The following is a 44,221-nucleotide window of genomic DNA, read 5'->3' on the forward strand; positions in this document are numbered from 1 at the left end:
GAGGCCCACGAGAGCCCGTCGGTCAACTGCGCCAGCACGTCCTCGTACGAGCCCTCGGAGTACAGCGCCATCCCGATCGCGAAGTAGGCCATCACCCGAGCCGGCAACGAACGATGCCGCTGCTCGGTCCGGCCAACATCGGCAATCACCTCATCGACCAGCTCGGGCGGGAACACCCGCGTCAGCACCCCGACCGAGACCAGGTCAGAGAGGCGACGCTCGGTCCCTGGCTTCTTCCATCCAACACGCGGCATACCACCAAACTACACCGCTGCGACCTTAACTGAACGGTATTGCAGCTAGTCGCAGCTAGTCGCAGCTAGTCGGCCCGAGGGCGGTCTTCGACCTTGGCAATCACGTGGGTCTCGACGAGGTACTCGGGCGACGACCCGGATTCCACTGCCGATCCAGCGCCCTTGCCCTCGCCCCCGCCCTCAACCTCGCCCCTGCCCTCACCCTCGGCTTCGCCCTCAACCTCAACCTCGCCCTCGACCTTCGGCTGCTCGCCGGTGCGGAGTCTGCGTTCGGCGGTCTTCTCGCGTTCCGCCATGTCGGCCGCGCTGGGGCCCGACAGCTTCCGGTTGCGTTCCTCCGCCTCGGGCGACCCAGAGTAGAGCCTGGCCTGGGGGCTGGTCGACGACAGGGTAAGTTCCGCGCGTGATTCCTTCGCGGGCCGCGGCTCCGGCGCCGACTCGTCGCCCTTGTGCCGCTGAACCAACCAGGACTGCAGCCACTTCGGAAGTGCGCCGTCGTCGATCACAGCATCGTCTTCAGGCTCGGGTTCCGGCAGCAGCCTGGTCTCCTCGACCGATTGCTCCTGTTCCCACTGCTCCACCACCTGATCGACGAACTCCTCTCGCTCCTCGACGGGGGGAGCTGGCGTCGTCTCCGGCTCGAGCCGGGTGCGTGGCAGCGCGTAGACCGCGTGCCGCTGGACCCAGTTGATCATCTCTTCGCGGATATAGCAGCGCAGATCCCACAGGTCGCCCGACGTTCGGGCCGAGACCACGGCGCGGAGCCGGACGTGTCCACCGGTCGACTCGGTGACCTGCAGGTTGACGCTGCGCCCATCCCAGAGATCGCTGGCATTGACCAACCTCGTCAGCTCGACCCGCATCGCCTCGACGGGGACGAGCCAGTCGAGGTCGAACTCGACGGTGCCCAGTAGCTGCGGCTCGCGCCTCGTCCAGTTCTCGAAAGGCTGGGTCGCGAAGTGGCTGCTTGGCACGATCCATCGCCGGTCGTCCCAGGTACGTACCACGACATAGGTCAACGTGATCTCCTCGACCGAACCCATCTGCTCGTTGAACACGACCAGATCCCCGACCCGGAGGGCGTCGGAGAAGGCGATCTGCATGCCGGCGAAGATGTTCGAGAGGGACGATTGCACGGCGAGACCCGCGACGATCGACAACAGCCCGGCGGAGGCGATCAGGGAAGTGCCGACGGCGCGGAACGACGGGAAGGTCAACAACGCCCCTGCCAATGCGCAGACCCACACCACGGCTATCAGCACCCGGTCGACGACCTGCATCTGAGTGCGGACGCGGCGGTAGTGCGGTGTCTCCTCGGCATCGTCATCGTCGCGTCGGCGATGGAGGACCGAGTCTTCAACCGCCCGGATCAGCCCGGTCAGGAGCATCGCGGTGGCGAAGATCATGACGATGATGAAGATCTGCCGGAACGTCGGCCGCCAGGTCGGCCCGGCGAAATAGGGGGATGGTCCGGTCGCGATGAGCACCGCTATTCCGCCACCCAACAGCATCAGGAAGATCCGCAGCGACATGCGCATGTGGCGCACCAGGTGCCTGATGCTCTCGCGGCGTCTCACCACCACCCTGATGCTCAAAGACACCGCTATCGATGCGATCGCTCCGATGAAGACGCCAAGCGCGCCCCAGCCGATCACCGCGAGGGTGCTGAGCGCAGCGGTTTCGTCCATGGTCAGCGGTCCGTCCTGAGCGTCAGGGCCGAGTATCCGCTCGACACAGTGAAGGCGCCTTGAAAGCCGCCACCTTCGAACAGCAGCGAGTTCTGATCGTCTGCCGTGATCCTGAAACCGAGCTCCGCGAGGTGGCGACGCAGGAAGTCGACGACGGTCAGCCCGTCGGGCGCGGTCATCACCACCGTGACGTTATTGGGGCTGTCCACCCGGTCCGAGATCTTGGCATCTGCAGGCACGGAAAGACCCGGGGGCGCGTTGACGAACCCGAGATCCGAGAGCCGCGTGCCGTCGGCGGGCGCCGCAGACGACGTCAGCGTCGGTTCGCCAACCGCTGTTTCGGCAGGGGGTGCCGAACAACCGGTCAGGGCGAAGACGGTCACGATGCCCATCACGCGGAGACGGGACGCCGCCCAGGGAAACCGAAGCACGCCACCAACTCTACAGATGGAACCGGAATCGCCCCATCCGTACGTTCAGGGCAAAGAGACGATCGGAAGGACGAGGATGAACGTGTTGACACGCCCGCCCGGGGCGGAAGACAAAATGGTGACCATGGACGACGACGCCCTCTGGGAGGCCCTTCGCTGGGGCGATGAGGAGGCCTTCCGGACGATTTTCGAGCGACACAGCCGGACCGTCTACAACGTGGCGTTCCGGTATGCAGCCTCATGGAGCGTCGCAGAAGAGGCGACCCAGGCGTGTTTCACCGCCGTCTGGCAGCGGGCCTGTGCGGGGCGCCTGACCTCCGTCAGGAGAGGCGCCGTGCGCGCGTGGCTGTGCGCGTTCGGCCGTAACGAGGCCCGGAACCTGGCCAGAGGGGCCACTCGCAGGCTGCGGCTGATCGGACGCATGCAGCAGCAACCGGGCCGAGAGGCCCGTGACAACGTCGAACAATGGGTCGGCGACGAGGAATCGATGCGCAGGATAAACGAGGTCCTGTCAAAGATCCCCGATGGGCAGCGCCAGGTCGTGGAACTGGTCGCCTGGGGCGGCTGCTCCATGGCTGAGACCGCAGACGCCCTCGGAGTGCCAGTCGGCACCGTAAAGTCGCGGCTCGCCCGGGCCCGCGCCACACTCGCGACCACCGAGGTCGCCCACCTGCTCGGCAAGGAGAACTGAAATGACCACGCTTCCTCCCGAACGCGACCTGCCCGGCGCAGACCGGATGGTCGAGAACATCGTCCACGGCGTGCTGCCCGCACACGGACCGAGTCCCCGGCGCAGGCCGCCGCTGCTCTGGGCCGGTGCGGCCGCCGCCGCGATCGTCCTTGTGGTGGCGGTCCTGGTTGCGCAGTCGCTGCGCGGTGGCGAGGTCGCCACACCTGCCGACCCGGCCCCCGCCTCACCGAGCCGCACCCAACTGGTGCCCGATCCGTCGGCCACCACCGACGCACCGTCGCAGAGCCCGACTCAGACCCAGAGCCCGACTCAGACCCAGAGCCCGACCCAGAGCCCGACTCAGACCCAGGAGGTGCGGCCGTCCAGCCCCGTCAACCTCACAGGGACACTCGGAGTTACGCAACACACCCGCTACTTCGACGTCACCGTGCGGGAGTTCGACACAGACGGCGAGGGTCTGGCATGGGCCTTCAACGTGGAGGTCTGCTACGCGGCCGAACATTCCGGGCAGAATGCCGACGGCACCACCCGAACAAGCCTCGACCCCTGGTCCTTCTCCATCGAAGACGGCGAGGGCGGAGGCCCGGCGCAATGGGTCAAGGCCAGCCGGCTGCCCGCGAGCGAGCGTTGGTCGCCCACCTACAGGGAGCGGTTGTTGAGGCTGGGCGAATGCAACTCAGGTTGGATCCAGGTCGAGCTCGGCAACCCCGACCTGTTCTATCCGAACCTGCGCTACGCCCCGGCTGACTTCGGAGACGTCATCGTCTGGAACCAGGAGGGATGAGTCACGAGGGCTGAGAGGGTCCGGACGTCACCCAGAGGCTCTGCCACGGCACGCCCAGGTCGATCACCATCTGGCGCACCAGCGGCAGTGAAAGGCCGATCACGTTGTAGGGGTCACCCACGATCGACGTCACGAAGGCCGCGCCCCGGCCGTCGATCGTGAACCCCCCAGCGACGCGCTGCGGTTCCCCGGTGGCGGCATAGGCCGCGATCTCCTCGTCGGAGATGTCGGCGAACGAGACCTTCGACGACCCGACGGCCGTCAACGTGCAAAGCTCCCCGCCCATGTGCACCGCGACGAAATGGCCGGAATGCAGCAACCCCTGGCGCCCCCGCATCCGCTGCCAGCGTCGGATCGCGGCCTCTTCCGACCCAGGCTTGCCGTGCGCCTTCCCGTCGAACTCGAGCACCGAGTCGCACGCGATGAGCACATAGTCGCCCGTCAGGTGGGGGATCACCGTCTCACCCTTCTTGACGGCGAGACGGGTCGCGAGGCGGGTGGGGACCGCGTCGCGCACCTGGCTCTCGTCGAAACCCGACACGATCACTTCAGGGTCGAGCCCCGCCCGTCGCAGCACCGTGAGGCGGGCGGGGGACTTTGACGCCAGGATCACCCGCATGGTCACAGACGGTGGTACGTGCGCCACGCATCCCGTCCGCCGACCAGCGGCTGCCGGACGGTCCGGTAGTACGAGTCCCAGCCACCTGCCAGCGGGCGGTCGTCGGCCGAGCGCAGCTTTTCCTCCCGGGTGCCGACGATCAGCGCCGCGCTGATAGCGGCGATCTCCTCCTCCGAGAGGTTGGCCTTCGTAAACGACACGAGCGGCGATCCGGCTGTCATAGCGGGATGTTCCCGTGCTTCTTGGGGGGCAGTGCGCCGCGCTTGGTGCGCAACAGGCGAAGTGCCCTGATCACCTGGGCACGGGTCTCGTGCGGGTAGATGACCTGGTCGACGTAGCCCCGGTCGGCCGCGACGTAAGGGTTGGTCAACTCGTCGTCATACTCCTGCACGAGGCGGGCCCGCTCGGCCTCCGGGTCGGCGGCCTCCGCCAACTGCTTGCGGTACAAGATGTTGACAGCGCCCTGCGCGCCCATCACCGCGATCTGTGCGGTCGGCCAGGCCAGGTTGATGTCGGCGCCGAGCGCCTTGGAACCCATCACGAGGTAGGCGCCCCCGTAGGCCTTCCGGGTGACGACGGTCAGCAGCGGAACGGTGGCCTCGGAGTACGCGTAGATGAGCTTGGCGCCGCGACGGATGATGCCGTTGTGTTCCTGGGCCACGCCGGGAAGGAATCCCGGCACATCGACGAACGTCAGGACCGGGATGTTGAACGCGTCACAGGTCCGCACGAACCTGGCGGCCTTCTCGGCAGAATCGATGTCGAGGCAGCCGGCGAACACCGTCGGCTGATTCGCCACGATGCCGATGGAGCGACCCTCGATCCGGCCGAAGCCGACGATGATCGACCCGGCGAACAGGGGCATCACCTCGAGGAACTCGTCGTCGTCCAGGACGTTGCGGATCAGGTCGCGCATATCGTATGGCTGGTTCGCCGCGTCCGGGATCAGTTCGTCGAGCAGACGGTCGTGATCGGTGATCGTAAGGTCGACCTCTTCCTCGTCGTAGATCGGAGGATCCTCGAGGTTGTTCTGCGGCAGGTAGGTGAGCAGCTCGCGCACATACTCGATGGCGTCGGACTCGTCCGCCGCGAGGTAATGGGCGTTGCCGGACTTGGTGTTGTGGGTTCGGCCACCCCCTAGTTCCTCCATCGACACGTCCTCGCCGGTGACCGTCTTGATCACTTCGGGGCCGGTGATGAACATCTGCGAGGTCTTGTCGACCATGACGACGAAGTCCGTCAGTGCTGGGCCGTAGACGTGGCCTCCGGCCGCAGCACCCATGATCAGGGAGATCTGCGGGATGACCCCGGAGGCGAGCGTGTTGCGTCGGAAGATCTCCCCGTACAGGGCGAGCGAGACGACGCCCTCCTGGATTCGGGCACCGCCTCCCTCGTTGATGCCGATGAGCGGCACCCCGGTTTTCAGGGCGAAGTCCTGGATCTTGACGATCTTCTCGCCGTAGACCTGGCCGAGGGCGCCGCCGAAGATCGTGACGTCCTGACTGAAGATGCACACGGGGCGTCCGTGGATGGACCCCGTGCCTGTGATGACGCCGTCGCCGAACGGGCGCTTGGCGTCCATTCCGAAGGCGGTTGAGCGGTGCCTCGAGAACTGGTCGAACTCCGCGAAACTCCCTTCGTCTAGGAGCGCCATCACGCGCTCGCGTGCGGTCATCTTGCCTTTGGCGTGTTGTCTCTCTACGGCCGCTGCTGAACCGGCGTGCACAGCTTCATCGATGCGCACCCCGAGATTGGCAATCCGACCGGCGGTGGTGTGGATGTCGATCTCCATGGCCGTCACCCTAGCGCCGTTGCCGATGGCTTCGGTCGATGCCCACCAAAATGCCGCCCTCTGCCTACAATTGCGGCCGTGAACATCGAAGTGCCTGACGCCCGGAGCATTGCAGAGCGGCTGCCCAGGGACACCGTCTTCCGCCGGGTGGAGGTGCTCGCGTCGACGGGGTCGACCAACGCGGACCTCGCGGCCAGGGCCCGCGACGGTGAGACCGAGGGAACCGCGTTGATCGCCATGGAACAGACGGCGGGCCGAGGTCGACTCGACCGGCAATGGGTAAGCCCCCCGGGGATGTCCATCTCGATGTCGCTGCTGCTCGCTCCTCGTCCGGACCTGACCCAGTGGGGCTGGCTGTCGATCCTGGCGGGCATGGCGGTGTCTTCGGCCCTCACCTCCGTCGCACCCGACCCGTCGGCCGTCACATTGAAATGGCCAAACGACGTGCTGATCGGCGGCCGGAAGGTGTGTGGGATCCTGTCCGAACGGATCGAACGAGTGGACGGGGCGCGCGCCGTGATCGGCATCGGGATCAACGTCGGGCTCACCCGTGAGCAACTTCCGGTGCCCAACGCGACCTCGCTCGCGCTCGAGGGCTTCCCGACGCACCCCGAACCCCTCGTCGCAGGGGTTCTCGGCCACTTTGACAGGTACTACCGCAGCTGGTCGCTCCGCGGCAGCCTGCGCGACGAGTATGAGGAACGCTGTGCGTCCATCGGCGCGCCGCTCACCGTGGTGCTGGACGCCACCCATTCGGTCAGCGGGACCGGCAGAGGGGTCGACGAATACGGGCGCCTGCAGGTCGCCACCGCATCCGGGATCGAGACATTCGCCGTCGGCGACGTGGTGCACGCCCGGCTTGTCGGATAGGCGTGCCAGACTTGGGGCATGGCGATCAGTAAGGACCAACTCGGCCGGGATGAATCGATCGTGGCGTCCATGCATACCCACGCGAAGGCGATGGTCGTCCCGGCTCTCGTGGCGATCCTTCTCGGGTCGCTGCTGGGGTTCGCGATCGCGTTCATCCCCACGGACATCCAGCCGTGGGGCACGTATGTCGCGATCGGCATCTTCGTCCTGTTCTTCGTGTGGTTGGTGTTGGTTCCATTCCTTCGCTGGCTGACCACGACGTACACCATCACCGACCGTCGGGTGATCACCCGCAGAGGCATCATCAACAAGATCGGGCACGACCTGCCGCTGAAACGCATCAACAACGTCAACTACGAGCGTTCACTCAGCGATCGCATCCTGGGCTGCGGCACGCTGATCTTCGAGACGGCAGCGGGCCAACCGCAGACCCTGCCTGATGTGCCGCACGTGGAGCGGGTCCACGTCATGGTCACGGAGCTGCTGTTCGCATCCGATGACGACGACGACTGACTGTTACCATGCACCGGTGACCCGCCGCTACACCGTCGCCATCGCAGGAGGTGGGCAACTCGCCCGCATGATGCAGCAGGCCGCGATCCCGCTCGGAATCGACGTCCGCCTGCTGGCAGAGGGGGAGGATGTGTCGGCGGCTCAGGTCGTTCCGCTGACCACGGTTGGCGACTACCGTGACCTCGACACGCTCAAAGCCTTCGTCGACGGGGCAGATGTCCTGACCTTCGATCACGAACACGTGCCGACGCGCCATCTTGAGGTGCTGGCCGAATCGGTGGCGGTGCGCCCCGGTCCTTCGGCCCTGGTCTACGCGCAGGACAAGGCGCTGATGCGTACGAAGATGCAGGAACTGGGCGTGGCCTGCCCCGAGTTCGCCATCTGCGACACGCCCGAGGAGGTGGGGGCCTTCGGGGAATCGAACGGGTGGCCGGTCATCGCGAAGACCTCCCGCGGCGGATACGACGGGAAGGGGGTCTGGAAGCTCGAAGGACCCTCCGAGGTCGGCTTGCCCTTCGAGGCCCTCGCCGACTCGTCGGCGGGGGAGAGGGTGCGCATAGTCGCTGAGGAGTTCATCGACTTCAGTCGTGAACTATCCGCGATCGTGGTCCGGTCGCCGTCCGGGCAGGTGGTCGCCTACCCGATCAGCGAGACCCGGCAGGAGGACGGCATCTGCGTCGAGACGATCACTCCCGCCCCTGGGCTGGATGGTCAGACCGCGGCAGACCTGCAGGAGATGGCGATCCGCATCGCAGGGGAACTCGGGGTGGTCGGGGTGCTGGCCGTCGAGTTGATGCAGGCCCGCGACGGTCGCATCGTCGTCAATGAGTTGGCCATGCGCCCGCACAACACCGGGCACTGGAGCATCGACGGCGCACGCACCAGCCAGTTCGAGAACCACATCAGGGCGGTGCTCGACCTTCCTCTCGGGTCGCCTGAGTTGCGCGACCCTGTCGTGGTGATGGCAAACGTCCTGGGCGGGACCGAGGACGACCTGACGGGCGCGTTGCTGCATGTCTTCGCCCGTGACCGGGCCGTCCGCGTCCACCTGTACGGCAAAGAGGTCAAGCCGGGGCGGAAGATCGGGCACGTGAGCGTCGGTGGAACCGACCTCGAAGAAGTGCGGCGCCGAGCCTGGCACGCCGCCAACTACCTGATGGGAGACCAGAATGCCTGACCCACTTGTCGCCATCGTGATGGGTTCGGACTCCGACTGGCCGACGATGAGCGCCGCTGCCGATGCCCTCGCAGAGTTCGGCATCGCCTACGAGGCCGATGTGGTCTCGGCCCACCGGATGCCCGAGGACATGGTCCGCTTCGGGCGCGGAGCCCACGAACGAGGGCTGAAGGTGATCATCGCCGGGGCGGGTGGGGCCGCGCACCTACCGGGGATGCTGGCCGCCCTGACTCCGCTTCCTGTCATCGGCGTGCCTGTGGCCCTGAAGTACCTGGACGGCATGGACTCGCTGCTGTCGATCGTGCAGATGCCGGCCGGGGTGCCGGTGGCAACGGTCGCCATCGGCAACGCGCGGAATGCGGGCCTGCTGGCGGCCAGGATGCTGGCCACCTCCGATGAGGCGCTGTTGGAGAGGATGCTGGACTTCCAGGAGTCCCTCCGCGACGCGGCCCACGCGAAGGGCAGGATCGTCCGCGAATCGGCCAACTGAAGGGTCCGGGCCGCCCCGCCGTGGTGGCGGAGCGGCCCGGTGAGTCTCAGTCGAAGGTTACGTGCAGGAACGACTCGGAGTAGTGGTCCCCGGCGGCGTTGCCCACTATGCCGACCGAGCTGACTGGAGCCAGGAACTCCTCGAGCTGCCCGTCCGGCATCGAGTTGAGCATCGTCTCGTAGTCCGGCAGGGCCTTCAGGGCGTCGACGTTGAGGAAGACCACGGCCTGCGCCTTCCCATCGACGACCTGCTTGAACGTGTCGAGATCGCCGACCTTCGAGGCCGGATTGAGCAGGTTGTCGGCGCTCTGCCCGTAGGCGACGATGCCGGTGTTGCCGTCCTGGGCGAAGGCGATCCCGGGGATGCCTCCCGCCTGGAGCAGTTCATCGATACCGTCGAAGATCTCCTTCTGCTTCTCCGGCTCGTCGGTTTCCAGCTTCGCGCCCACCTGTGGCATTCCGCCGTCCATCCCGATGGAGAGGCCGACCCGTGAACCGATCAGCGCGCGGAAGTCGTCCACTCCGGTGATGCCGAACGAAGCCAATGCGTCAGTGCCGCCCGCCGCGGTCTCCAGCGTCGACCACAGCTCACCGATGGCCTCATCGGTGGTGCCGGCCGCGATGACCGCGAGGGCGTCGCCCGGAAGGCTCCGTGCCAGGTCCACGACGTCAGGGCCAGACGCCTCGGGTGCGTTCGGAGCCTGCATGACGAGCTTGGCGGTCAACTTGTTGTCACTGACCTTCAGCCCCGCCGCGCCGTGGGCGTCGCGCAGGGCATCGGCGTCGATGGAGGTTGCGTCAAGACCGCTCTCCTGCTCCACCTGCTCGAGGGCGGTGGTCAGCAGTTCGGGGCCGAACCACAACGTCGCAAGGTTGCCCTCGCCCAGCCGACCGATGTCGGCCTTGTACTGCTCGGAGTCTGCCAGGGCGTTCTGCTTGATGTCGTCGACGCTCAGGGTGGAGTTCTCATCGGTGATGACCATCAGGTCGTCGATGAACTGGACCCTGGCCCCATCGCCCTCGTCGCGGGCGAACGCCTCGGCCTTGCCCTTGTCGGTCGTTTCGACGGCCATGATCAGATTGCGCTCGTCCGAGGGGTCGCCCGTGAAGCCGATGGCGATCGAATCCCCCAGCCACGGCTCGATGCTCGCCGCATAGTCGGGGGCATCGGTGGACTCCTGGGTGATCATCGCGTAAACGGCAGCCTTGTAGTCCGTTTCAAGATTGCCGGAACTCAGCGAGGGGAACTTGTCGGCGATGCCCTTGAGTGCCAGCTTGTCGGCATTGGACGGCGCCAGGTTCGCCTCGAAGGCGAAGGTCACGTCGGCAGGCAGCCCTTCGGCGGCCACAGGGGAGGAGCCGCGGAAGAAGAACAGGCCAAGACCCACGGCGGCAGCGACAACGGCCACCCCGACCCCTCCGGCGACGATGGCTTTGGTCTTCGACTTGGCCTTGGGAGCAGCCTGTGGCGGTTGTTGGCCGTAGCCCTGTGGGGGTTGTTGGCCGTAGCCCTGTGGTGGTTGTTGGCCGTAGCCCTGTGGGGCCTGTTGGCCGAAGTTCTGCTGATATCCGGTAGGAGGACCCTGGGGTGGCTGTGGTGAAGGGTTGAACGGTTGCCCCGGGCCCTGGGGGCCCGGCTGCCAACCTGGGTTGGGTGGGTTCTGGGGGGTCGTCACGGTGTGTCTCCTCTGCGGCCTGATCCGGTGTGCGCACCGATCCTAGGCGTTCAGGGGCTCATGTCCGCCGGAGCAATCACCTGCGGTACTTCTCAAGGGAAGTGGTGTCGCCGGCAGCGATCGCCGAGAACACCGCCCGGCTCGACTCCTCGTCCCAGCGCACGACCGAGCCGACGCCGTCGACTTGGGCGTTCGCGTCAGAGATGGGCACCGTCATCGAGATGCCCCTGCCGGACATCACCGACATGAACCCGAGGCCGACGGTCGGCATCATGGTGATCCCCGTTTCGTCTCCGCGGGTGAGAGACCGGGCAGCGGCCGCATTCAACCGCCAGTACCGCACCGGGTTGACCAGCGTGAGCGGGCTGAGAACCTCCTTGCCGATCGCCGCGATGACCTCCCTCTGCCTCTCCATCCTCCCCAGATCACCGTTGGGATCTGCCTTGCGCATCCTCACGTAGCCGAGGGCGGTGACGCCGTCGACCTGCTGGCAGCCTTCGCTGAGCGTCAGATGCGAATCCCGGTCGTCGATGTCGAACGTCGGGCACACCTCGATCCCGCCGACCGCGTCGACCACGTCGACGATCCCGAGGAAGCCGATCTCAAGGTAGCCGTCGATCCGGATCCCGGTGTCCTGTTCGATCGTCTCCACCAGGAGCGGTGCCCCGCCGAATGCGTAGGCCGCGTTCAGCTTGTTCCGGTTCCGGCCAGGGATGTCGACCAGCGAGTCACGAGGAAGCGAGAGCAACACCGGCTCTCCCGTCTCGGGGGTGTGCAGCAGCATCATGGTGTCGGTGCGGCGGCCCTCTGTGCTTCCGGTCCCGAGCCGGGAACGCTCCTCCGCGGTGAGGTCGTCCCGGGCGTCCGAGCCGACCAGAAGGACGGTCGTGCCGGGCTGCTCGGGGGGCCGTTGCCCGGCCGGGGTCGTGTCGACGCTGGTTGTCGCCGACCAGGCGTAGGCGGGAGCCCCGATCAGGAAGGCCAGCCAGGCCAACAGAAGCACGGTCAACGTTCGGAGCAGCCGTGGACGACGCGACCGGCCGCGCCGTTTCCTGGGACCACGGGGCGGCTTGCCCGGAGGTGGGGGCTGGGGGCGCAGTACCGCCGTCGGCTCAGGCTCTTCCTTCCGGTAGAGCCAGTCCATGTCCTTGTCGCTCGGCGCCATCACAGCCTCCTTCATGGCCACATTACAGAAGTGACGGAAAACGACCGTTTCCCGGCGTGGCGCTGTGCAACTGAACCCGCCCGCGGGCCAAACTTGACGGCGCCCTATTCGAGGAGACGATCTGTGCCAGCCATTCCGCCGACCGATGCGCAGCGCGTTCAGCAGCGCCGTGCGTTCGGATTCGTCCTGATGTCAGCGTTCCTGCCCGGATCGGTTCAGACGTTCGCTGGCAACGGGGCTTTGGGACGGTTCGCCCGGCGCGTCTACATTTCGGCGTCTGTGCTGCTCGTGCTCGCGGTGGTCGGGCTGCTGCTGATGCGCGGCTTCACGACCGGATTGCTGCTCACCCCATGGGTGTCTGGCCTGCTCACGTTCCTGTTCTGGCTCCTGTTCGCCTTCTGGGTGGTGCTGCTCCTCGACGCCTGGCGGCTCGCGCGGCCACTGAGGCTCGCCCAGCGGGGCCGTCTCGCGGTGACGGTGACGGCTCTGCTGCTCGTGTTCGGGCTGGGTGGCATCACCAACCTGGCTGCCAGTGCCTTCACCGGGGTCGCCAACATGGGTGAGGTGTTCAGGGGCGGGGGCGACACCCGGCTAAAGGAGGGCCGCTACAACATCCTGCTGCTCGGGGCGGACGCTGCGGATTCGCGTGAGGGGCTGCGGCCGGATTCGATCAACGTCGCCTCCATCGACGCCGCCACCGGCAGCACGGTCATCTTCGGTCTCCCACGCAACCTGCAGCGGGTGCCGTTCCCGGATGGTTCGCCTCTCCACGGGCTCTACCCCGACGGATACGTCTGCGGTGACGGTGCCTGCATGCTGAACGGCATCTGGACGTTGGGGGAGGACCACGAAGCCCTCTACCCGGGTAGGGACGCGGGCCTCGAGGCGACGAAGGAGGCGGTGAGCGAGACGCTGGGGATCGAACTCAACTACTACGCCATGGTCGACATGCAAGGGTTCTCCAGCCTGATCGACGCCATGGGTGGGATCAGGCTCGACATCTCCAAGCCCATCCCGATCGGTGGGGGAAGCACGAAGATCAGCGGCTACATCCAGCCGGGGCAAGACGTGCTCCTCGACGGCTACCACGCGCTCTGGTTCGCCAGGTCGCGGGCCGAGAGCAACGACTACGAACGCATGGTGCGGCAGAAATGCGTGATGTCGGCCATGGTCAAGCAGCTGGACCCGGTCACCGCGGCGCTGAGCTTCGTCGAGCTGTCCGAGGCCGGTCGGTCGATCCTGCGCACCGACATCCCCCGGGGGGAGGTCATGGCCTTCGCGGAGCTCGCTCTCAAGCTCAAGGACCAGAAGATCGCTTCGGTCAACTTCGCGCCTCCCCTGATCCAGTCGGCCGACCCGGATTTCGACCTGATCCGTGCCACGGTCGACGAGACGCTCGGGTCGCCCGAAGGGCAGGCCCCGCAATCTTCCGCGTCCCCGGTCGAAGGGGCGCCTGCGACAGATTCGGAAACCCCTACAGCCAGCCCGCAGGCGGAGACGACCGAGGCGGCCCCCTATACCGAGACGGGGGACCTGGCGGCGGTATGCTCCGTCAGTTCCTGACCGGATAGAGTTGCCCCGGAGCCGAGGGAGGTCAGCTTTGCCGACGAGCGTCAGCGTGGTCATGCCGGTGCGCAATGAGGAACGCCATCTGAGGGCCGCCGTTCAACGCGTGCTCGACCAGCACTACCCAGGCGACCTGGAGCTGATCCTTGCGGTCGGCCCGAGCGAGGACCGCACCCGTCAGATCGCCGACGAGGCCGCCGCACTCGACCCGCGGGTGATCGTCCTCGACAACCCGACGGGGTACACCCCCGCCGGCCTGAATATCGCGATCGCCGCTGCCCGACATCCGATCGTCGTGCGGGTCGACGGCCACGGCGAACTGAGCCCCGACTACATCGCCACCGCTGTCGACCTCATCGAGGCCACCGGCGCCGCGAATGTCGGTGGCCTGATGGACGCCAGGGGGTCGAGCCCCCTCTCTGAGGCTGTGGCGGCGGCCTACAACTCGCGACTCGGGCTCGGGGGCGGCGGCTTCCACTTGGCCGAGACACCGGCCGGCCCGGCCGACACCGTGTTTCTCGGGGTGTTCCGCAAGGAGGCGCTGCGCGAGATCGGAGGATTCGACGAAACGTTGCACCGGGCGCAGGACTGGGAACTGAACTACCGGCTCCGCAATGCCGGACACACCGTCTACTTCTCGCCGGAGCTCAGGGTCGTCTACCGGCCGCGCGACAGCTACCGGGCGCTTGTCAGACAGTTCTTCACCACCGGGCAGTGGCGCCGGGAGGTGGCCCGCAGGCATCCCGACACCGTGTCGCTGCGCTACCTCGCCCCTCCCGCCGCGGTGGCCGGGATGTCGGTGGGCATCGTCGGCGGGCTGCTCGGCCTGATACTTCGCAACCGGTTCCTGACGGCGCTGTTCGTCGCGCCGCTGCTCTACCTGGCATTCCTGGCGGCGGCGACCGTTTCCATCCCTGGGCTTTCCGCCGGGGCCCGGCTACGGCTGCCGCTCGTGCTGGCCATCATGCACATCGCGTGGGGAGCGGGCTTCATCAGGGGAATCGACCAGACCCCCGCCGCCGGGGGTGCGGCGTGAGGCTCTCGCCGAGCCTGAGCTCACCGGCAAGCCCAACAAGCCTTCCCGGGGGGATCGAGGTATTCGTCGCCCCCGGGTCAACGACATCGAAGGAATCGAAGGAACAGCCATGATGGTCTCGAATTTCCGCACGGTCCTGCGCGGTTACGAACCCGCGCAGGTGGACGCCGAATTGGCGACCCTCCAGCAGGCACTGGACGCGGCCCGCTCTGAGCTTGGGGAGGTCATCGGGCAACTCACAGCGTCTCGGCAGGGTCAACTCGAGATCGAGGCTCGGCTGGCCGATGCCAACACGCGAGCCGAGGAGGCGCTTCGCGCGGGGACGGCTGCCTCTCGGCCCACGTTCGAGGACCTTGGCGCGCGGATCGGGCAGATACTGAGCCTGGCAGACGCGGAGGCCGCAGGGCTCCTGCAGTCAGCCAGGGAAGAGGCTGCGATGCTGCTGAGTGAGGCGACCAACAGGGCCGAGGGCATCGTGACCGAGGCCGATCGCTACGCGTTCGACACGCGCAGTTCAGCGGAAGCCGATGCGGAGGGCAGACTCGCCGACGCCCAACGTCGAGCCGATGAACTCCTCGACCATGCGGACAGCGAGGCTGCCGCCCGAAGGGAGGAAGCCCAGGCCGTCTACGAGTCCCAGCAGGCCCGCGCAGGGCAGGCCGCGGCCGATTTCGAGCGCGCCCTCGCGGAGCGACGTGACGCGGCCGCAGCCGACTTCGCGGTGGCGATGGGGCAGCGCGACGATCAGTTGCGGGCCGCCGAGGAGAACCTCAGCGCCGCCGAGAACGAGGCACAGCGGGTGATCTCTGACGCCGCCAGCCAGGCTGAGACGCTGAAGGCCCAGGCCCGCAGCGATGCAGACGAATTGGTCGCTGAGGCCAGAAGCAAGGCAGAGCGCATCCGGCGCGACTCGGAGCGCGAACTGGCCGCGGTGACCCAGCGACGCGACTCGATCACCGCCCAACTTTCCAACGTGCGTCAGATGCTCGGGACCCTGGGAGGGGGAGCCGTGCTCGTCGGTGTGTCCTCCGAACAGTCCCCGGAACCGATCGAGGACAACCAGGGCCCGTCAGCGGAGGGCCAGACAGAGGTGGAGGCCGACTCCGACGAGGTCGACGCCGACGCTCAATTTGACGCCGCGGAGGCGGAGATCGAGGGCTGAGGGCGACTCAGGCGATGATCGTTGCGTGTTCGGTTGCCGCGACCGCGGCCAGCCGCTCATCTGAAAGGCCAACCGCCACCACGGTGGATCCGGTGCCCAGCAGCGGCGACACCAGCGCCTCCAGGATCAGCCCCTCCCCGGCGACGGGGTCGGGGAGAAGGAGGCGGGTGTCGCGGGCTGCGACGGTGGGAACCACCTGGCCGTCGAGGACATCACCCAGCGCCGAGGGGATCTCGTCATGCACATCGGGCTGGGCGAACACCTCGACGTAGTCGAGTGCGTCGCCGGGGGTGTCCGGGAACCCGCGGCCCAGCGGGTGCAGCGAGCAGGCGACGGTCTGGGCCGCCCGTCGGTTGTCGTCCGGACCAACCACCAGGAGGTCGGCGCCGGTCGGCGTCGTGTTGACTGGGTAGCCGCGCTGCCAGGCGGCCGCGATCCACACGAGAGCCACCCAGTGGCCGGGGTGCGTCGTGGCCAAGGCGATGTCGATCGGATCGCCGTCTTCATGCCCCAGGTCCGCGATCAGGTTGGCCGTCTTGTCGACCCAGTTCGCGAACGTGGTGGCGCTCAGTTCGGTGCGGGTGTCGGCCGCTCCGTCGTAGTAGGTCAACAGCGGGCGGGTTCCGGACGAGGCGACCCGTCTCGTGAGCGCGGCGATCAGCATGCCCTGATCGTATCGGTCTCATCCGGGCCAGGCCCATGACGCGGTAGCCTCTGCGCATGCGCTACGTAGTCATCATGGCTGGAGGATCCGGAACCCGCCTCTGGCCGCTCTCCAGGCAGGGGCGGCCCAAGCAGTTGCTCGAACTGTTCGAAGGGCAGTCGCTCCTCCGGCAGGCCTACGACCGGCTGGTCGGCGTGGTGCCCGCGGACAACGTCCTGGTTTGTACCGGGCGCATGTACGCGGCGGATGTCGCCCGGCAGATCCCGGAGCTGCCATCGGGCAACATCCTCGGTGAGCCGGAAGGCCGTGACTCGCTCAACGCCGTGGCCTGGTCTGCCGCCGAGTTGGCGCACCGCGACCCTGACGCCGTCGTCGCGATGCTCACCGCTGACCAGGTGATCCGACCGGTCACCGAGTTCCAGCAGGCCCTCGGCGTGGCCTTCGACGTGGCAGAGACCGTGCCGGGTGCGCTCGTCACGCTGGGGGTCGTGCCCACCGCTGCCCACACCGGCTACGGGTATCTGCACCGAGGGCAGGAGCTTGACGGTTTCCCGGGCGTGTGCCGCGTCGCCGAGTTCAGGGAGAAGCCGTCGCGTGAGGTGGCGGAGAAATACCTGGCCAGCGGTGAATACTGGTGGAACGCCGGCATGTTCGTCTGGCGTGCCGCCACGCTCCTCGACCAGCTCGATCGACTCCAGCCGGAGACCGCCGCCACGGTCAGGGAGATCGCCGCACATCCAGACCAGCTCGACCGCCTGTTCCCGACGCTGAGGAAGATCTCGGTCGACTACGCCGTCATGGAACCGGCCTCCCTCGGGGGCACGGGGGCGACGGTGGTCGGGGTCCCGCTCAACGTCGAATGGAAGGACGTCGGGGGGTTCGCCTCGCTCGCCGAGCTTTTCGCCACCGACGTTGATGGGAACGTCGTTAACGGCCGGTCGGTCTCGCTGGACTCGTCGGGTTGCCTTCTCGTCAACGAACTCGGACCAGATCACGTGATCGCCACGATCGGGCTGACCGACTGCCTGGTTGTGGCCACCCCGTCGGCCACCCTCGTGGCCCGGTTGTCCGATTCGGAGCGGGTAAAGGAACTCGTCACGCTCGTGCGGAACCGTGCCGGGGCAGAGTTCGCCTGAGTCGAGTCCTGGCCTGCTCCCACTTGACCGATCAAAATTACTCGTGTGTAATTCTGGACAAGAAGGGGGGGCCATGGACGACGCACTGCTCGAGTTGTTCGACGATTCGATGTACGCCTGGCAAGCCGATGCCCTCTGCGCCCAGACCGATCCCGAGGCATTCTTCCCGGAGAAGGGTGGTTCCACGCGCGAAGCCAAGCGCGTGTGCCAGGGTTGCACCGTGCGCACCGAATGCCTCGAGTTCGCCCTCGCGCAGGACGAGCGGTTCGGCATCTGGGGAGGGCTCTCCGAACGGGAGCGACGCAAGTTGAGGAGCGCCGCCAGCTGAAACCCGCTGGTACTGTCGAGGCTCACCATCGGAGGACCATTGACAGACGAACCGCAACACGGCCATGAAGCCGATGCACTCTGGGCCTGGATCGAGAAGGAAGCCGACCTTCCGGGCGTAGACGAGATCCGCGCCGGGTCCGTCACCGCCGTCATGGTGGTCCACAACGCGGAGGAGTGGCTCCCGAGGCAACTCTTGTCACTGGCCCGGCTCGACCCGCGGCCTGGGCGACTCGTAGCCGTCGACACCGGTTCGACGGACGACTCCGCGGCCCTGCTGGAGAGGGCCGATCGCGAGGGCGTCGTGGATTCGGTCATCACGCTCGGGGCCGACGCCGGGTTCGCACAGGCGGTCGAGACCGCCCTTGAGGGTAGCGAGCCCGAGTGGATCTGGCTGTTGCACGACGACTCTGCCCCGCACCGAGACGCGCTCGCGCACCTCCTGGAAGGGGCCCGGCGCAGCGACGTCGTCGTGCCGAAACTGCTTGAGCCGAAGCGCCGGAATTATCCGGAGACCATCTCCGAGATCGGACAGGCCATCACCGCCGGAGGAATCCGGGTGCCGCTCGCAGAGGTCGGCGACATCGATCAGCACCAGAGCGAGTCGCGCGAGGTCCTCGGCGCGTCGACCGCCGGGCTGCTGGTCAGGGGCGCCGTCTGGCGTGAACTCGGAGGAATCGCGCCCGAGGTGGGGCGACACCGCGACGGCGTCGACCTGGGGTGGCGCGCCAACGCGGTCGGCTACCGCGTCCTCACGTGGCCGCAGGCGGCCCTCAACCATCTGCGCGCCGGGCACACCGGCCTGAGGCCGGACGATGAGCATCACCACGTATCGGACCGGCTCGGGGCACTGCGGGTCGCAGGCTCCCGCGGCGCCAGCACCGTCGGGCTCGGGGCGGCGTCGCTGGCACGTGCCGTGGGGTTCCTGTTCGCCAAGTCGCCTTCGCATGCCGCCGCCGAACTGAAGGCCTGGCGCGGGTATCGCAGGAGCCCTGCCCTGACGGCGGCGCTTGCAGCCCGCCTGCCTGTGGACGACCAGACCCCGGAAGATCTGCTGCCCAGCCGCTTCTGGCCGCTACGCAACGCCGTCGATTCCTTCGGTGCCGGGCTCTCGGAGCGGTACCGGTCGCTGACGGAGGCGCCTGCCGAGACCTCGATCGACGAACTGACCAGCGACGACTTCGCGGCGCCCAGCCTGCGCACCAGGTTCCTGTCGCCTTCGACCCTGCTCGTGCTCGTGCTGCTGGTGACCGCGGCGATCGCGGCGCGCACCCTCCTGGGAGGTGGCCCGGTTTCGGGTGGAGGGCTCTTGACCGCCCCGACCTCGCTGGGCGAGGCCTGGCAGGGCTACCTCGAAGGCGATGCGCCGTGGCTCGGCCTCGCGGCGGTTTCGTCCTTGGCCGGGTTCGGCAGCCCAGGCTGGTTCACGTTCCTCGCGGTGGTTCTGACGCCGCTGCTCGCGGGACTTTCGGCGCTCGCGTTGCTGAGGCGATTGGGGTTCGCGTCGCCGATCGCCTGCGCCGCAAGCGCCGCCTGGGCGGGAGGCACCGTTCTGCTCGGGCTGGTCACCGCCGGTGATGTGACCGGGATGGTGCTGGCCGTCGCCGGGCCACTACTGGTGCGTGCCGTACACGCCGTGGTGGTCAACGAGACGACCGGGGCGGAGCGGCTCCGGGCCCCGGCTGGGGCGGCGTTCTGGCTCATCGTCGTGTCGGCGGTCTGGCCGTTCGCTCTACCTGCGGCCACCATCGTGGGTGTGGTTTGGGCGCTCCGGGAACGGGCAAGGCGCATGGAGGTCGCCGTCCTCCTCGCTCCAGCCTGGCTGTTCCTCGCCCCGTGGCTGCCGACCCTCGCGCGCTATCCGGGGCGGATGCTGACGGGCGTGGACCCGTTGGCGTGGACCGACTACCCGCCGGCTTCCTATGCGCTGGTGGTCGGACGGATCCTGCCTTCGGGTCTCCCGGTGTGGGCAAACGTCGTCTTCTTCGCAGCGCTGGGGTTGGCCGCGGTCGTCGCCATGGCGAAGCTGCCGCGCAAGGCCTGGCTCGTGTCTCTGGCCTGGCTCGGGGCACCGCTCGTCATCGGCACCGCCTTGTCGCGGCTCACCGTCTCCGTCGATGGCGGCGTGGTGCGTCCGCTGCTCTCACCGTGGGCGCTGCTCGTGCTGGCCGCGTTGCTGCTGCCGGTGCTGTGGAGCCAGCGTGAGCCGGGCCGCCACAAGCTGGCCGGCCCGGTGGCCCTCGCCTTGAGTGGGGCGCTCGCCGTGGGGGTCTGGATGGTCGTCGGCTTCGCTGGGCCGGTCCGCTCGGTCACCTCGGTGCTGCCCGGGTACGTGCGAGACGTCATCTCCTCGACCCGCGATTCCCGAGTTCTGGCGCTGGAGATCTCAGACGATGCCAGTGTCGCCTGGAACGTGATCGATTCCCGCCAGCCGCAGTGGGGGACTGGGGAACGCAACCCGATCGGATCCTTCAGCGCACAGTTCAACGCGTTGGCCTACTCGATCGCCGCAGGCGACCCGCCCGATGATCTGGCGGAAAGGTTCCGCATCATGGGCGTCTCGCACCTGTACGTCGGTGGCGTCGACTCGAGCTTGAGGGCGACGCTCGACAACCTTGAGTCGATGATCAGCAATCCCGCCGACGACCGTTCTGTGGTCTGGACGGTCAGCGGGCTCGTCTCCAGAGTGTCGATCGATGCGGAGGAACCGTTCATCGTCGACGCTAAGGTGCCGCCCGGCGCACCCGAGAGGATGCTCTACCTGGCTGAATCCGGTGCGGCGGACTGGACGGCGAGCGTGGACTCCGAGACGTTGCCCCGCGCCGGTGACACCGAACGTGCACTGATCGATGATTCGGTGGTCACGTTCGGGCCGTTGCCCGCGGACGGCGGCACACTCGAGATCCACCCCGAGCGCCACATCTGGCGGGCGCTGCTCCATCTCGTCGTCATGCTCGGGTTGCTGCTGATGGCCGCGCCAACCCTCGGTGGCGCCACACAGGCGAGGAGGGGGCAGTGATGCTTCGAAGGCTCGCGCTGTCGTTGACGTCGGTGGTGCTCGTGGTCGGCCTCGCCGTTGGGCTCTCGCTGATCAGCCCCCTGCGACGACCCCCGGCACAGACCGTGTCGTTGATCCACGCCACCAGGCTCACCTGCCTGACCGCGGGACGGGCACTCGTTCTCGGCGATGCCCCGATTTCGGCGACCCCGCTGGGTGAGCGGACCTCGCCGTCGGCCGACGGCCCCATCGATGAGGAGTTCACCGGACCAACCGTGCTGGTCTCGAACGATCTCATCGTGGGAGGGGTCCTCTCATCGGATCCGAACGGCTACACGCCGTGCGTGACCGCGCTCCCCACCGGTGTGCTCCAGGTGCTCGACCCGGCCAGCACCGAACTCGTGCTGGTCAACACCGATGCCAATGAGGCGGTGGTCGACCTGACTCTTCTGGGTTCCGACGGCGAGATCTCGGCGGTTGGTGGGCGCGGTATCGCGATCGCTCCCGGCGTAAGCCGGACGGTCGCCTTGTCGGTGCTCGCCCCGCAAGGGCCGGTCGGAGTCCTTTACAACACCAGCGCCGGGCGTGTCTCCGCACTCGTCCGACAGGTTGAGGGACGCAGCGCCCCCGACACGCTGGCAGGCACCCCTGCCGAATCCCAGGTCATCGGGGGTATCCCGGCCGACGCCCAGAGCGCCCAACTGGTCCTCAGTAACCCGTCAGAGAACCGGGTTGCGGTGACCGTCGCGGCCCTCGGCGCCACCTCGACCTACGAGCCGGCCCCGGCCGCGGACCTCAGTGTCGACCCGCTCAGCACCGTCGTCGTCGACCTCGGTTCCTCCCTTGGCGCTGAGGCGAGCGCCCTGAGGATCTCCTCTGCGGGAGCTGTCGGGGCGTCGGTGCTGTTCGGTGACCAGGGGTCCCAGGCCAGTATCAGGGCGACAGATCCGGGCAGACGGCTCGGGGTGCTGGCCGCCGACGCAGGCTCGGTCCTGGTCACCAATCCCGGGGTCGAACCCGTCACCGCGGACATCGTCGCAGGGGGGAGCCTCACCACCGTGGAGCTCCAGCCCGGCACGACGACCGCCGTCCCGGTAACGGCCACCGAGGTCGGCCCCATTCGGATCGAAGCGGACGGGCCCGTCCTCGCGGTGGCACGCTCGCAAGACGGGGCCTTGTCGTATCCGCTGTCCCCAACCGAGGATGCCGAGGCGAACGCGGGGGTGGTCCAGGCGGACCCGGGCCTGCGCTGACGCCCCGTTCAGTCCCAGTCCGGCTCGCCGCCGAGTTCCTCCATGGTGCGCCCCGTGATCGCGCTCAACTGCTCGACGATGGTCTGGTGAACCAGATCCCGCAGCTGCGAACGTGACCCGGAGCGGTGTTCCAGGGGCCGTTCGAACAGCACGATCTGGGTCTTGTGGCCCTTGCCGGGTTCAAGGGCGGCCGACAGCGGCACACGGTCACCAGACCAGGCAACGTTGAGATTCGGCACCTCCTCGACCCCGATGATGACGTCGCGCAGCGCGTCAGGCGCGACGGCGGCGATGTCGGCCATCGCGGAGGTGACACAGTCGCTGAAGAACGCGACCCTGGAAGGGCGGGCCAGTGGCACCGGGCGTTGGGTCAGTGGGTTCGGCGAGGCCAGCGGCCCACGGATCCCGCGGCCGTGTCGATCTCGTCTGCGTGGCATACCGGCCACTTTAGCCCGGGGGAGTAGATTGGCGCCGTGCGCTCCTGTTCCCGTACCGGCTGCTCCGCACCCGCGGTGGCGACGATGACCTATGTGTACGCGGATTCGACCGCCGTCCTCGGCCCGCTGTCCCATACGCCGGAGCCCGGCGCCTACGATCTGTGTACCCTGCACGCCGAGCGCACCAGCACCCCGAAGGGGTGGGAGATCATCCGGCTCCCCCTGGACGGTGTCGTCAAGCCGCCGGCCGCCCCGTCCGATGACCTGATGGCGTTGGCCGACGCGGTGCGTGTCATCGGCATGCGCGAGGACGATCCGGCGCTGCGCCCCTCGCCGGGCTACACGGAACCGGCCCTGCCCGGGCGGGGCGGGCACCTGAGGCTTGTGCCGACGGCGGAGTGACTCTGCCGGTAAGGTTTGGCCCGTGCTCGAGCCCCAGATCTTCAAAGCCAATGACATCCGTGGTGTGGTCGACGGTGACCATCCGGAATGGGATCTCGAAGGGGCGCGCTCGCTCGGGGCGGCCTACGTCGACCTGGTGAACCCTGAAGAGTTCGTGCTCGCGCGGGACATGCGCGGCCTCGGCCGTGAGCTCTCGCTCGCGTTCGCGGACGGGGCACGGCGGGCTGGGGCCTCGGTCATAGATATCGATCTGGCCTCCACGGACGAGCTCTGGTTCGCCTCCGGCTGGCTCCGGATCCCCGGTGTGCAGTTCACGGCCAGCCATAACCCGGCCAACTACAACGGGATCAAGTTCTGCCTGGCCGGCGCCCTGCCCGTCCCGGCTGACTTCATGACCCGGCTGCGGGACAGGGCGGCACAGGTCGTCATCGGCGCCGAGGCGACCGGTGGGTACCGGAGCCTTGACGCGCTGGGTCCGTACGCGGCCCGGTTGGGTGAACTGGTCCCGCCCCGGGAGGGGCGCCGGCTCAAGGTCGTCGTCGACGCCGGAAACGGGATGGCCGGGCACACCGCCCAAGCCGTGCTCGGAAACAGGAACCTCGACATGGTGGGCCTGTACCTCGACCTGGACGGCACGTTCCCCAACCACCCCGCAAACCCGCTTGAACCGCAGAATCTTGTCGACGCGCAGGCCGCGGTGCGCGAGCACGGGGCCGACCTCGCCCTGGTGTTCGACGGCGACGCCGACCGCTGCTTCATCGTCGATGAGCGGGGCGAGGTGGTCGATCCGTCGGTCATCACCGCGATGATCGCCGTCGCCGAACTCGACAGGCACCCGGGGGCCACGATCGTGACCAACACCATCACATCGCAGTGCGTCGCCGAGGCGGTGGAGGCTCACGGCGGCAAGGTGGTCGTCTCGCCGGTGGGCCATACCTACGTGAAGGCGATCATGGCCGAGACCGGCGCGGTGTTCGGAGGGGAACACTCGGCCCACTACTACTTCCGCGAGTTCTGGTCCGCCGACACCGGCATGCTCGCCGCGCTACACGTCCTCGAGCTGCTGCGGGCCTCCACCCGGCCGCTCTCGCAGCTCGCGGCCGTTCACGACACCTACGCGCGCTCCGGCGAGATCAACTCGACGGTGGCCGACCCGGAGGCGTGCATGGACAAGGTGGCCGCCGCGTACCGCGGCCGCGGCGAGGTCAGCCGAGGTGACGGGCTCACCGTCGGCAACCCCCAACTCAGGTGGTGGCTAAACCTGAGGCCGTCCAACACCGAGCCCCTGCTCAGGCTCAACGTGGAGGCGCCCGATCAGGCGACCATGGTCGCCCTACGCGACGAGGTGCTGAGCCTGGTGCGTGGGTGACGGGCCTTTTCCGAGGCGATAGGCTCTGAACCGAGCCCACAGATTCAGGAGTAGACACATGTCGGAAGATCAGATGACGCTGTCGCCGGAGTTCCTGGCGATCGCGGCCTGCCCCGCATGCCACGCGAAGTTCGCGGTGGATTACGACGAGCATGAACTGGTCTGCACGAACCAGGCCTGCGGTCTCGCATACCCGGTCCGCGACCAGATCCCGGTGCTGCTGATCGACCAGGCCCGTAGCACGCTGTGAACGCGTCGCTGTTCGACGATGCCAGGCTGGAGGAGCCCAGCCTGGAGACCCACGAAGGGCTCCGCTGGCTGGCGCTCGCCGGGTCTCGCATCAGACGCGCCGCCCAGACCCGTCCGAAGGGGGAACTGAACGGCATCGACCGTCCCCGCGGCATCCTGGTGATCGGCTCTGAGGCCCGGTTCGTCCGCGCGGTGCTGGAACCCTCCTGCCCGGTTCCGTTCATGGCCTGGCCCGGCCCCGGCCTGCCAGCCTGGGTCGGCCCGCTCGACCTCACCGTGGTCATCGGCGGCCACGACTCACCGCTCTGGGTGCTGAAGTGTGCCGCGGAGGCGGCAAGGCGCGGTGCCGCGCTGATCGTCGCGGCCCCGGAGGGCTCCGAGCTGGCAAGGGCCGGTGCCTCAACCGCAACCACCCTGATCCCCACCTTTGAAGACGACCCGATGGCCGCGGCCGTGGCCGTCCTCGCACGCCTGGGTGAGATGGGCCTCGGGCCCGGTGTGCATCCAGAGCACATCGCCGACGCGGCCGACCTGGTGGCCGAGTCTTGTGCCCCCCGCCGGGACCTCTCGAACAACCCGGGCAAGGAACTTGCGCTGGAACTTGCCGACGGGCTCCCGCTCATCTGGGGCGGCACCGTCCTCGCAGGGCGGGCCTCCCGCCGGATCGCCGAATCGCTGCGCCGCGCCTGCGGCCGCCCGGCACTGGCGGCCGACGCCGCAGAGCTGGAGACGCTGCTGGCTGCCGTCCCGCGTCGCGACCCGTTCGCGGACCCGTTCGACGAGACCGAGGAGGCCCGCCCCGTAATCGTGCTGCTCGACGCCGACCGGTTGGATGAGCCGCTCCGCGGCACCGCATCAGGGCTCCTCGCCCGCGCCGAGGCCGTCGGGGTGCGGGTCGCCCGGATCTCGTCGGGCGACTCCGAACTGCAGGCCACCGACGTCGAACGCTACGTCAGGCTCCTTCAGATGGGCCGCTACGGGGCGGCCTACCTGGGGATCGGTCTCGATGAGCCGTTCAGCATGCTCGGGCTGGCAGACTGACCCCATGCGAGTCTTCGTTCTCAACGGCCCAAACCTCGGGCGCCTCGGAACCCGCCAACCCGAGGTCTACGGTGGCACCACCTACGCCGACCTGGCTGAGCACCTGGTGGAGACCGGCAGGGGGATGGGGCTCGAAGTCGAGGTGCGCCAGAGCGACAGCGAGGCGGAGATGATCGGCTGGCTGCACGAGGCCGCCGACGCCGACGCGCCGGTCGTCCTCAACGCGGGTGCCTGGACGCACTACTCCTACGCGCTCGCCGACGCTGCGGCGCTGGTGCCGCGCTACGTCGAGGTCCACATCTCGAACGTGCACGCCCGCGAGGAGTTCCGCCACCACAGCGTCTTGTCTGCGAAGGCCGACGGCATCATCGTCGGCTGCGGTGTGGGCGGCTACGACCTCGCCCTGGCACACCTGGCCGCGACCGCTCGATAGTGTTCGGGCGTCCCGCCACGGGTAGAGTGACGGGCGTGGATTTTCGCGTAGCTGACCTGACCCTTGCCGACTTCGGACGAAGGGAGATCACCCTTGCCGAGCACGAGATGCCTGGCCTGATGGCGATGCGGGCCAGGTATTCGCAGTCCCAGCCGTTGAAGGGCGCACGGATCGCCGGGTCGCTGCACATGACCGTGCAGACCGCGGTGCTGATCGAGACCCTGGTCGCGCTCGGGGCCGAGGTCCGATGGGCTTCCTGCAACATCTTCTCCACCCAGGACCACGCGGCCGCCGCCATCGCGGCCGCAGGAGTCCCCGTCTTCGCCTGGAAGGGCGAGACGCTGGAGGAGTACTGGTGGTGTACCAGCCAGATTCTGCAGTGGCCTGACGGCGGACAGCCGAACATGATCCTCGACGACGGCGGCGACGCCACCCTCCTGGTCCATCAGGGGGTCGCCGCACAGGCGGCCGGTCAGGTTCCCGCCGATTCGGACGACGACTCGCACGAGTTCCGCGTCATCAAGGAGACCCTGCGGTCGGCCCACGGCGTCATCGACTGGCGCGCGCTCGCCGACAGCATCCGAGGCGTCACCGAGGAGACGACCACAGGGGTTCACCGCCTCTATGAGATGGCACGCGACGGGTCGCTGCTGTTCCCCGCGATCAACGTCAACGACTCCGTCACCAAATCTAAGTTCGACAACAAATATGGCTGCCGCCACTCGCTGATCGACGGCATCAACCGGGCCACCGACGTGTTGATCGGCGGCAAGGTGGCGGTCGTGTGCGGCTACGGCGACGTCGGCAAGGGCTGCGCCGAATCGCTGCGCGGCCAGGGCGCCCGGGTCATCGTCACCGAGGTCGACCCGATCTGTGCATTGCAAGCGGCGATGGACGGCTTCCAGGTCGCGGCCCTCGACTCGGTCGTCGCGAGCGCCGACATCTTCGTCACCGCCACCGGCTGCTGCGACGTCATCACCAACGAGCAGATGGCCCGCATGAAGCATCAGGCCATCGTCGGCAACATCGGCCACTTCGACAACGAGATCGACATGGCCGGGTTGGAGGCCCGCACCGACGCGACCAGGATCGAGATCAAGCCCCAGGTCCATGAGTGGCGTTTCGACGACGGCCACTCGATCCTCGTGCTGTCGGAGGGGCGGCTCCTGAACCTGGGCAACGCCACCGGGCACCCGTCGTTCGTGATGAGCAACTCGTTCACCAACCAGGTGTTGGCCCAGATCGAGCTGTTCACCAGGCCAGACGCCTACGCCCTCGGGGTGCATGTACTGCCCAAGCACCTGGATGAGGAGGTCGCCAGGCTGCACCTGGCTGCTCTCGGCGTCGAACTGAGCACCCTGACTGGGAAGCAGGCAGACTACCTGGGTATCCCGGTCGAGGGACCGTTCAAGGCCGACAGCTACCGTTACTGACCATCACTTGCCAGGCCTCAGCGGCTACCGACTGTCACTTGCCGGGGTTGAGCGACTCCCAGATCTCCTTGCAATCAGGGCAGACGGGGAAGCGGTCGGGGTTCTTCGTCGGGACCCAGACCTTGCCGCAGAGCGCCACCACCGGGGTGCCGTTGACCATGGCGGCCATGAGCTTGTCCTTGGGCACGTAGTGCGAGAATCGGTCCTGGTCGCCGTCCTCGAACAGTTCGGTGCGCTCATCGACTACGGTCTGGGAGCCTGGGGCCATTTCTGTCATGGGCCGATTCTACGACGCTGCCGTGGCAGAGACGACGACCAGATTTCTTGAGAGGAGGGGCATGGAGGTATCGAACGGACGCCGGGTGCTGATCGGCGGAATCATGTTGGCCGTATTCACGGTCGCGTTCCAGTCGATCGGTCTGGCGACCGCCCTTCCCACGCTGATGGCCTCGTTCGACGCCACACATCTGTACCCGTGGGCCTTCACCACGATGATCTCCGGCATGTTGCTGGCAACGGTGGTGGCGGGTCGGATCGCGGATCTGCGTGGCCCGGCGGTACCGATGCTCATCGGGTTCGGACTGTTCGGGGCCGGCCTGTTGCTCGGCTGGGTCGCTCCAACGGTTTGGGTGGTGCTGCTGGCCAGGCTGGTGCAGGGGCTCGGCGCGGGGGCGCTGAACCTGTCGCTGTCTGTGGTCGTGGCCCACGGCTTCTCCATCACGCAGCGGCCGCGCGTGATGGCGTTGGTTTCGTTCTGCTGGTTGTTACCGGCGTTCATCGGCCCGCCGTTTGCGGCTTGGCTGACGCAGTTCTCTTGGCGGCTGGTGTTCGCCGCGATGCTGCCGTTGGTGCTGGTCGCGTTCGTGATCACACTGCCGGGGCTGCGGCAGGTGCAGAAGGTGTTCGTGCCGGGGGAAGACGATGTCGACCCGGTGGTGGTGTGGCCGACGCTGGCCGTGACGGTCTCGCCGTCGCTGATCCTTCTTGCCGGGCAGAGCCTGGGCCTGGTCAGCGTCGGCTCGGGCGTATTGGGTGTGCTGGTGCTGGCCTGGGGGCTGCCGCGGATCCTCGCGCCCGCCACGCGGGGGTTCGGGCCGGGCCTGCCAAGCGTCGTTTTGTCGAGGGCGGCCCAGGCGGGCGCCTTCTTCGCGGCGGAGACCCTGGTGTTGGTGACTCTCCAGGACCTGCGCGGCTACACCCCGTTCGAGGTCGGCCTGGCATTGACCGTCGGCAGCGTGGGCTGGACGACGGGCTCCTGGTTGCAGGCGCAGAAGTGGGTGCGGCTGAGTAGGAGCGGTTTCATCACGCTGGGTGCCACCTGTTCCGCGGTGGGGATCGCAGCGCTGACGGCGTTCGCCTGGTTCCTGCAGCTTCCGCTGGCATTCGGGTTGATCGCCTGGATCGTCGCGGGTTTCGGGATGGGGCTGACGATGCCCAGTTCGGCCGTCGCCGTGATGGGGCTGTCTTCGCGGTTCGAGCAGGGACGCAACCAGTCGTCCATGCAGGTGGCGGAGTCGGTGGGCAACTCTGTGGTCACCGCCGTCGCTGGCGGGATCTACACCGCGTTGCTTGCGGCCCAGCCTGCGAAGCTCAGCTACACCGCGGCACTGGGGGTCGCCTTGGTGATTGGGCTGGCCGCCGTCGCGCTTTCCAGGAGGGTCGGCCTGATCCCCAATGAGCTGCGGGCCTGACCCGGGTCTGCTTGGCCGCGACCGGTTAACTGGTCAGGACGAAGACGGTAAGGAAGATCGTCAGGGCGAGCAGCACGACGGCAGAGACAGTCACCAGAAGATAGAACCTGAGCGAGTGTGACTCCTGGGCCTTCTTCGGGGTGTATCGGCCTCTACCGATGTAGTTGTCGAGCATCGAAACCGGGGTCTCGCTGCGCGGTGTGAGGCTCGAACCCTGGCGTCCACCGCTGATCAGGGCGCCCATCGGGGGCGGTGCCGAAGGCATGACGCCGATCGAAGTGGCGGTTGCCGACACCGAGATCGGCCGCGGACGATAGGCCTCGCCGCCGGGCATGGTGTCGGCGAGACGGTCGAGCACGTCGGCGAACTGCGCCGCGGTCTGGGGACGCCGGTTTGGGTCGGGTGACAGTGCGGAGGCCAGCACCTGATCCAGCAGGTCGGGGGCGCCGATCTGCGGCGCGATCGCGACCGGACCGATCGCGTGGTTGCGGCTCAGTAGTTCGGCGAGGGTCTTGACCGGGAACGGCGGGCGCCCCGTCAGCAGCGCGAACGTGACGCACGCGAGGGAGTAGATGTCGGAGCGCTGGTCCAACTGCGAGGAGTTGGCCTGTTCGAGGGCCATGTAGGCCGGGGTGCCTGCCGTCATGGTGTCGCGGTACCCGTCGAGCAGCGACTTCGCGACCCCCAGGTCGGCCAGCATGACCCGCACGCCCTGCGGGGTGTTGGTGAGGAGGATGTTGCCGGGGGTGACGTCGCGGTGCATCAACTGGTTGCGGTGCAGGACCTCCAGCGCGCGGGCGGCCTCGGCGACCAGGCGTAGCGCGAGCCCCGGCGCCACCAACTGCTTGCGAAGCTGTTCGAGTGATCCGCCGTTGGCGAGGTCCATCACGAAGTAGGGTTGGCCGCGGTCGGTGGTGCCGATGTCGTAGACCCGCACGATCCGCTCGTCCGAGATCCGGCGCAGCAGCCTGGCTTCGGCGAGGAACCTGGCGCGGACGTCGTCGTTTGCGGCCCAGTTGTCGGCGAGCACCTTGACGGCGACGGGGACGTCGAGCGTGTCGTCCTGGCCGCGGTAGACCGTCGCGAAGGAACCGGACCCGATTCGTCCGGTGATCCTGTAGCGACCGATCATCTCCATCAGGGGCAATTCTCGCGCATCGGGGCCCGATCCTGGAATCCGTGCACACTCTGGCATGCTTGAAGCCATGACGAATGCACCCCAACAGCCTCCGGCTGGGTGGTATCCCGACCCTGCGGGATCCGGCGACGAACGCTACTGGGACGGTGTCGCGTGGTCGCAGTCCACCAGGGACAAGCCCGTCCCCGACCTCGCGGTGATTCCTCCCCCGGCGCCGGTTCCGGCATACGCCTCGCAGCCGGCCTCCGCCGGGTCCGTCCCTGCGTCCTTCGGTTGGCGGCTGCTCGGCTTCTTCATCGACTTCATCATCATCTACTTCCTCGGGTCGTTCGCGCTCAACTTCAGCGGCGTGGGCACAAGCCTCGACGGTGAGCTCACCAGGTGGCTGCGTGAGCTCTCCATCTGGGCCGAAGGGACCCTCGCCGACCCGCTCCCCATGCCGTCGGCCGGGTTCTGGACGGCGCTTCTCCTGAGTTCCCTCCTCAACATCGCCGTGTACGCGGTGTACCGCACCATCCTGCTCGGCACGCTCAGCGCCACCGTCGGGCAACTCGCAGCAGGGTTGCGCACCGTCAAGGTGGGAGACGACGCGTCAACCATGCTAGGGTGGGGCGCAGCGACCATTCGCGGCGTCGTCGGCGCGATCCTCTATCAGCAGATGCTGATCGGCTTCGTCAACGGCATCTTCGCGGCGTTCACAAGGAACAGGCAGACCCTGTCCGACATGATCTCCAAGACCCAAGTTATCAAGATCCGCTAAGGCAAATCCCCGTGACTGATGTGTTTCCCGGCCTAGCCCAATTGGCCGACCGGTTCGGCATCGCCCAGGAGTTCTGGGACTGGAAGGGTCGACACGTCTCGATCCCCGCCGCCACCATCATCGACGTGCTGAGGGCTTTCGACGTCGAAGCCTCCACCCCGGAACTCGCCGACCTCGCGCTGGGCGAGCTAGACGACCGACGGTGGCGTCGGACCCTTCCCGCGTGCACCGTCGTGGAGGAGGGCAGCGGGGTACACATCGACGTGCATGTGCCGGCAGGCACACCGCTGCGGGTAGATGTGCTGCTCGAATCCGGTGAGACGCGGCCCGCGTGGCAGACGGAGAACCACGCGCCGGACCGCCGGGTCGACGGGCGGATGGTCGGTGAGGCGACCTTCTGGCTCGGGGCGGACCTCCCGACCGGCTACCACCTCATCCGGGCGACCACCACCAAGGGCACGCAGCAAGGGTCGTTGATCGTCACACCGTCATTCGTCGGATTCCCTCCCGCGATGCGGGACCAGCGGGTCTGGGGCTTCGGAACCCAGCTCTACTCGGTCACCTCGCGCGAGTCGTGGGGGATCGGCGACCTCGGCGACCTGTCGGATCTGATCATCTGGTCAGGCACCCGCCAGTTCGCCGGCTACGTGCTGATCAATCCGCTGCACGCCGCCGAGCCGGTTCCCCCGCTGGAACCGTCGCCGTACCTTCCGGCGTCCAGGCGCTTCGTCAACCCCCTCTACATCCGACCCGAGGCAATCGCGGAGTTCGCCTCACTGCGGAAGGCGGAGCGGCGGGAGATCCGCGGGCTGCGGAAGCGGGCGCGCTCCGTCGCAGAGGCCAGCGGGATCATCGACCGGAACTCGATCTGGCCCCTCAAGCTGGAGGCGCTGCGGATCGTCTTCCGCACAGGGATGCGCGAAGCGCGGCGCATCGCTTACGACGATTTCCGACGCAGGGAGGGGGCAGGGCTGCGGAACTTCGCGGTGTGGTGCGTGCTCTGCCAGGAACACGGACGGCACTGGGACGAGTGGCCGGCCGAGCTCCGACGTCCGAGCTCACCCGAGGTGGCCCGCTTCGCGGACGACCACGCCGAGGATGTGGACTTCTTCGAATGGCTGCAGTGGATCGCGCAGTCCCAGGTTGCGGAAGCGCAGGCGACCTCCTCGCAGGTCGGGATGCCCGTCGGAATCGTCTCGGACCTCGCGGTCGGGGTACACAAGTTCGGCGCCGAGACCTGGATGATGCCGGACGTGTTCGCGCACGGGATGAGCGTGGGTGCGCCGCCCGACCAGTACAACCAGGCCGGGCAGGACTGGGTGCAACCGCCGTGGCGGCCCGACAAGCTTGAGGAACTGGCGTATGCGCCCTTCCGCGCGATGGTCTCGGCCGCCCTGCGCGGCGTCGGAGGCGTGCGCGTCGACCACATCATCGGGCTGTTCCGGCTCTGGTGGGTGCCTGAGGGTGGTGGCCCGACGGTCGGCACCTACGTGCGCAACAACCACGAGGCGATGGTCGGCATCCTGGCGTTGGAGGCGCAGCGGGCAGAGGCGTTGATCGTGGGGGAGGACCTGGGCACCGTCGAGCCCTGGGTGCGTGACTACCTCGCCAGGCGGGGGATCCTCGGTACCTCGGTGCTCTGGTTCGAGTCGGACGAACATGGCCAGCCGTTGGCCGCCGACCGGTGGCGCGAATACTGCATGGCGTCGGTGACGACGCACGACCTGCCACCCACCCTCGGCTATCTCGCCGGTGACCACGTCCGACTCCGGGAGAGCCTGGGGCTGCTGACCGAGCCACTCGAGGCCGAACTTGAGCATGCCAGGCGCGAACAGGCCGAATGGCTCGGCACGCTCGTCGACTATGGGCTGCTGGATGAGGCGAAAACCGACGACCAGGTCGAGGTGCTGCTGGCGCTGCACCGCTACCTCCTGCGCACGCCGTCGAAGGTGCTGCTCGCGAACCTGACGGACGCGGTGGGGGAGCGACGCGCCCAGAACCAGCCTGGCACGATCGACGAATACCCGAACTGGAGGGTGCCCCTCGGAGACGGGGACGGCGAGCGCATCCAGTTGGAGGACGTGTTCCGCGCGGACCTGCCCAGACGGCTCGCCGCGGTGATGAACGGGTTCGACGAACAGCCCGAATCCCGCTGGGAGGGCTGAGGATGCGGCCGGAACGGCTCTACTCCGACGAGATCGCGCCTCTTCTTGCCGCAGGTGAGCAGCTTGCCTGCGCCGTCACGGTCAGCTACTTCGCGGGCGAGGAACGGAGCGCCCCCGTCACCGGCGTCACGTTCGACCCTCTCAACGGACTGGACGTGGGCGCATGGAACGCCGCCGCCGAGCGCATGGTGGGCGGGGTGAGCCTGATCGGGGCGCCCGGGAGCATGGGTCACGCATTGCGTGACGCCTTCGGAGCGTTCAACGGCGGGGCGAACCACCTGCTCCTCACCGGTGGTCGACTGATGGCGGCCGAATTGACGTCCGAGAAGGGGCGTGTCGTCTGGCAGAGCGACCGGAGTGCGCTGGCGGGGGTGCGGCACCAGCCGAGGGCGCTGCAGCGGGGGCGCGTCGTGCTCGGTTTCTCTGACGGCTCGGTGCTGGCTCTGCTGGCGGGCATGTTCTTCGCCGGTGAGGCCCGTCGGCTGGTTGCCGCGGCTGGTTGAGGCTCAGCCGAGCCCGGCCAACGTCTCATCAAGGCTCGCCTCGACCTGGTCGAGCCCTGAGCTGATCGAACTGAGCCGGGCATCGAGTCGAGCGAGCGTGGCGTCAATCGCATCGTCAAGCGGCACCGCGTCATCTGAGCCGAGCTCGGCTGCCGCCAAGGCCCGGTTGGCGGCCTCGGCGACCGCCGAGACCAGCTCCGGTGAAACCCTGTAGAGGTAGATCGACACGAAACGTCTGCTCCGACCCGATACGTGCGCGACCACCTCGCCGTCGGCCGCGTTGCCCTGGAAGTCGCCGGCGAGCTCGGCTCCACTCATGGTGGGGATGGAGTCCGGTAGGCCGTCGCCGATGATGTCGGTGAGCTGTGGCTCGAGGGCGGGGTGGCCCCGCAGCACGTTGAGGATGGCCTCCTCCGCCCTGTCGAGCGCCTGGTTCAGGGCGGTGGTCAGCTGTGCCCCGACGATCACGGCTGCGGTGGCGCGTTCCACGTCGACCATCACGCGCCTGACGGAGCCTGCTCCGTTGACGAGCACCTCGACCCCATCTCCGTAGCCGTGGTAGTCGCACTCCGATGCCTCGACCAGCGCCCGCAAAGCGGGGTCGGTGATAGCGGTCTGCGTGTAGTCGCCCATGGGTCGATTCAAGCACACAGGTGGCGCACTCGATTGGCCCCGTCTGCCGGTAGGGTCGGCGCTCAGGAGGTTCCCGATGACAGATTTCACCGTCAACTACGCCGAACTGCGCGGCGCCGCCGACGACTTCGATGCCATGCACGGCACCGCGACCACGCAGTTGACGAAACTGGACTCCGTCGGGTTGGGCCAACCCGACTTCGGGCGGATCCCCTGGCTGCAGACGAGAGTCTACGAGGCCTACGCCGGGCACACAGCCGACTGTTCCGAGTCCCTGACGGAGCTGACGCAGGCCTTGGCCGCTGCCCGCGACGGGCTGCGGCAGTGCGCCGAGGCCTATGAGGGCTACGACAACTCCGCGGCCGAGGCGCTGAGCGGCTTCTTCGAAGGGGTCTTCGGATGACGTACAACAACACGCTCGACTCCTGGTACCAGGACTGCCCATGGCCCGTCCAGAAGGTTCTTGAATCCCCGTACCAGACGGTGTCGGGTTGGCTGCAGTTCGTGACGGGGGACCCGAACAAGGTCGCCGGCTACGGCCCCACCTACGAGGCGATCGGCAGGGAGGTGGCAAACCTGTCAAGCGAGATCGACGCTGCATCGTCGGGGATGGGCCACTGGACCGGCGAGGCCAGGGTCGCCTACGACGCGAAGATGACGACGCTGAAGCAGTCGCTCGAATCACTCGGCCCTGCCATCGCGCAGACGAGGGAGATTCTGACGGCCGCCGCCGAGACCAGCGTCGAGGCCGCCAACATGATCCTCGACATTATCCGTTCGGTGATCGAGTTCCTGCTCACATCGCTGGCGATCTCCGCAGCCCTGGCCGCCTTCACCTTCGGGGCTTCGGCGCTGGCCTGGGTGGCGGCCAACCTGGCAAAGGGGGCGCACGCGCTGGCCAAGATCATGCAGGGCCTCACCAAGGTCGCCCAAGTGCTGCAGAAGATCGCGAGCGCCCTTGAGAAGATCGCAACGATCATGAAGAAGGTCGCCGAGATCCTGCGAGCGATAAAGGAGATTCTGCAAGCGCTCAAGGAGGCCAAGAAGGGGGCGACCCTGATCGAGAAGGGCATCCTGACCGGCGCCACGGCCCTCGTGAGGACGCCGATCAAGCTGGTGGCCGACCAGGTGCTCGACGGAGTCTCGGGGGCGACCGGCATCCCCGGGTTGTCCATGCCTGGAGGTGTCGGTGAGGTGATCAACGCGGGCAGCGACGGGCTCGACGCCCTCGACGCGTCCGACCGGGCGGTCGAGGCAGCCAACCGCTGACCGACTGCCCCGTTCCGGCGGGTCAGATGTTGGTGACCACCGGCGCGGCCTGGTAGGGGTTGGTGGTCAGCGTCCCGGTCTCGTCCAGGATCAGCGTCTCCAGGGCCGGGTCGCCCTTCGAGATCCGGCGCGCGGCCAGCGGCAACTCAGCCAGCGAATCGATGTGCCGCCGACGGGCGTCCTCGAGGGTTGCGCTGTACACGCGTTCTCCACCGGTGACGATCGGGATGAGCAGATCGCGGTCGTTGCCGTCGTTGGCCGGGGGAGCGCCCAGGCCGATGACCTCGGATTCGGCGCGACCGTCCTCACCGCGGCGCCGCATCGCGAACTTCCGGCCCCCCAACGTGTTCTTGCCCTTCGACCTCTTCCCCACCGAGATGAGCGCGGCGTCGGGTTCGTCGGAGGAGGCCCTTGCCACCAGCTTGTACACGAATCCGCAGGTCGGGTGCCCCGAGCCGGTGACCAGCGAGGTACCGACGCCGTAGCCGTCGACGGGGGCGCCCTGCAGCAGCGCGATCTGCCACTCGTCCAGGTCGGAGGTGACCATGATCCTGGTGTGGGTGGCGCCGAGGTCGTCGAGCAGGTCCCTGGCCTGGCGGGCCATGATCGCAAGGTCGCCGGAATCCAGCCGGATCGCGCCGAGCCGCCCGCCCGTCAACTCGATCCCCTTGCGGATCGCCGCCTCGACGTCGTAGGTGTCGACCAGCAGCGTGGTGTCCTCCCCGAGCGAGTCGATCTGGGCGCTGAAGGCCTCCTCCTCGGTGTCGTGCAGCAGCGTGAACGAATGGGCCGCGGTGCCGATCGTCGGGATGCCGTAGGTTCGCCCGGCCTCCAGGTTGGAAGTCGAAGCAAAGCCGGTGATGTAGGCGGCGCGGGCTGCGGCCACCGCTGCCCATTCGCCGGCGCGCCGGGAACCCATCTCGGCGCAGCTCCGCTCCCCGGCCATGGCGGTCATGCGCGACCCTGCGGCGGCGATCGCCGAGTCGTGGTTGTAGATCGAAAGGAGCACCGTCTCCAGGATGCACGCCTCAGCGAACGTGCCTTCGACTGAAAGGACCGGCGAGCCGGGGAAGTAGACCTCGCCCTCCGGGTAGCCCCAGATGTCGCCCGTGAACCGGAAATCGGATAGCCAGTCGGCCAGGTTCTCCCGGATGATGCCACGCTCGAGGAGGAACCCGAGTTCGGCGTCGCCGAAGCGGAAGGCGTCGATGGCGTCGAGCGCTCGTCCGAGCCCGGCGACCACGCCGTACCTGCGGCCCTCGGGGAGGCGGCGCGTGAACAGGTCGAACAGGCTGCGACGGTTCGCCGTGCCCGCGTCCAGGGCGGCCTGCACCATGGTCAGCTCGTAGTGGTCGGTCAACAGGGCCGTGGTCATGGACGCACTCTACTGGGCCGACCGGCAGCGGGTCCGCGCAATTTCCGGCACGGTTTGGCCCAACGCGGCAGAGTAGGGGCCATGAGCGCAATTCCGGCGGGAGGCACCGAGACCGTAGAGGCCACGGCCGAGCAACCGTTGGCCGTCAACCCCTGGGTCACGATCGTGTGGGACGACCCCGTCAACCTGATGAGCTATGTCACCTATGTCTTCCAGGAGTACTTCAGATACCCGCGCGACAAGGCTGAAGACCTGATGCTGCGGGTTCACCACGAGGGCAAGGCGGTCGTGTCGGCCGGGAACCGTGAGGAGATGGAACGCGACGTGCTCGCGATGCAGAACTACAACCTGTGGGCCACCATGGAGAACTCGTGACACTTGAACCTGACGACATCGTCTGGGCGTTCGACGGCAGGGTCGGGCGTGACGGCGGGCTGGGAGCGATGATCGGCTTCTACGTCTCCGGGCTGAGGGAACTGCTGCCGAGCGGCGTCGACTCAGATGACCCGTTCGAGCAGATCGTGGCCGAGCTCTCGGACGACCCCACGAACAGGATGCTTTCGAATCCACGCCTGTCGCGGCTCTTCCCTCCTGCGTTGGCCAACGAGACGCAGGCAGATGAGTTCTGGCGCGACTCGATCCACAACCAGACCAGGGCGCGGATCGCCGCCGCGGACGCCGTCATGGCCGACCTCGGGGCGTTCGACGGGTTCGTGCCGGTGCGGCTCTCCGTCGTCGACGACTGGGCAAGGACGCTCGGCGCGCTGCGGCTCTTCTGGTACGCAGAGGTCGCCGGGCCGGAGCGGCTGGCCGAACCCGAGGCGGAGGTCATCGAATCGAACCCTGGGCTCGCGGAACTGGTCGAGTGGCTCGGATACCTGCTGGAGGACCTTCTGGAGTCAAGGGGAATGTGTCTGGCGACGGGGCAGAGCCTCGACCCCGACCAGTTCACGGCCAGCGGCCGGGGTCTAGGATGAGGGGCCGTGACTGAACTGCTGGATCGGCCGATCGGGGTTTTCGACTCCGGGTTCGGTGGCCTGACCGTGCTGCGCTCGCTGGTCGAGCAGCTTCCGAACGAGGATTTCCTCTACCTGGGTGACACCGCCCGCGCCCCGTACGGGCCGCGCGCCATCGCGGAGGTGCGCAAGTTCGCGCTTGAGGGGCTCGACTACCTGGTGGGCCGCGGCGTGAAGGCGCTGGTGATCGCCTGCAACTCGGCCTCCTCCGCGGTGCTGCGCGACGCCCGGGAACGCTACGACGTGCCCATCACCGAGGTCATCCTGCCCGCCGCCAGCCGCGCGGTCGCGGCCACGCGCAACGGGCGGGTCGGCGTCGTCGCGACCGAGTCGACGGTCAACTCGCGCTCGTACGACGACGCGTTCGCGATCGCGCCCCGGATCACCCTCACCGCCAAGGCCTGCCCGCGGTTCGTCGAGTTCGTAGAGGCGGGCGTCACCGGTGGGGAGGAGCTGCTGCAGGTGGCCGAGGATTACCTGGAGCCGATCAAGAAGGCCAGGGCGGACACCCTCATCCTCGGCTGCACGCACTATCCGCTGCTCGCGGGCGTCATCGGGTATGTGCTCGGCAACAGCGTGACGCTGGTGTCGTCGGCCGAGGCGTGCGCGCAGTCGACCTATTCGCAGCTCACGCAGGCCGACTTGCTGCGCCACCAGCCGCGTGAGGCGACCCGCACGTTCCTGACCACCGGAGATGCCACCGACTTCCGTGGCATCGGGCGCCGGCTGCTCGGAGGATTTGTAACCAACGCGACGACCGTCGTGATCGATGGAAAGGAGTCTGGCGATGTGCCGGAAAGTGACCTGTGACAAGTGCGGGAAGCACACCTGGGCCGGCTGCGGGGAGCATATCGAGGAGGCACTGGCTGGGGTGCCGGCGGCGGAGCGGTGCAACTGCCCGCGCTGAACGGGTAGCTTTATGGCCATGACTTCGACCCGCATCGACGGACGCCAACCAGATCAGCTTCGCGAGGTGCGGATCACCCGCAACTGGCTCGACCACGCAGAGGGATCGGTGCTGGTCGAGTTCGGCCGCACCCGCGTCCTGGTCGCCGCCTCCGTCACGACGGGGGTGCCCCGTTGGCGAACCGGGTCCGGCCTCGGCTGGGTCACCGCCGAATACGCGATGCTGCCGCGCGCCACGCACACCCGCTCCGACCGTGAATCCATCAAAGGCAGGGTCGGTGGGCGCACCCACGAGATCAGCCGGTTGATCGGACGCTCGCTGCGCGCCGTGATCGACTACAAGGCGCTGGGTGAGAACACGATCGTGCTCGACTGCGATGTGCTCCAGGCCGACGGCGGCACCCGCACCGCGGCCATCACCGGGGCTTACGTGGCGCTGGCCGACGCCGTCGAGCATCTGCGTGGGCTCGGTGCCTTGGCGGGCGAACCGCTGAAGGATTCGGTGGCCGCGGTGTCGGTCGGGTTCAACAGCGCAGGGGTGGCGCTGCTCGACCTGCAGTACGAGGAGGATTCAGCGGCCGAGACCGACCTGAACGTCGTCATGACGGGCTCAGGCACATTCGTCGAGGTGCAGGGCACCGCGGAGGGGGCCCCGTTCTCCCGGGACGAACTCGGTGCGCTGCTCGACCTCGGCACGCTCGGCTGCGCCGAACTCACCCGCATCCAGCGGGAGGCGCTGGCATGAGGCTGCCCGCGCAGGTGGTCCTGGCCACCAACAACCCGAAGAAGCTCACCGAACTGCGCCGCATGGTGCAGGCCGCGGGGCTGCACGTCGAGGTGCTGGGCCTCGCCGACTTCCCGCGCTATCCGGAGCCGGAGGAGACCGAGCGCACCTTCGAGGGCAACGCGATCCTGAAGGCCTCGGCCGCGGCTCGCGAGACCGGGCTGGTCGCCGTCGCCGACGATTCGGGGCTTGAGGTCGACGAGCTCAACGCCATGCCCGGCGTCAGGTCGTCGAGGTGGTCCGGGCCGGCCTGTGACGACGATGAGAACAACGCGCTGCTCCTCGCGCAACTCGACGGGGTGCCGAGGCAGCGCCGTCGGGCGCGGTTCGTGTGTGCGTTGGCGATGGTCACGCCCGACGGTGAGCGGCGCGTCTGGCACGGCTACATGCCTGGCCACATCACGGACGCGGCCCCGGCCGGTGAGAACGGTTTCGGCTACGACCCGCTGTTCGTGCCGTCCGGGCTACAGGTGACCTCCGCGGAGCTGACCCCCGCCGAGAAGGACTCGATCTCGCACCGTGGCAACGCGGTTCGCGCCTTCATCGAGTACCTCGGGGGCCTCGGGTGAGGCAGTACACCGACCTGCTGCGCCACATCATGGACGACGGCCTCGACCGTCCTGACCGCACCGGTACCGGCACGCGATCGGTGTTCGGGCACCAGATGCGCTTCGACCTGCGCGCCGGGTTCCCGCTGCTGACCACCAAGAAGGTGCACACCCGCTCGGTGTTCGGCGAGTTGCTGTGGTTCCTGCGCGGCGACACGAACGTCGGCTGGCTGCACGAAAACGGCATCACGATCTGGGACGAATGGGCCGATGCGGACGGCAACCTCGGGCCGATCTACGGCCACCAGTGGCGCTCATGGCCCACCCCGGACGGTCGCCACATCGACCAGATCGCGCGCGTGATCGACTCGCTGCGCACCAACCCGGACTCCCGCCGTCACATCGTCTCGGCGTGGAACGTGGCCGAGGTCGACGACATGGCGCTGCCGCCGTGCCACACCATGTTCCAGTTCTACGTCGCCCACGCCACCGACGGCGGGCCGGGGGTCCTCAGCTGCCAGCTGTACCAGCGCTCGGCCGACGTGTTCCTCGGGGTGCCGTTCAACATCGCCTCCTATGCGTTGCTCACCCACCTGGTCGCCCAGGTGACCGGGCTGCGGGTCGGGGAGTTCGTCCACACCCTCGGGGATGCGCACATCTACTCCAACCACTTCGACCAGGTCGCGTTGCAGCTCGGCCGGGAGCCCCGGCCGCTCCCGACGTTGCGGCTGAACCCGGCTGTCACCACGATCGACGGCTTCGAGCTCGGCGACATCGAGGTGGTGGGCTACGACCCGCACCCCGTGATCAAGGCGCCCATCGCCGTCTGAGGCTGGGCGGCATCGGTAGAGGATCAAAGACTTTGGAGGAACGCATGCGGATAGTCGCGATCGCGGCGGTCGCCGACAACGGGGTGATCGGCTCGGGCGACGACATGCTCTGGCACATCCCCGAGGATTTCAGGCGCTTCAAGCGGGTCACCACCGGCAACACCATCATCTTCGGGCGACGCACCCAGGAGCAGATCGGGCTGCTGCCGAACCGGCGCATCATCGTCGTCACTCGGGACCCCGATTGGGGGCAGGACGGTGTCGAGGTCGCCCACTCGATCGAGGAGGCTCTCGACCTGGCCGCGCAGACCCCTGAGAAGGTGTGTTTCGTCGGGGGCGGGGCCGAGATCTACCGCGCCGCCTGGCCGTACCTGACCGAGCTCGACCTCACGAGCGTCCACGAGTCGCCCGACGGGGCGGCGACCTTCCCGCTCGTCACGGCCCAGGAATGGACCGAGATCTCCCGCGAGCCCCACGGTCGCTTCGATTTCGTGCAGTACCGACCGACCCCGAAGAACCACCCGGACGCCTGATCAATCGGCGTGGCCAGACGAATCCTGCACCTGGACCTCGACGCGTTCTTCGCGGCCGTCGAGCAGCGCGACAAGCCCTCGCTGCGCGGCAAGGCGGTCGTGGTCGGCGGGGCGGGGCCGCGCGGCGTCGTCGCCACCGCCTCCTACGAGGCCCGCCGCTTCGGCGTCAAGTCCGCGATGTCAGGCGCGGAGGCCAGACGCAGGGCCCCCACCGCGGCCTTCCTCGGTGGCCGGTTCCCCGCCTACCGAGAGTCGTCTCGGATCGTCATGGGCCTGCTGCGGGAGGTCTCACCACTGGTGGAGCCGCTCAGCTTCGATGAGGCGTTCGTTGACCTGTCGGGGAGCGACTGGGGCGACGACCTTGCGGGGAGGGTCGCCTGGCTCCGAGCCGAGCTGACCCGTCGCACGGAAGGGCTGACGGCGTCGGTCGGCGTCGGCTCGTCCAAGTTCCTCGCGAAGCTGGCCAGCGAGGCGGCCAAACCCGACGGCGCCAGGATCCTCGCGCCCGGCGACGAGCTCGGGTTCATCGCACCCCTGCCGGTGCGCGCCATCCCCGGCGTCGGGCCTGCGACCGAGCAGCGATTGATCACCATCGGGCTTTACACGGTGGAGGACCTGCGTGGGGCCGACCGGGCCGAACTGGTCCGGGAGCTGGGGACGGCAGCCGGGGAGTCGCTGGCGGCGCTCGCGTGGGGAAGGGATGAACGCCCCGTGGAGGCGCTGCGGGACCCGAAGTCGATCTCGACGGAGGACACGTTCGCCGTCGACCTGACCGACCGCTCCCAGTTGGAGGCGCTGCTGCGTCGCGACGCGGCCCAGGTGGTCGACCGCCTCCACAAGGCGTCCCTCTTCGCCCGGACGGTGACGATCAAGGTCCGGTTCGCCGACTTCACCACCCGCAGCGTCGCCCGTAGCTTGGGTGGGGCAACGGACGGGCTCGACGACATCACCTCGGCCGGTTTGGCGATGTTCGACGAGATCGACATCAGGCAGGGCGTCCGCCTGCTCGGCATCGGGGTGACGAACTTCAGCACCTCGGCGCAGGAGAAGCTGTTCGGGGAGGAACCTCCGGTCGCCGACGAGCGGGTCGCGGGGCCGGGGGAGGAGGTCGTGTTGAGTGGGGTGCGTGGACGGGGCGACTACCATCCGGGCGCCGACGTGGAGCATGCGGAGCTGGGCCGCGGTTGGGTGTGGGGATCGGGGCTCGGGAGGGTCACCGTCCGCTTCGAGACCCGTGGCACCGGCCCAGGGCCGATCAGGACGTTCGCCGTCGACGACGAGGCGCTGCGCCCCGTCGACATCGACCCGTTACCGATGGCATTGCGGGATGACGACGCGTAACGTTGCCTGCATGGGTGCCAGGATGTTCACCGCGGTGCTGCCGCCAGCCGATGTCGTCTCCGAGTTGGACGCGTTGCTCGAGCCTCGCCGCGACGCCGACCCTGGGCTGCGCTGGTCGCGCCCGGAGGGCTGGCACGTCACGACTTCCTTCATGTCCGATGTCCCGTCGAGGGCCGTCGACGCGTTGGTGGAGTATCTGGGGGAGGTGGCCGCCAAGGCCGCCCCGTTCCCCATCCGGCTGGAGGGTGGGGTCGCCTTCCCCGACGCGGCCCAGGCGAAGGTGCTGGGGCTTGGCATCAGCGACGGCAACGGTGAGCTGGCCCGCCTGTCCGCTGGGGCCCGAAGTGCGGCGAGCCGGGCGGGGGCCGCGGCCGATGGTGCTAGGTTCGTCGGGCACCTGACGTTGGCACGAAGCAGGAAGGGAGTGCAGGCGACCAGGTGGATTGGGGTCCTCGACTCGTTTTCGGGGTGGTCGTGGCAGGCGGCTGAGTTGTGTCTGGTGGAGTCGCTTCGGATGGGAAGGCACTACGAGGTCATCGAGCGGTTCTCGTTGGGCTCCTGACCCGTCGGTTGGGCGGGTCGTTGGACGGTGGTCGGCTGTCTTGGACGTCCTCGCTCGGGCGCGACCCCCGAAAATCGACCACTGGTCGATTCTGATCCGTCTGGTGTCGAGGATCGGCCACTGCCTGCCTGGAGGTAGCGCCGTCCCGCCCGACGCCCCCCGCGACCGCACCCCATACGCCCCGTCGCGACCCGCGAAAACCGACCAGTGGTCGATTCTGATCCGTCTGGTGTCGAGGATCGGCCACTGCCTGCCTGGAGGTAGCGCCGTCCCGCCCGACGCCCCCCGCGACCGCACCCCATACGCCCCGTCGCGACCCGCGAGGATCGGCCAGTGGTCGATTTTGGTGGGTCTGGTGTCGAGGATGGGCCACTGCCTGCCTTGGTCGTGGCGTCGTTCCGCTCGACGCGCCGTCTTGCCTGACGCTCCGTCGGGACTTCCTACCCACACGCCCCGGTGCGACCCGCGAGGATCGGCCAGTGGTCGATTTTGGTGGGTCTGGTGTCGAGGAT

The 44,221-nt window shown here is 67.9% G+C and carries 48 protein-coding genes; 34 read left to right on the forward strand and 14 right to left on the reverse strand.

What is annotated here, in order from left to right:
* The 3 genes from BUC15_RS09080 to BUC15_RS09090 all read right to left on the reverse strand — a co-directional run.
* Positions 1-254 (reverse strand): transposase domain-containing protein (locus tag BUC15_RS09080; protein ID WP_175558279.1); only part of this gene is annotated, 254 nt, incomplete at its 3' end.
* A gap of 65 nt (positions 255-319) precedes the next feature.
* Positions 320-1,942 carry a mechanosensitive ion channel domain-containing protein gene (locus BUC15_RS09085; RefSeq protein WP_073187340.1) on the reverse strand — a complete coding sequence of 541 codons (1,623 nt, stop codon included), beginning with the start codon at positions 1,940-1,942 and terminating at the stop codon, positions 320-322.
* A gap of 2 nt (positions 1,943-1,944) precedes the next feature.
* Positions 1,945-2,373 (reverse strand): hypothetical protein, encoded by a 429-nt coding sequence (locus tag BUC15_RS09090; protein ID WP_175558280.1) that lies wholly within the window; start codon positions 2,371-2,373, stop codon positions 1,945-1,947.
* 124 nt (positions 2,374-2,497) lie between these two features.
* On the opposite strand from BUC15_RS09090, the gene BUC15_RS09095 reads away from it, so the two are divergent.
* Positions 2,498-3,064 carry an RNA polymerase sigma factor gene (locus BUC15_RS09095; protein WP_175558281.1) on the forward strand — a complete coding sequence of 189 codons (567 nt, stop codon included), beginning with the start codon at positions 2,498-2,500 and terminating at the stop codon, positions 3,062-3,064.
* A 1-nt stretch (position 3,065) separates the two neighbouring features.
* On the forward strand, positions 3,066-3,848 hold the full coding sequence (locus BUC15_RS09100; RefSeq protein ID WP_073187346.1) for a hypothetical protein: 783 nt from the start codon (positions 3,066-3,068) through the stop codon (positions 3,846-3,848).
* Between the two features lies 1 nt (position 3,849).
* Here the strand turns inward: BUC15_RS09100 and BUC15_RS09105 are convergent, their stop codons facing one another.
* Genes BUC15_RS09105 through BUC15_RS09115 form a run of 3 tightly spaced genes read right to left on the reverse strand, consistent with a single transcriptional unit; the run spans position 3,850 to position 6,259 of the window.
* Entirely contained in the window at positions 3,850-4,473 is a 624-nt protein-coding gene (locus BUC15_RS09105) for a Maf family protein (protein WP_073187348.1), read from the reverse strand.
* Positions 4,470-4,688: an acyl-CoA carboxylase subunit epsilon gene (locus tag BUC15_RS09110; RefSeq protein WP_073187350.1), complete on the reverse strand. Its 219-nt coding sequence runs from the start codon at positions 4,686-4,688 to the stop codon at positions 4,470-4,472. Before BUC15_RS09110 ends, BUC15_RS09105 begins: the two co-directional genes overlap by 4 nt.
* A complete protein-coding gene (locus BUC15_RS09115; RefSeq protein WP_073187352.1) occupies positions 4,685-6,259 on the reverse strand; it encodes an acyl-CoA carboxylase subunit beta in 1,575 nt (524 codons plus the stop codon). The genes BUC15_RS09110 and BUC15_RS09115 overlap by 4 nt, the downstream gene beginning before the upstream one ends.
* 78 nt (positions 6,260-6,337) lie before the next feature.
* Here BUC15_RS09115 and BUC15_RS09120 point away from each other — a divergent pair, with 78 nt between their 5' ends.
* The 4 genes from BUC15_RS09120 to purE are packed head-to-tail and all read left to right on the forward strand — an operon-like array spanning position 6,338 to position 9,309.
* On the forward strand, positions 6,338-7,129 hold the full coding sequence (locus tag BUC15_RS09120) for a biotin--[acetyl-CoA-carboxylase] ligase (protein ID WP_175558283.1): 792 nt from the start codon (positions 6,338-6,340) through the stop codon (positions 7,127-7,129).
* 18 nt (positions 7,130-7,147) lie between these two features.
* Positions 7,148-7,642, forward strand: a complete 495-nt coding sequence (locus BUC15_RS09125) for a PH domain-containing protein (protein ID WP_073187354.1) — start codon at positions 7,148-7,150, stop codon at positions 7,640-7,642.
* A complete protein-coding gene (locus BUC15_RS09130; protein ID WP_073187356.1) occupies positions 7,626-8,819 on the forward strand; it encodes a 5-(carboxyamino)imidazole ribonucleotide synthase in 1,194 nt (397 codons plus the stop codon). The genes BUC15_RS09125 and BUC15_RS09130 overlap by 17 nt, the downstream gene beginning before the upstream one ends.
* On the forward strand, positions 8,812-9,309 hold the full coding sequence (gene purE, locus BUC15_RS09135; RefSeq protein ID WP_073187358.1) for a 5-(carboxyamino)imidazole ribonucleotide mutase: 498 nt from the start codon (positions 8,812-8,814) through the stop codon (positions 9,307-9,309). The genes BUC15_RS09130 and purE overlap by 8 nt, the downstream gene beginning before the upstream one ends.
* A gap of 46 nt (positions 9,310-9,355) precedes the next feature.
* Here the strand turns inward: purE and BUC15_RS09140 are convergent, their stop codons facing one another.
* Positions 9,356-10,984 carry a hypothetical protein gene (locus tag BUC15_RS09140; protein WP_073187361.1) on the reverse strand — a complete coding sequence of 543 codons (1,629 nt, stop codon included), beginning with the start codon at positions 10,982-10,984 and terminating at the stop codon, positions 9,356-9,358.
* 76 nt (positions 10,985-11,060) lie between these two features.
* The gene (locus tag BUC15_RS09145) at positions 11,061-12,164 is read right to left on the reverse strand and encodes an LCP family protein (RefSeq protein ID WP_139280182.1); all 1,104 of its coding nucleotides are present in this window, start codon (positions 12,162-12,164) and stop codon (positions 11,061-11,063) included.
* A 108-nt stretch (positions 12,165-12,272) separates the two neighbouring features.
* Here BUC15_RS09145 and BUC15_RS09150 point away from each other — a divergent pair, with 108 nt between their 5' ends.
* The 3 genes from BUC15_RS09150 to BUC15_RS09160 all read left to right on the forward strand — a co-directional run bounded on the left by BUC15_RS09150 (position 12,273) and on the right by BUC15_RS09160 (position 15,913).
* Positions 12,273-13,712 (forward strand): LCP family protein, encoded by a 1,440-nt coding sequence (locus BUC15_RS09150; protein WP_073187365.1) that lies wholly within the window; start codon positions 12,273-12,275, stop codon positions 13,710-13,712.
* Positions 13,713-13,749: 37 nt separating this feature from the next.
* On the forward strand, positions 13,750-14,751 hold the full coding sequence (locus BUC15_RS09155; protein ID WP_281249270.1) for a glycosyltransferase family 2 protein: 1,002 nt from the start codon (positions 13,750-13,752) through the stop codon (positions 14,749-14,751).
* A gap of 109 nt (positions 14,752-14,860) precedes the next feature.
* Positions 14,861-15,913 (forward strand): hypothetical protein, encoded by a 1,053-nt coding sequence (locus BUC15_RS09160; RefSeq protein ID WP_073187367.1) that lies wholly within the window; start codon positions 14,861-14,863, stop codon positions 15,911-15,913.
* Positions 15,914-15,920: 7 nt separating this feature from the next.
* On the opposite strand, the gene BUC15_RS09165 is transcribed toward BUC15_RS09160, so the two are convergent.
* A complete protein-coding gene (locus BUC15_RS09165; RefSeq protein WP_073187369.1) occupies positions 15,921-16,577 on the reverse strand; it encodes a TIGR03089 family protein in 657 nt (218 codons plus the stop codon).
* Positions 16,578-16,633: 56 nt separating this feature from the next.
* Here BUC15_RS09165 and BUC15_RS09170 point away from each other — a divergent pair, with 56 nt between their 5' ends.
* The 4 genes from BUC15_RS09170 to BUC15_RS09185 all read left to right on the forward strand — a co-directional run bounded on the left by BUC15_RS09170 (position 16,634) and on the right by BUC15_RS09185 (position 22,291).
* On the forward strand, positions 16,634-17,713 hold the full coding sequence (locus BUC15_RS09170; RefSeq protein ID WP_073187371.1) for a mannose-1-phosphate guanylyltransferase: 1,080 nt from the start codon (positions 16,634-16,636) through the stop codon (positions 17,711-17,713).
* A 73-nt stretch (positions 17,714-17,786) separates the two neighbouring features.
* Positions 17,787-18,041 (forward strand): WhiB family transcriptional regulator, encoded by a 255-nt coding sequence (locus BUC15_RS09175; RefSeq protein ID WP_073187373.1) that lies wholly within the window; start codon positions 17,787-17,789, stop codon positions 18,039-18,041.
* Between the two features lie 39 nt (positions 18,042-18,080).
* Entirely contained in the window at positions 18,081-21,059 is a 2,979-nt protein-coding gene (locus BUC15_RS09180; RefSeq protein WP_073187375.1) for a glycosyltransferase family 2 protein, read from the forward strand.
* Entirely contained in the window at positions 21,059-22,291 is a 1,233-nt protein-coding gene (locus tag BUC15_RS09185; protein WP_073187377.1) for a DUF5719 family protein, read from the forward strand. Before BUC15_RS09180 ends, BUC15_RS09185 begins: the two co-directional genes overlap by 1 nt.
* Before the next feature lie 8 nt (positions 22,292-22,299).
* Here the strand turns inward: BUC15_RS09185 and BUC15_RS09190 are convergent, their stop codons facing one another.
* Positions 22,300-22,728 (reverse strand): metallopeptidase family protein, encoded by a 429-nt coding sequence (locus tag BUC15_RS09190; protein WP_073187432.1) that lies wholly within the window; start codon positions 22,726-22,728, stop codon positions 22,300-22,302.
* 36 nt (positions 22,729-22,764) lie between these two features.
* Between BUC15_RS09190 and BUC15_RS09195 the strand changes: the two genes are divergently transcribed.
* The 6 genes from BUC15_RS09195 to ahcY are packed head-to-tail and all read left to right on the forward strand — an operon-like array spanning position 22,765 to position 27,655.
* Positions 22,765-23,130 (forward strand): DUF3499 domain-containing protein, encoded by a 366-nt coding sequence (locus BUC15_RS09195; RefSeq protein WP_425443347.1) that lies wholly within the window; start codon positions 22,765-22,767, stop codon positions 23,128-23,130.
* Positions 23,131-23,152: 22 nt separating this feature from the next.
* The gene (locus BUC15_RS09200) at positions 23,153-24,499 is read left to right on the forward strand and encodes a phosphohexomutase domain-containing protein (RefSeq protein ID WP_073187382.1); all 1,347 of its coding nucleotides are present in this window, start codon (positions 23,153-23,155) and stop codon (positions 24,497-24,499) included.
* 58 nt (positions 24,500-24,557) lie between these two features.
* Positions 24,558-24,749, forward strand: a complete 192-nt coding sequence (locus tag BUC15_RS09205; RefSeq protein WP_073187384.1) for a Trm112 family protein — start codon at positions 24,558-24,560, stop codon at positions 24,747-24,749.
* On the forward strand, positions 24,746-25,789 hold the full coding sequence (locus BUC15_RS09210; RefSeq protein WP_245787932.1) for a phosphoheptose isomerase family protein: 1,044 nt from the start codon (positions 24,746-24,748) through the stop codon (positions 25,787-25,789). The genes BUC15_RS09205 and BUC15_RS09210 overlap by 4 nt, the downstream gene beginning before the upstream one ends.
* Before the next feature lie 4 nt (positions 25,790-25,793).
* Positions 25,794-26,222: a type II 3-dehydroquinate dehydratase gene (locus tag BUC15_RS09215; RefSeq protein ID WP_073187387.1), complete on the forward strand. Its 429-nt coding sequence runs from the start codon at positions 25,794-25,796 to the stop codon at positions 26,220-26,222.
* Positions 26,223-26,257: 35 nt separating this feature from the next.
* On the forward strand, positions 26,258-27,655 hold the full coding sequence (gene ahcY, locus BUC15_RS09220; RefSeq protein ID WP_217652184.1) for an adenosylhomocysteinase: 1,398 nt from the start codon (positions 26,258-26,260) through the stop codon (positions 27,653-27,655).
* 34 nt (positions 27,656-27,689) lie between these two features.
* Here the strand turns inward: ahcY and BUC15_RS09225 are convergent, their stop codons facing one another.
* Positions 27,690-27,932: a DUF3039 domain-containing protein gene (locus BUC15_RS09225; protein WP_175558284.1), complete on the reverse strand. Its 243-nt coding sequence runs from the start codon at positions 27,930-27,932 to the stop codon at positions 27,690-27,692.
* A 61-nt stretch (positions 27,933-27,993) separates the two neighbouring features.
* Here BUC15_RS09225 and BUC15_RS09230 point away from each other — a divergent pair, with 61 nt between their 5' ends.
* Entirely contained in the window at positions 27,994-29,346 is a 1,353-nt protein-coding gene (locus BUC15_RS09230) for an MFS transporter (protein ID WP_073187393.1), read from the forward strand.
* Between the two features lie 25 nt (positions 29,347-29,371).
* On the opposite strand, the gene BUC15_RS09235 is transcribed toward BUC15_RS09230, so the two are convergent.
* Positions 29,372-30,484 carry a serine/threonine-protein kinase gene (locus BUC15_RS09235; RefSeq protein ID WP_073187396.1) on the reverse strand — a complete coding sequence of 371 codons (1,113 nt, stop codon included), beginning with the start codon at positions 30,482-30,484 and terminating at the stop codon, positions 29,372-29,374.
* Between the two features lie 67 nt (positions 30,485-30,551).
* Here BUC15_RS09235 and BUC15_RS09240 point away from each other — a divergent pair, with 67 nt between their 5' ends.
* The 3 genes from BUC15_RS09240 to BUC15_RS09250 are packed head-to-tail and all read left to right on the forward strand — an operon-like array spanning position 30,552 to position 33,912.
* The gene (locus BUC15_RS09240) at positions 30,552-31,244 is read left to right on the forward strand and encodes an RDD family protein (protein WP_175558285.1); all 693 of its coding nucleotides are present in this window, start codon (positions 30,552-30,554) and stop codon (positions 31,242-31,244) included.
* 5 nt (positions 31,245-31,249) lie between these two features.
* Positions 31,250-33,409 carry a 4-alpha-glucanotransferase gene (gene malQ / locus BUC15_RS09245; RefSeq protein ID WP_073187436.1) on the forward strand — a complete coding sequence of 720 codons (2,160 nt, stop codon included), beginning with the start codon at positions 31,250-31,252 and terminating at the stop codon, positions 33,407-33,409.
* A 2-nt stretch (positions 33,410-33,411) separates the two neighbouring features.
* Positions 33,412-33,912 (forward strand): hypothetical protein, encoded by a 501-nt coding sequence (locus BUC15_RS09250; RefSeq protein ID WP_073187401.1) that lies wholly within the window; start codon positions 33,412-33,414, stop codon positions 33,910-33,912.
* A 3-nt stretch (positions 33,913-33,915) separates the two neighbouring features.
* Here BUC15_RS09250 and BUC15_RS09255 read toward each other — a convergent pair whose 3' ends face one another.
* A complete protein-coding gene (locus BUC15_RS09255) occupies positions 33,916-34,545 on the reverse strand; it encodes a hypothetical protein (protein WP_073187403.1) in 630 nt (209 codons plus the stop codon).
* Positions 34,546-34,621: 76 nt separating this feature from the next.
* Between BUC15_RS09255 and BUC15_RS09260 the strand changes: the two genes are divergently transcribed.
* Together BUC15_RS09260 and BUC15_RS09265 are read left to right on the forward strand one after the other, a co-directional pair.
* Positions 34,622-34,948 carry a WXG100 family type VII secretion target gene (locus BUC15_RS09260; RefSeq protein WP_073187405.1) on the forward strand — a complete coding sequence of 109 codons (327 nt, stop codon included), beginning with the start codon at positions 34,622-34,624 and terminating at the stop codon, positions 34,946-34,948.
* The gene (locus BUC15_RS09265; protein WP_073187407.1) at positions 34,945-35,814 is read left to right on the forward strand and encodes a hypothetical protein; all 870 of its coding nucleotides are present in this window, start codon (positions 34,945-34,947) and stop codon (positions 35,812-35,814) included. The genes BUC15_RS09260 and BUC15_RS09265 overlap by 4 nt, the downstream gene beginning before the upstream one ends.
* 22 nt (positions 35,815-35,836) lie before the next feature.
* On the opposite strand, the gene BUC15_RS09270 is transcribed toward BUC15_RS09265, so the two are convergent.
* A complete protein-coding gene (locus BUC15_RS09270; RefSeq protein ID WP_073187410.1) occupies positions 35,837-37,189 on the reverse strand; it encodes a nicotinate phosphoribosyltransferase in 1,353 nt (450 codons plus the stop codon).
* 81 nt (positions 37,190-37,270) lie between these two features.
* Between BUC15_RS09270 and clpS the strand changes: the two genes are divergently transcribed.
* The 9 genes from clpS to thpR all read left to right on the forward strand — a co-directional run bounded on the left by clpS (position 37,271) and on the right by thpR (position 43,709).
* Positions 37,271-37,564: an ATP-dependent Clp protease adapter ClpS gene (clpS, locus tag BUC15_RS09275; protein ID WP_073187413.1), complete on the forward strand. Its 294-nt coding sequence runs from the start codon at positions 37,271-37,273 to the stop codon at positions 37,562-37,564.
* Complete coding sequence (locus tag BUC15_RS09280; RefSeq protein WP_073187415.1) at positions 37,561-38,166, forward strand: DUF2017 family protein; 606 nt, start codon at positions 37,561-37,563, stop codon at positions 38,164-38,166. The genes clpS and BUC15_RS09280 overlap by 4 nt, the downstream gene beginning before the upstream one ends.
* Positions 38,167-38,172: 6 nt before the next feature.
* Entirely contained in the window at positions 38,173-39,015 is an 843-nt protein-coding gene (gene murI / locus BUC15_RS09285; protein WP_073187417.1) for a glutamate racemase, read from the forward strand.
* Positions 39,016-39,130: 115 nt separating this feature from the next.
* Positions 39,131-39,856 carry a ribonuclease PH gene (gene rph, locus BUC15_RS09290; RefSeq protein WP_073187438.1) on the forward strand — a complete coding sequence of 242 codons (726 nt, stop codon included), beginning with the start codon at positions 39,131-39,133 and terminating at the stop codon, positions 39,854-39,856.
* Positions 39,853-40,464, forward strand: coding sequence for an RdgB/HAM1 family non-canonical purine NTP pyrophosphatase (gene rdgB / locus BUC15_RS09295; RefSeq protein WP_073187420.1), 612 nt, complete (start codon positions 39,853-39,855; stop codon positions 40,462-40,464). The genes rph and rdgB overlap by 4 nt, the downstream gene beginning before the upstream one ends.
* Positions 40,461-41,273 carry a thymidylate synthase gene (locus BUC15_RS09300; protein ID WP_073187422.1) on the forward strand — a complete coding sequence of 271 codons (813 nt, stop codon included), beginning with the start codon at positions 40,461-40,463 and terminating at the stop codon, positions 41,271-41,273. The genes rdgB and BUC15_RS09300 overlap by 4 nt, the downstream gene beginning before the upstream one ends.
* 44 nt (positions 41,274-41,317) lie before the next feature.
* Complete coding sequence (locus BUC15_RS09305; protein WP_073187424.1) at positions 41,318-41,806, forward strand: dihydrofolate reductase; 489 nt, start codon at positions 41,318-41,320, stop codon at positions 41,804-41,806.
* 3 nt (positions 41,807-41,809) lie between these two features.
* A complete protein-coding gene (locus tag BUC15_RS09310; protein WP_073187426.1) occupies positions 41,810-43,147 on the forward strand; it encodes a DNA polymerase IV in 1,338 nt (445 codons plus the stop codon).
* Positions 43,134-43,709, forward strand: a complete 576-nt coding sequence (gene thpR / locus BUC15_RS09315) for an RNA 2',3'-cyclic phosphodiesterase (RefSeq protein WP_084189478.1) — start codon at positions 43,134-43,136, stop codon at positions 43,707-43,709. The genes BUC15_RS09310 and thpR overlap by 14 nt, the downstream gene beginning before the upstream one ends.
* Positions 43,710-44,221 lie beyond the last annotated feature (512 nt).

This window comes from Tessaracoccus bendigoensis DSM 12906, assembly GCF_900141915.1.
Classification (GTDB): Bacteria; Actinomycetota; Actinomycetes; order Propionibacteriales; family Propionibacteriaceae; genus Arachnia; species Arachnia bendigoensis.

Excerpts from the sequence above, each read along its gene's own strand:
- BUC15_RS09185 (WP_073187377.1), top strand. The coding sequence starts at position 21,059 with ATGCTTCGAAGGCTCGCGCTGTCGTTGACGTCGGTGGTGCTCGTGGTC.
- BUC15_RS09165 (WP_073187369.1), bottom strand. The coding sequence starts at position 16,577 with ATGCTGATCGCCGCGCTCACGAGACGGGTCGCCTCGTCCGGAACCCGC.
- purE (WP_073187358.1), top strand. The coding sequence starts at position 8,812 with ATGCCTGACCCACTTGTCGCCATCGTGATGGGTTCGGACTCCGACTGG.
- BUC15_RS09125 (WP_073187354.1), top strand. The coding sequence starts at position 7,148 with ATGGCGATCAGTAAGGACCAACTCGGCCGGGATGAATCGATCGTGGCG.
- BUC15_RS09250 (WP_073187401.1), top strand. The coding sequence starts at position 33,412 with ATGCGGCCGGAACGGCTCTACTCCGACGAGATCGCGCCTCTTCTTGCC.
- BUC15_RS09175 (WP_073187373.1), top strand. The coding sequence starts at position 17,787 with ATGGACGACGCACTGCTCGAGTTGTTCGACGATTCGATGTACGCCTGG.
- BUC15_RS09095 (WP_175558281.1), top strand. The coding sequence starts at position 2,498 with ATGGACGACGACGCCCTCTGGGAGGCCCTTCGCTGGGGCGATGAGGAG.
- BUC15_RS09160 (WP_073187367.1), top strand. The coding sequence starts at position 14,861 with ATGATGGTCTCGAATTTCCGCACGGTCCTGCGCGGTTACGAACCCGCG.
- BUC15_RS09115 (WP_073187352.1), bottom strand. The coding sequence starts at position 6,259 with ATGGAGATCGACATCCACACCACCGCCGGTCGGATTGCCAATCTCGGG.
- rph (WP_073187438.1), top strand. The coding sequence starts at position 39,131 with ATGACTTCGACCCGCATCGACGGACGCCAACCAGATCAGCTTCGCGAG.
- BUC15_RS09170 (WP_073187371.1), top strand. The coding sequence starts at position 16,634 with ATGCGCTACGTAGTCATCATGGCTGGAGGATCCGGAACCCGCCTCTGG.
- BUC15_RS09235 (WP_073187396.1), bottom strand. The coding sequence starts at position 30,484 with ATGGAGATGATCGGTCGCTACAGGATCACCGGACGAATCGGGTCCGGT.
- thpR (WP_084189478.1), top strand. The coding sequence starts at position 43,134 with ATGACGACGCGTAACGTTGCCTGCATGGGTGCCAGGATGTTCACCGCG.
- BUC15_RS09240 (WP_175558285.1), top strand. The coding sequence starts at position 30,552 with ATGACGAATGCACCCCAACAGCCTCCGGCTGGGTGGTATCCCGACCCT.
- clpS (WP_073187413.1), top strand. The coding sequence starts at position 37,271 with ATGAGCGCAATTCCGGCGGGAGGCACCGAGACCGTAGAGGCCACGGCC.
- BUC15_RS09205 (WP_073187384.1), top strand. The coding sequence starts at position 24,558 with ATGTCGGAAGATCAGATGACGCTGTCGCCGGAGTTCCTGGCGATCGCG.
- BUC15_RS09130 (WP_073187356.1), top strand. The coding sequence starts at position 7,626 with ATGACGACGACGACTGACTGTTACCATGCACCGGTGACCCGCCGCTAC.
- BUC15_RS09255 (WP_073187403.1), bottom strand. The coding sequence starts at position 34,545 with ATGGGCGACTACACGCAGACCGCTATCACCGACCCCGCTTTGCGGGCG.
- BUC15_RS09260 (WP_073187405.1), top strand. The coding sequence starts at position 34,622 with ATGACAGATTTCACCGTCAACTACGCCGAACTGCGCGGCGCCGCCGAC.
- BUC15_RS09110 (WP_073187350.1), bottom strand. The coding sequence starts at position 4,688 with ATGACAGCCGGATCGCCGCTCGTGTCGTTTACGAAGGCCAACCTCTCG.
- BUC15_RS09225 (WP_175558284.1), bottom strand. The coding sequence starts at position 27,932 with ATGACAGAAATGGCCCCAGGCTCCCAGACCGTAGTCGATGAGCGCACC.
- rdgB (WP_073187420.1), top strand. The coding sequence starts at position 39,853 with ATGAGGCTGCCCGCGCAGGTGGTCCTGGCCACCAACAACCCGAAGAAG.
- BUC15_RS09085 (WP_073187340.1), bottom strand. The coding sequence starts at position 1,942 with ATGGACGAAACCGCTGCGCTCAGCACCCTCGCGGTGATCGGCTGGGGC.
- BUC15_RS09215 (WP_073187387.1), top strand. The coding sequence starts at position 25,794 with ATGCGAGTCTTCGTTCTCAACGGCCCAAACCTCGGGCGCCTCGGAACC.
- BUC15_RS09305 (WP_073187424.1), top strand. The coding sequence starts at position 41,318 with ATGCGGATAGTCGCGATCGCGGCGGTCGCCGACAACGGGGTGATCGGC.
- BUC15_RS09100 (WP_073187346.1), top strand. The coding sequence starts at position 3,066 with ATGACCACGCTTCCTCCCGAACGCGACCTGCCCGGCGCAGACCGGATG.
- BUC15_RS09190 (WP_073187432.1), bottom strand. The coding sequence starts at position 22,728 with ATGCCACGCAGACGAGATCGACACGGCCGCGGGATCCGTGGGCCGCTG.
- BUC15_RS09270 (WP_073187410.1), bottom strand. The coding sequence starts at position 37,189 with ATGACCACGGCCCTGTTGACCGACCACTACGAGCTGACCATGGTGCAG.
- BUC15_RS09230 (WP_073187393.1), top strand. The coding sequence starts at position 27,994 with ATGGAGGTATCGAACGGACGCCGGGTGCTGATCGGCGGAATCATGTTG.
- BUC15_RS09265 (WP_073187407.1), top strand. The coding sequence starts at position 34,945 with ATGACGTACAACAACACGCTCGACTCCTGGTACCAGGACTGCCCATGG.
- BUC15_RS09145 (WP_139280182.1), bottom strand. The coding sequence starts at position 12,164 with ATGAAGGAGGCTGTGATGGCGCCGAGCGACAAGGACATGGACTGGCTC.